Annotated in this window: 35 protein-coding genes and 2 tRNA genes; 30 read left to right on the forward strand and 7 right to left on the reverse strand. The window is 74.0% G+C overall.

Going from position 1 to position 43,311, the window contains the following annotated elements; all coding sequences use genetic code 11:
• Window positions 1–204: 204 nt before the first annotated feature.
• Window positions 205–795, reverse strand: coding sequence for a 5-formyltetrahydrofolate cyclo-ligase (locus tag ACWGB8_RS03135; RefSeq protein ID WP_452209683.1), 591 nt, complete (start codon window positions 793–795; stop codon window positions 205–207).
• Between the two features lie 92 nt (window positions 796–887).
• Between ACWGB8_RS03135 and ACWGB8_RS03140 the strand changes: the two genes are divergently transcribed.
• The 8 genes from ACWGB8_RS03140 to ACWGB8_RS03175 all read left to right on the forward strand — a co-directional run bounded on the left by ACWGB8_RS03140 (window position 888) and on the right by ACWGB8_RS03175 (window position 7,863).
• Window positions 888–1,778 carry a GGDEF domain-containing protein gene (locus ACWGB8_RS03140; protein ID WP_452209685.1) on the forward strand — a complete coding sequence of 297 codons (891 nt, stop codon included), beginning with the start codon at window positions 888–890 and terminating at the stop codon, window positions 1,776–1,778.
• A gap of 54 nt (window positions 1,779–1,832) precedes the next feature.
• On the forward strand, window positions 1,833–2,753 hold the full coding sequence (gene galU, locus ACWGB8_RS03145) for a UTP--glucose-1-phosphate uridylyltransferase GalU (RefSeq protein WP_452209687.1): 921 nt from the start codon (window positions 1,833–1,835) through the stop codon (window positions 2,751–2,753).
• A 244-nt stretch (window positions 2,754–2,997) separates the two neighbouring features.
• Window positions 2,998–4,545: a molybdopterin molybdotransferase MoeA gene (locus tag ACWGB8_RS03150; RefSeq protein ID WP_452209689.1), complete on the forward strand. Its 1,548-nt coding sequence runs from the start codon at window positions 2,998–3,000 to the stop codon at window positions 4,543–4,545.
• A gap of 191 nt (window positions 4,546–4,736) precedes the next feature.
• On the forward strand, window positions 4,737–5,180 hold the full coding sequence (gene moaC / locus ACWGB8_RS03155) for a cyclic pyranopterin monophosphate synthase MoaC (RefSeq protein WP_452209757.1): 444 nt from the start codon (window positions 4,737–4,739) through the stop codon (window positions 5,178–5,180).
• Window positions 5,177–5,719 carry a MogA/MoaB family molybdenum cofactor biosynthesis protein gene (locus ACWGB8_RS03160; RefSeq protein WP_452209691.1) on the forward strand — a complete coding sequence of 181 codons (543 nt, stop codon included), beginning with the start codon at window positions 5,177–5,179 and terminating at the stop codon, window positions 5,717–5,719. The genes moaC and ACWGB8_RS03160 overlap by 4 nt, the downstream gene beginning before the upstream one ends.
• Window positions 5,716–6,342 carry a GNAT family N-acetyltransferase gene (locus ACWGB8_RS03165; protein WP_452209759.1) on the forward strand — a complete coding sequence of 209 codons (627 nt, stop codon included), beginning with the start codon at window positions 5,716–5,718 and terminating at the stop codon, window positions 6,340–6,342. Before ACWGB8_RS03160 ends, ACWGB8_RS03165 begins: the two co-directional genes overlap by 4 nt.
• Window positions 6,343–6,492: 150 nt before the next feature.
• The gene (sepX, locus tag ACWGB8_RS03170; protein WP_452209693.1) at window positions 6,493–7,716 is read left to right on the forward strand and encodes a divisome protein SepX/GlpR; all 1,224 of its coding nucleotides are present in this window, start codon (window positions 6,493–6,495) and stop codon (window positions 7,714–7,716) included.
• A gap of 73 nt (window positions 7,717–7,789) precedes the next feature.
• A tRNA-Ala gene (locus ACWGB8_RS03175) sits at window positions 7,790–7,863 on the forward strand.
• Window positions 7,864–8,280: 417 nt separating this feature from the next.
• Here ACWGB8_RS03175 and ACWGB8_RS03180 read toward each other — a convergent pair.
• From ACWGB8_RS03180 to ACWGB8_RS03190, 3 genes are all read right to left on the reverse strand, one after another.
• Entirely contained in the window at window positions 8,281–8,730 is a 450-nt protein-coding gene (locus ACWGB8_RS03180) for a universal stress protein (RefSeq protein ID WP_452209695.1), read from the reverse strand.
• An 86-nt stretch (window positions 8,731–8,816) separates the two neighbouring features.
• Entirely contained in the window at window positions 8,817–9,746 is a 930-nt protein-coding gene (locus ACWGB8_RS03185; protein WP_452209697.1) for a peptidase, read from the reverse strand.
• A gap of 2 nt (window positions 9,747–9,748) precedes the next feature.
• Entirely contained in the window at window positions 9,749–11,083 is a 1,335-nt protein-coding gene (locus ACWGB8_RS03190; RefSeq protein WP_452209699.1) for a VWA domain-containing protein, read from the reverse strand.
• Window positions 11,084–11,445: 362 nt separating this feature from the next.
• Between ACWGB8_RS03190 and ACWGB8_RS03195 the strand changes: the two genes are divergently transcribed.
• From ACWGB8_RS03195 to ACWGB8_RS03225, 7 genes are all read left to right on the forward strand, one after another.
• Window positions 11,446–11,700, forward strand: a complete 255-nt coding sequence (locus ACWGB8_RS03195; RefSeq protein ID WP_452209701.1) for a hypothetical protein — start codon at window positions 11,446–11,448, stop codon at window positions 11,698–11,700.
• Window positions 11,701–12,199: 499 nt separating this feature from the next.
• Window positions 12,200–12,376 (forward strand): hypothetical protein, encoded by a 177-nt coding sequence (locus ACWGB8_RS03200; RefSeq protein WP_452209703.1) that lies wholly within the window; start codon window positions 12,200–12,202, stop codon window positions 12,374–12,376.
• A gap of 350 nt (window positions 12,377–12,726) precedes the next feature.
• Window positions 12,727–13,239, forward strand: coding sequence for a DUF1269 domain-containing protein (locus ACWGB8_RS03205; RefSeq protein ID WP_452209705.1), 513 nt, complete (start codon window positions 12,727–12,729; stop codon window positions 13,237–13,239).
• 465 nt (window positions 13,240–13,704) lie between these two features.
• Window positions 13,705–15,072: an FtsW/RodA/SpoVE family cell cycle protein gene (locus ACWGB8_RS03210; RefSeq protein ID WP_452209707.1), complete on the forward strand. Its 1,368-nt coding sequence runs from the start codon at window positions 13,705–13,707 to the stop codon at window positions 15,070–15,072.
• Window positions 15,072–16,586: a penicillin-binding transpeptidase domain-containing protein gene (locus tag ACWGB8_RS03215; protein ID WP_452209709.1), complete on the forward strand. Its 1,515-nt coding sequence runs from the start codon at window positions 15,072–15,074 to the stop codon at window positions 16,584–16,586. The genes ACWGB8_RS03210 and ACWGB8_RS03215 overlap by 1 nt, the downstream gene beginning before the upstream one ends.
• 369 nt (window positions 16,587–16,955) lie before the next feature.
• Window positions 16,956–18,458 (forward strand): amino acid permease, encoded by a 1,503-nt coding sequence (locus tag ACWGB8_RS03220; protein ID WP_452209711.1) that lies wholly within the window; start codon window positions 16,956–16,958, stop codon window positions 18,456–18,458.
• Window positions 18,459–18,785: 327 nt separating this feature from the next.
• Window positions 18,786–20,012, forward strand: a complete 1,227-nt coding sequence (locus ACWGB8_RS03225) for a glycosyltransferase 87 family protein (protein WP_452209713.1) — start codon at window positions 18,786–18,788, stop codon at window positions 20,010–20,012.
• A gap of 157 nt (window positions 20,013–20,169) precedes the next feature.
• Here ACWGB8_RS03225 and ACWGB8_RS03230 read toward each other — a convergent pair whose 3' ends face one another.
• Both ACWGB8_RS03230 and ACWGB8_RS03235 read right to left on the reverse strand, forming a co-directional pair.
• Window positions 20,170–21,912, reverse strand: a complete 1,743-nt coding sequence (locus ACWGB8_RS03230; RefSeq protein ID WP_452209715.1) for a penicillin-binding transpeptidase domain-containing protein — start codon at window positions 21,910–21,912, stop codon at window positions 20,170–20,172.
• A 216-nt stretch (window positions 21,913–22,128) separates the two neighbouring features.
• Window positions 22,129–23,976 carry a dolichyl-phosphate-mannose--protein mannosyltransferase gene (locus tag ACWGB8_RS03235; RefSeq protein ID WP_452209717.1) on the reverse strand — a complete coding sequence of 616 codons (1,848 nt, stop codon included), beginning with the start codon at window positions 23,974–23,976 and terminating at the stop codon, window positions 22,129–22,131.
• Window positions 23,977–24,104: 128 nt separating this feature from the next.
• Between ACWGB8_RS03235 and rsmI the strand changes: the two genes are divergently transcribed.
• The 7 genes from rsmI (at window position 24,105) to ACWGB8_RS03270 (ending at window position 32,043) form a co-directional block, all read left to right on the forward strand.
• Window positions 24,105–24,971, forward strand: coding sequence for a 16S rRNA (cytidine(1402)-2'-O)-methyltransferase (rsmI, locus tag ACWGB8_RS03240; RefSeq protein ID WP_452209718.1), 867 nt, complete (start codon window positions 24,105–24,107; stop codon window positions 24,969–24,971).
• A 227-nt stretch (window positions 24,972–25,198) separates the two neighbouring features.
• Entirely contained in the window at window positions 25,199–25,624 is a 426-nt protein-coding gene (locus tag ACWGB8_RS03245) for a hypothetical protein (protein WP_452209720.1), read from the forward strand.
• A 74-nt stretch (window positions 25,625–25,698) separates the two neighbouring features.
• Entirely contained in the window at window positions 25,699–27,318 is a 1,620-nt protein-coding gene (gene metG / locus ACWGB8_RS03250; RefSeq protein WP_452209722.1) for a methionine--tRNA ligase, read from the forward strand.
• On the forward strand, window positions 27,318–28,196 hold the full coding sequence (locus ACWGB8_RS03255; protein WP_452209724.1) for a TatD family hydrolase: 879 nt from the start codon (window positions 27,318–27,320) through the stop codon (window positions 28,194–28,196). Before metG ends, ACWGB8_RS03255 begins: the two co-directional genes overlap by 1 nt.
• Before the next feature lie 70 nt (window positions 28,197–28,266).
• Window positions 28,267–29,211 carry a 16S rRNA (adenine(1518)-N(6)/adenine(1519)-N(6))-dimethyltransferase RsmA gene (rsmA, locus tag ACWGB8_RS03260; protein ID WP_452209726.1) on the forward strand — a complete coding sequence of 315 codons (945 nt, stop codon included), beginning with the start codon at window positions 28,267–28,269 and terminating at the stop codon, window positions 29,209–29,211.
• A complete protein-coding gene (locus tag ACWGB8_RS03265; RefSeq protein WP_452209728.1) occupies window positions 29,208–30,137 on the forward strand; it encodes a 4-(cytidine 5'-diphospho)-2-C-methyl-D-erythritol kinase in 930 nt (309 codons plus the stop codon). Before rsmA ends, ACWGB8_RS03265 begins: the two co-directional genes overlap by 4 nt.
• A gap of 97 nt (window positions 30,138–30,234) precedes the next feature.
• Window positions 30,235–32,043: an ABC-F family ATP-binding cassette domain-containing protein gene (locus tag ACWGB8_RS03270; protein ID WP_452209730.1), complete on the forward strand. Its 1,809-nt coding sequence runs from the start codon at window positions 30,235–30,237 to the stop codon at window positions 32,041–32,043.
• Window positions 32,044–32,143: 100 nt separating this feature from the next.
• Here the strand turns inward: ACWGB8_RS03270 and ACWGB8_RS03275 are convergent, their stop codons facing one another.
• Window positions 32,144–34,063 carry an FUSC family protein gene (locus ACWGB8_RS03275; protein ID WP_452209732.1) on the reverse strand — a complete coding sequence of 640 codons (1,920 nt, stop codon included), beginning with the start codon at window positions 34,061–34,063 and terminating at the stop codon, window positions 32,144–32,146.
• Window positions 34,064–34,491: 428 nt separating this feature from the next.
• Between ACWGB8_RS03275 and ACWGB8_RS03280 the strand changes: the two genes are divergently transcribed.
• The 8 genes from ACWGB8_RS03280 (at window position 34,492) to galK (ending at window position 43,280) form a co-directional block, all read left to right on the forward strand.
• Window positions 34,492–34,953: a hypothetical protein gene (locus tag ACWGB8_RS03280; protein ID WP_452209734.1), complete on the forward strand. Its 462-nt coding sequence runs from the start codon at window positions 34,492–34,494 to the stop codon at window positions 34,951–34,953.
• Window positions 34,954–34,996: 43 nt separating this feature from the next.
• Window positions 34,997–36,598 carry a WXG100 family type VII secretion target gene (locus tag ACWGB8_RS03285; RefSeq protein WP_452209736.1) on the forward strand — a complete coding sequence of 534 codons (1,602 nt, stop codon included), beginning with the start codon at window positions 34,997–34,999 and terminating at the stop codon, window positions 36,596–36,598.
• 137 nt (window positions 36,599–36,735) lie between these two features.
• Complete coding sequence (locus tag ACWGB8_RS03290) at window positions 36,736–38,253, forward strand: S8 family serine peptidase (protein WP_452209738.1); 1,518 nt, start codon at window positions 36,736–36,738, stop codon at window positions 38,251–38,253.
• A gap of 193 nt (window positions 38,254–38,446) precedes the next feature.
• Entirely contained in the window at window positions 38,447–39,787 is a 1,341-nt protein-coding gene (locus ACWGB8_RS03295; protein WP_452209740.1) for an MFS transporter, read from the forward strand.
• Window positions 39,788–40,040: 253 nt separating this feature from the next.
• Window positions 40,041–40,113, forward strand: a tRNA-Thr gene (locus ACWGB8_RS03300).
• 150 nt (window positions 40,114–40,263) lie between these two features.
• On the forward strand, window positions 40,264–40,932 hold the full coding sequence (locus tag ACWGB8_RS03305) for a LuxR C-terminal-related transcriptional regulator (protein ID WP_452209742.1): 669 nt from the start codon (window positions 40,264–40,266) through the stop codon (window positions 40,930–40,932).
• Window positions 40,933–41,187: 255 nt separating this feature from the next.
• Complete coding sequence (gene galE, locus ACWGB8_RS03310; RefSeq protein WP_452209744.1) at window positions 41,188–42,147, forward strand: UDP-glucose 4-epimerase GalE; 960 nt, start codon at window positions 41,188–41,190, stop codon at window positions 42,145–42,147.
• The gene (gene galK, locus ACWGB8_RS03315; RefSeq protein WP_452209746.1) at window positions 42,144–43,280 is read left to right on the forward strand and encodes a galactokinase; all 1,137 of its coding nucleotides are present in this window, start codon (window positions 42,144–42,146) and stop codon (window positions 43,278–43,280) included. Before galE ends, galK begins: the two co-directional genes overlap by 4 nt.
• Window positions 43,281–43,311: the final 31 nt, after the last annotated feature.

The following is a 43,311-nucleotide window of genomic DNA, read 5'->3' on the forward strand; positions in this document are numbered from 1 at the left end:
CTCTCCCGCCTGCCGCCCTCCTCCGTGCCGCTCCGGCCGACCCCGCCGGACCCCCCCCTCCGGCGCCCCCCCCCCTCCCCGTCGCCCCCCCCCCACGGCCGTGTCCGCCGGACCCTGGGTGCCCACGGCCGTGTCCGCCGGACCCTGGGGCCTGCGGCCGTGGCGGTCGGATCTTGGGGGCGGGGCCGCGGCAGGTCCGGCCGCCTACGCCGGCAGCCGCTGCAGGCCCGCCGGGGTGAGCACGGCGTCCACCGGCAGGTCGTGCGGCTCGGCGGGCACCTGCTCCAGCAGTTCGTGCCCGTAGAGCAGGGTGACCAGCAGCGGGCGCACCCCGGCCTGCGCCAGCCGGGCCAGCACCCGGTCGTACGAGCCGCCGCCGCGCCCCAGCCGCAGCCCGCCGCGGTCCACCGCCAGGCCGGGCAGCAGCACCAGCGACGCCGCGCAGACGGCGTCCGGGCCGAGCCGTCCGCCGGTGGGCTCCAGCAGGCCGCGGGATGCAGGCGCGAGGGACGCCGCGCCCTCGTACGGAGCCCAGTCCAGGTCGTTGTCGGGCAGCAGCACCGGGAGCAGCACCCGTACGCCGCGGGCTGCCAGGGCGTCCAGCAGCGGCCGGGTGCCCGGTTCGGCGCCCACCGACACGTACGCGGCCACGGTCCGTCCGGCGGTGGCCAGCTCGCCCGCGTGCCCGGCCAGGGCGCGTGCGGCCTCCTCGCGCGCCTGGTGCGACAGTGCGCGCCGTTCGGACAGCAGCCGTGTCCTCAGGGCGCCCTTCTCGTTGGGCACGGGATCCTCCACGATTCCCCGATCCTCCACCGTTCTCCTCCATGGCTCCGTGGCTCCGCGGCACCGTGCCCGCCACCCAGAGCCTGACACGCGGAAGGCGACCCATGTCCACCCCGCTGCTGGTCCAGGCCCTGGCCGTGCTCAGCGCCTCGGCGCTGGCCGGCACCGCCGTGCTGGCCGTCCGGCTGCGCCGGGCCGACCGCGGGGCCGCCGTACGCGAGGACCGGCTGCGCACCCGGGTCGCCGAACTGGAGGGCCGCTGCGCGGAGCTGGAACGCACCGCCTCCTGCGACCCGCTGACCGGGGTCTGGAACTACCGGCACCTGCAGCTCACTCTCGACCGGGAGATCGACCGGTCCCGTCGCGCCGAGCGGACCGAGCAGTCGGACGGACCGCGCCCGCTCTCCGTCCTGCTGCTGGAGATCACCGGCTTCGAGGCGGTGATCGCCGAACAGGGCCGGGGCCGGGCCAACGCCGTGCTGCGCGACCTCGCCCAGCGCCTGGGTATGGAGATCCGCCGCTCGGACACCCTGGGCCGGTACAGCGGGGAGGAGTTCCTCGTCGTGCTGCCCGACACCGGGGGCGAGGGCGCGGCGCACGTCGCCGAACGCCTGGTCTGGTCGGTGCGCCGCCACCTGCTGCTGGACTGGTCCTCCGGCGCACGCGAGGACCGCCGACCGCACGGCAACGGCCTGACCGCCGCCGTCGGCATCGCCGTCCTGCCCGACGACGGCAGCCATGCCGCCGTCCTCCTGCGGGCCGCCGACCGGGCCCTCGCCGCGGCCCGTTCGGCCGGCGGTGACTGCTGGCGAAGTGCTGTTTCCCTACAGGTCTCTTCACGGTCGGACAACGGCTCCGACGCCGAGCGTGATCGTTCGGAAAAGCCCGGTAGTCTGTCGGCCTGTGCCGGACGGGAGCCCCTCACCCCACCGGACACTTCCAACACGCCTGCCATCGTGGCGGGGCGCGACGCGCTTTCGCAGCCGGTCGACTAGCCGGTCAACCGTGCGCCCAGCCTGGCTGAATTAATGCCTTAGTAAGGTAAACGCATGACGACGACCAACCCCCGAATTCCGGTAACCAAGGCCGTGGTACCCGCGGCCGGCCTGGGCACGCGCTTCCTTCCCGCGACCAAGGCCACGCCCAAGGAGATGCTGCCCGTCGTCGACAAGCCGGCGATCCAGTACGTCGTCGAGGAGGCCGCCTCCGCGGGGCTCTCCGACATACTGATGGTGACCGGCCGCAACAAGCGTGCCCTGGAGGACCACTTCGACCGGGCGTACGAGCTGGAGGAGCTCCTCGCCCGCAAGGGTGACCAGGACCGCCTGCGCCGCGTCCGCGAGTCCGTCGAGCTCGCCAACATGCACTACGTCCGCCAGGGCGACCCCAAGGGCCTCGGCCACGCCGTCTCGGTCGCCGAGCAGCACGTCGCCGGCCAGCCCTTCGCCGTCCTCCTCGGCGACGACCTGATCGATCCGCGCGACCCGCTGCTCTCCCGCATGATCGAGGTGCAGCAGGAGCTCGGCGGCTCGGTCGTCGCCCTCATGGAGGTCGACCCCTCCCAGATCCACCTGTACGGCTGCGCCGCCGTCAAGGCCAACGGCTTCGGCGAGGACGTCTTCCAGGTGACCGACCTGGTCGAGAAGCCCGACACCGCGGACGCCCCGTCGAACTACGCGGTCATCGGCCGCTACGTGCTCGACCCCTCCGTCTTCGACGTGCTGCGCGACACCCCGCCCGGCCGCGGCGGCGAGATCCAGCTCACCGACGCCCTGCGCGAGCTGACCAACCGCGACGCCTCGGTCGGCGGCCAGGTGCACGGCGTGCTCTTCAAGGGCCGCCGCTACGACACCGGTGACCGCTCGGACTACCTGCGCGCTATCGTCCGACTGGCCTCCGAGCGCGAGGACCTGGGCCCGGAGTTCCGCTCCTGGCTCCGTGACTTCGTCAGCTCCGAGATGCAGGACTGACACACGACAGAGAGCGAGTGAGCCGATGACCGGGTCCACGGAGAGCACCAACAGCCCCTCCAGCTGCTGCGGAGGTTCCGCGGACCCGGCATCGGCTCCTGCTTTTCCGGCCGCCGGACCGGGCACGATTCCGGGTGCCGCTCCGGGAGGTGTGTCGGGCGGTGTTTCGGGTGCCGCTCCGGGGGGCGGGCACGGGGGTGGCCCGGCTGGTGGCCACGGGGGGTCCGGAGGTGGCCACGGCCGGATGTGGAGCGTCGACGAGCACTTGGCCGACGTGCTCGCCGGCATCGGCCCGCTCCCCGTCATCGAGCTCCAGCTGCTGGACGCCCAGGGCTGCCGGCTCGCCGAGGACGTCGTCGCCGACGGTGACCTGCCGGCCTTCGACAACAGCTCGATGGACGGGTACGCCGTCCGCACCGCCGACACCGCCGGCGCCACCGACCAGTACCCCTCGGTCCTGGCCGTGGTCGGTGACATCGCCGCCGGCGCCGGTGAACTGCCCCGGGTCGGGCCCGGTCAGGCCGCCCGGATCATGACCGGCGCCCCCGTGCCGCCCGGCGCCGAGGCGGTCGCCCCGGTCGAGTGGACCGACGGCGGCACCGGCACCGGCCTGGCCGCCGACGCGATGACGGCCCGTGGCACCGGGGGGCGCCCGGGTACCTCGGGTGCCGCCGGTGCTCCTGCTGCTTCTGGTCCTTCCGGTGTTCCTGGTTCCTCCGCTGCTTCTGATGCTCCCGGTTCCTCCGGTTCCTCCGGTTCCTCCGGAGCTTCCGGTGCCTTCGACGAGGAGGAGGTCCGGGTACTGCGACCGGTCACCGAGGGAGCCCACATCCGTCGCCGCGGCAGCGACGTCCGGGCGGGCACCAAGGTGCTCGACGCGGGGACCCTGCTCGGCCCCACCCAGCTCGGCCTGCTCGCGGCGATCGGCCGCGCCACGGTGAAGGTCCACCCCCGTCCGCGCGTGGTGGTGATCTCCACCGGCAGCGAACTGGTCCCGCCCGGCGAGCCCGTCGGCCCCGGCCGGATCCCCGACTCCAACAGCTTCACCCTCACCGCCGCCGCCCGCGACGCCGGTGCCATCGCCTACCGGGTCGGCGGCGTCCCCGACGACCCGGAGGTGCTGCGGGCCGTCCTGGACGAGCAACTCGGCCGCGCCGACCTGATCGTCACCAGCGGCGGGGTCAGCGTCGGCGCGTACGACGTGGTCAAGGAGGCGCTGCAGCCGTCGGCGCCCCAGGGCGGCGCGGTTGGAAGTGAGGGTGCCGCGGGCGAGGACGCCGGCGGTGCGGCCTCGGGCGCGCCTGCGGGTGCAGGTGCGAGTGCTGGTGCAGGTACAAGTGCGGGTGCGGCTGCTGGTGCCGGCGCTGGGGGCGACTACGGGCGGGTGGACTTCCGGAAGCTGCGGATGCAGCCCGGCAAGCCGCAGGGCTTCGGCCGGGTCGGCCCCGGCCGGGGCGTCCCGCTGCTCGCCCTGCCCGGCAACCCGGTGAGCTCGTACATCTCCTTCGAGCTCTTCGTCCGCCCGCTCATCCGGACCATGCTCGGCGCCACCGACATCCACCGCCCGACCGTCCGGGCCACCTGCCCGGCCGCGCTGCGCTCCCCGGCCGGCCGCCGGCAGTTCCTCCGCGGCCGGTACACCGCCGAGGGCGCCACCGTCACACCCGTCGGCGGTGAGGGCTCGCACCTGGTCGGCGCCCTGGCCAGGGCCAACTGCCTGATCGTCGTGGACGAGGACACCGTCGAGGTGCCGGTGGGCAGCGAGGTCCAGGTCGTCCTGCTCACCGACTGAGGCGCGTCCGGCGGGCCGTCTCAGAAGCTGACACGGCCCGTCCCACGCCCGGTCCGGAGCTGGGGGTACGGTAGCGCGGTACTCGACCGCGCGCCCCCTGGAGCACCCTCGTGAGCACAGCCCCCGCCCCCGACGACCGCCCCGTACCCGGCGACCGCCTCACCCACGTCGACGAGCAGGGCGCGGCGCGGATGGTCGACGTGTCGGAGAAGGCCACCACCGTCCGCACCGCCGTCGCCGCCGGGCGGGTCCGGGTCTCCCCCCGGGTGGTCGAGCTGCTGCGCGGCGAGGGAGTGCCCAAGGGCGACGCCCTCGCCGTCGCGCGGATCGCCGGGATCATGGGTGCCAAGAAGACCCCCGAACTGATTCCGCTCTGCCACCCGATCGCCATCTCGGGCGTCAAGGTCGATCTGTCCGTCACCGACGAGGCCGTCGAGATCACCGCCACCGTGAAGACCGCCGACCGCACCGGCGTCGAGATGGAGGCCCTGACCGCCGTCGCCGTCGCCGGACTCACCGTGATCGACATGGTCAAGGCCGTCGACAAGGCCGCCGCCATCGAGGACGTCCGGGTGCTCAGCAAGACCGGCGGCAAGAGCGGCGACTGGCAGCGCGGGACCGGAGACGTCGCGTGAGGGCGCTCGCCGTCACCGTCTCCAACCGCGCCTCGGCCGGTGTCTACGAGGACAAGGGCGGCCCGCTGCTCATCGCCGGCCTGCGCGCGATGGGCTTCGAGGCCGACGGCCCGCGTGTCGTCCCCGACGGCGAACCCGTCGAGGCGGCCCTGCGGGAGGCCGTCGCGGCCGGCTACGACGTCGTCCTCACCACCGGCGGCACCGGTATCTCGCCGATGGACCTGACGCCCGAGATGACCGCCCGGGTCGTCGACCGTCCGATCCCCGGTATCGCCGAGGCCATCCGGGCGTACGGCCGGGAGAAGGTCCCGACCTCGGCGCTGTCCCGGGGGCTCGCCGGCCTCGCCGGACGTACCCTGATCGTCAACCTGCCGGGCTCGACCGGCGGCGTCAAGGACGGCCTGGCCGTGCTGCAGCCGCTGCTCGTGCACGCCGTCGACCAGCTGCGCGGCGGCGACCACCCCCGGCCCGACGCCTCCGCGGCCGGATCCCCCGAGGAGCCGGACGCGGACCCCGCCGACCCCGGGAGTACGCACTGAACGCCGGCTGGCCGGTAGAACTCCACGAGGGGGACGTCGCGCTGCGCCCGATCCGGGCCCGCGACCAGCGCGAGTGGAACGAGGTCAGCCGTCGCAACCGGGACTGGCTGCGCCGCTGGGAGGCCACCGTCCCGCCCGGCCCGGCCGGCCGCACCGCCGGACCGCGCCCCACCTACCGGCAGATGGTCCGCTACCTCCGCAGCGAGGCCTCGGCCGGTCGGATGCTCCCCTTCGTCGTGCTCCACCAGGGCCGCCTGGTCGGCCAGCTGACCGTCGGCGGGATCACCTGGGGCTCGATGTGCTCGGCCAACGTCGGGTACTGGATCGACGAGGAGGTGGCCGGGCGGGGCATCATGCCGACCGCGGTCGCCCTTTCGGTGGACCACTGTTTCCGCACGCTCGGACTGCACCGGATCGAGGTGTGCATCCGCCCGGAGAACGGGCCGAGCCGCCGGGTCGTCGAAAAGCTCGGGTTCCGTTCGGAGGGAATGCGTCCACGCTATCTGCACATCGACGGCGACTGGCGTGACCATCTGGTGTACGTGCTGACCGCGGAGGAGGTCCCCGAGGGGATGCTGGACCGCTGGCGGGCGCTCAGTTCCGGGCGACGCACCGGAAATTGAATATATGTTCGAACGAAATATCAATATGGCATCGGCCTGCCGACGGACAGGCACAAATACCGGCAAAATAGTCGGAGAATCAGCTTGATCACACGACACGCCGCGCCAAATTGCTGCCGGGCCTTCGCCTGCGCCCGTACGGTGTGAAACGTGAGCAGTAGCGGCCTTATCTACGCCGTCATCGTAGGGGCCTGGGCCGCCTATCTGGTGCCGATGTGGCTCCGCAGGCAGGACGAGCTCAATGAGGCGCGCCCGACGGAGCGCTTCAGCACCGCCATCCGCCTGCTGGCCGGGCGTTCGGCGCTGGAGCGGCGGGCATCCCGGGCCCTGGGCGACGAGCGGCGCGACGACGGCGAACGAAGCGACGGGCAGGGCGACGGGCGCGGTGGCGACCCGAGCACTGCGGACGACGCGCACCCCGCGGGCACCACCGGTGCCGTGGGGGAGTCCGGCATGCCCGGCGACTCCGGCGTGCCCGGGTTCGGCGGCGCTCCGGCGGCCGGCGGGGCCGATGGTTCCGTCGGAGCCGCGGCGGCGGAGGGCGGACCCTCCGGTGACCGCGCCGTCGAGCGCGTCGTCCGGCACGTCGTCGAGCGGACGCCGGAGTCCTCGCGCGGCCCTGACGAGCGCGCCCCCGGCCGGGCCGCGGACCACGGACAGGACCGATCCGGCGACCGTGACCCGGGACGGCGGGGCGGCATTGACCGTCGGGCCCAGCTGCTGGCCCGTCGGCGGCGGATGGTCACCGTCCTCTTCCTGGCCTTCGCGGTCGGTGCCGTCGTCGCGGCCGTCGCTGGTCTCGCCTTCCTCTGGGTCCCGGCCGTGCCGGCGATCCTGCTCACCCTCTACATCGGTCACCTGCGCAAGCTCGAACGCCAGCGGTACGAGGTGAAGCTCGACCGTGTCCGCGCGGCCCAGGCGGCCGAGCGGCTGCGCGACCGCGAGCGTCAGCGGGCCGGCATCGGCGGCCCGGCGCCGGTGGCGGACGCCCCGGAGCCCCGCGCGGACGAGACGGACGAGCCCGCGCGCCCGCACCTGAAGCTGGCGGCCGAGCCGTCGCCACAGGTCGTGCGCGCAGCCGGTCCGGCCTCCGCACTGGTCGAGGCGACCGACCACGAGGAGTGGGTGGACGGCATGCGCGAGCGCGCCGCGGCCGGCCCGGACTCGTGGGAACCCGTGCCCGTCCCGCTGCCGACCTACGTCACGGCGCCGGTGGCTCCGCGGGTGAACCGAGGTCTCGACCTCTCGGCCCCCGGCACCTGGACCGCCGGCCGCCCCGCGGAATCCCGCACCACTCCGCTCTTCGACCAGTACGCCGCCGACCCGTCCGCGGCCGACGACTACGCCGGCCGACCCCGAGCCGCCAACGAATGAGGCCCCGACCAGCCCCGCTCCGCCGGGGGTGGTCACGAGCCCCCTCCGAAAGGTGCTAGAGTTTCTTCTCGTTGGGGCTGTGGCGCAGTCCGGTAGCGCACCTCGTTCGCATCGAGGGGGTCAGGGGTTCGAATCCCCTCAGCTCCACCCAACAGGACCCCGCCCGATCGCTTCGATCGGGCGGGGTTTCTTCGTTCCCCCGGGTGTTCGACGCGACGCCCGCGCCCCGGACGGGGCCCGGCGGACCCCCGCCCAACGGCGGCGTGACGCACCCCACTTCCCGTGAGGTGCCGGGCGGCCTCCCGTGCGGTGTCCACCCGTCGTGTCGTGTCGGACGGCTGACGCTTCGCCATGGCCGGCTCCCCTCTCGTTCGACCGCGCCGCGGTGGCGCGTGATCGGCTCGAACCCGGCTTCTCGGGGCGCTATTCCAACCCGGGGCGACAGTTCACACGTTCGAGTGATGTCCGGGTGATCGGGGATTTCTTCGCGGATCCTCGCGGTTCCGAGGGGCAAGGGCGGCGGCGGATCCGCGCAGCGCTGCTGCCCCGCGGCCGGACCGCGGTTCAGCCGTGCGGATCCTTGACAACTACAACGGGACATCGGGCGTGATGGAGGCAGTACTGGGTGACGCTTCCGAGGAGCGCGCCGGCCGGGGCGCCGTACCCGCGGCTGCCGAGGACGAGCGCGGCGGCACCCTCGGCGGTGGTGACCAGGGTCGGGCCGGGCGGGCCGGCCCGCAGACGGCGCCGGACGGCGGCGGGGGCGCCCGGGCGGAGCGTCGCGGCGAGCGCTTCGTCGAGGATGCGGGCGGCGGAGCGTTCGGCCTCGAAGCCGTCCAGCAGAGGGAGGGCGAGGCCGTGCTCGCCGTACAGGCTGGGGAACTCCCAGACGGTCACGGCCTCCAACGGGCGGCCGGTCAGCAGGGCCAGACCGGCGGCCCAGCGCACGGCGGCGTGGGAGAGGGGGGAGCCGTCCACCCCCACCACGACCGTTCCGTGCGGCGGGAAGCCCATGGATCGAGCGTAGGCCGGAAAGACGGCCGGGGGCCGACCGGAACGGGTCCGGTCGGCCCCCGGGACGGGGTGGCGGGGTGGCGGCGTCAGGGCCGGCCCGAGCCGGAGTACGGGTCGGGCTGCGGGGCCCCGGCCTGCGGGGGGACGCTGCCGTAGCGAACGGGGCGCTGCCCCCGGGGGAAGCGGGTGATGCGGTAGCCCGCGACACCGGCGAGTGCGGCCAGGGCACCGCCGGCCAGGGTCCAGAACCAGCGGCTGTTCCAACCGGAGAGCCAGCCCGAGTACCAGTGGTCCTCGTCCTCCTCCGGGGCGGCGGCCTTGGCACCGGCCGCGGCGCCGGGGTTGACCGGCGGCACCAGCGGGGCCTTGAGCGAGCCGCCCTCGGGCTGGGCGTTGTCCGCGTCGCCCTTCGCCGTCACCTTCAGCTGGACGGCGGCGGCGAGGCCGAGGTCCTGCTGGGGGGCGTCGGCGAGGGAGAGCCGGACGTAGTAGGTGCCCGGCAGCGGGTCGCCGGACCAGGGCTCGGCCCAGGAGCGGACCTCGCGCAGGGTGCAGCTGAGGGCCAGCGACGCGGTCGCGGCCTCGGCGGTGGCGTTCTGGGTGCCGGCGGTGCAGGACTGGCGGCGCCGCAGGCCGTCGAAGACCTCGACGCTCCAGGTCTGCGGGCCGTGGCGGTCCGCAGAGGGGGCCAGGGAGACGGTGAGCCCCACCGAGGGGGTCTGGCCCTCGGAGGCCCCGAACGACCAGTACAGGTAGTCACCCGTGGAGGCGGAGACCTTGGCGTCCTGCCCGGGGGCGAGGGTGACGGCGGTGAGGAAGGAGGTGCCCGCCTTGGTGACCGGAGCGGTCGTACTGCCTCCGCTCGCCGAGGGCGAGGGCGAGGCAGCCGACGCCGGAGCGGCCGGGAGCGCCAGCAGCGAGGCCAGCGCGACCGGGGCCAACAGCCGCCGCACGACGGAGCGAGCGGAGCGGCCGGAGGAAGGCGCGGACAGGGAGGGAAGAGAGGTCAGTCGCATGGTCAGTTCTCCCGCCAGACAGCGATCCGCCAGCGGGCGATCCAGCCGAACAGCAGGCCGGTCAGCAGGCCGGCCAGGGTGAGTACCAGCAGCAGGATCCAGCCGCGGCCGAGGCCCATGGCGGGGCCGTCCGGTGCCGGGGAGGTGGCGGCCAGGTCGACCGTCAGCTCCAGCGGCAGGCCCGGTTCGGCCTGCACCCCGGCCTGCGGGGCGAGCGAGTTGCTGACGACCAGGCAGACCGTGGTGTCCCCCGCCTTGCTGCTGGGCGAGGCGGACGCCTTGGACGAGGAGTCGTCGTCATCGTCGTCCGCGGCCTTGCCGGTCGACCAGCGCAGACCGGTGGAGATCACGTCGGTCCGCCCGCTGCCGGCGTCGGTGCCGCGTACGAGCTCCTGGCCGGTGGTACTGGTGGCCTGCAACAGCACGCCGTAGTCCCGGTTCACGGCGCGGTCGACGGAGACGCTCACCGAGGCGCGGAGTTCCTGGCCGGCCTTCACCGGGACGCGGTAGACCCGGTGCTCGGAGAACTTCTCACGGTCGCTGTACACCCCGGGGGTGAGCACCGGGGCGCTCTCGCACTTGTCGGTGCCCGAGGTCTTCACCGGAGTGACGGTGTAGGTGTCCTTGGAGCGGTCGACCAGCTGCTTCACCTTCTCGGTGAGCTGCTCCTGGGTGTGGACGTCGGTGTAGGTGCCGCCGGTGGCGTTGGCGATGCACAGCAGCTGCTGACGGGTCTTGTCGTCGTGCGCCAGGCCGAGGGTGTCGATCACCAGGTGGATGCCCTGGGCGGCGAGCTCGCGGGCCACGTCACAGGGGTCCGGCGGGGCGCAGGAGTCCTCGCCGTCGGTGATCAGCACCACGCGGCGGGTGGTCTCACCCTTGCCGAGGTCCTGGGCCGCGCCGCGCAGGGCGAGGCCGATCGGCGTCCAGCCGGTCGGGCGGAGGGTCGCCACGGCGGTCTTGGCCTCGGTCTTGTCGGTCTTGCCGACCGGGAAGAGCTGCTTGGTGTCGAGGCAGCCCTGGGCCTTGTCGTCGCCGGGGTAGTTCGCCCCGAGGGTGCGGATGCCGAACTCGGTCTCCGCGGGGAGGGCGTCGATCACCTCGTTCAGCGACTGCTGGGCCACGGAGATGCGGCTCTTGCCCTGGATGTCGGTGGCCCGCATGGAGCCGCTGACATCGAGCACGAGGTTGACACGAGGGGCTTCCTTGCGGGCAGTGGAGCCGGCTGATGGTTCGTCGGCGTGGGCGGGCAGGCCGCTGAGCAGCGCGCCGCCGGTTATCGCCAGGGCGGCAAGTAGCCTGCCGAGCCTGGCCTGCGGTCGTCGTCCGGTAGTCACGCGCGAATCCTAGGGATCATCAGTTCGTGGTGGCCAACGAGGGGAGGTGTGCGGCCGGCCTCGATCCGGGCGCGAACTACTGTGCGCCGGGGGGTGATCGGGCGCCCGGAGTGCGGGTTCGCACCGGCCTTACGGCCTCCCGTTACGCTTCGGCGAAGGGGCGGGGAGCAGCGTTTCGCCGGGCTGCGCGAGGGCGGGACCAGGCCCGGACGGCCTGCCGGGCGCGGGTGCGCGCATGGGACGCGGCGTACGAAGTGGATGCGGACGGTGGGCTGCGGCCGGTCGTATCAGCAGGCGACCCGGCGGACGGCCCGGTGGACTGCTCGGACGGCGGGTCGTGGGCCGGCGCGGAGGGGGCGGTGATGGAGATCGAGGTGGATGTCCGGGGAGGACGTCTGCCGGACCGGCTGCCGGGTGCGCCGCTGCGGACGCCATTGGCGGGTTCGCAGATACGGCTGCGGGTCTCGTCGGCGCACTCGGACGCGCTGCTGCGGCGACTGCCGGCCGGGCGTCCCGCGGCGCGGGTGCTGGCGGTCCGGAGCCTGGAAGCAGGCGCCGAGGCGGCGCAGACCCTGACCGGGGCCGTGGACCGCGTCGAGCCCGGGGAGCCGCGATGACACGCACCGCTGCGCTGACCCGCTACCACCTCGAACTCCTGCTGCGTTCGCACGGCTGGTTGCCGCCGTTCCTCGCCTACGCGCTGCTGATGGTGATCGGGGTGTCCGGCGGCAACCCGTTGCTGGGGGATCTCGGCTACGGCTCGGCGGTGCTCCTGCCGATCACTGCGTGGTACGTGCGGTGCGCGCTGACCGCGGAGCCCGCGACCTCGCGGGCCTGCCTGGTGGCGGCAGCCGGGGCGTTCCGGGTCCACGCGGCCGCCCTGCTGGCCGCGCTGGCGGCAGGTCTGCTGCTCGCCCTCGGCGGGACCCTGGCGTTGCGGGCGGTGAGCGGGGAGGTGGCGGATCCCCAAGCGGCGCAGCCGCCGGTGGGGGAGGCGCTGTCGGCAGGCCTCCTGGCCTCGGTGGTCTGCGTGCTGCTGGGGGCGGCGGTCGGCGCGCTCAGCTGTCGACCGGTGCTGCTGCGTCGGCAGTACGGGATCCCGCTGGCCCTGGCGCTGTGGCGGGGGTGCTGGTGGCCTCGGCCTCCCCGGCGAACGCCGCAGTGCGGGGGCTCGTCAGCGGCTCGCGGACCGGACGGGTTGCCTGGCCGTGGGCCGAGTTGGCGGTCGCGGTCATCCTGCTGGTCCTGGTGGTGTCCGCCTCCGCGGCGATGGCGGGGCGGCGGGTCGAGTAGCTGCACCGTCCGGGCGGTGGGCACGGGCCGTGGGCTCGGTCGGCGGCCTCGGGCGGTGGGCTCGGGCGGTGGGCTCGGTCGGCGGGCGGGTATGGCTGGGGTGGCCGCAGCCGGGAGGAGGCAGGTACGGCTCTCCGGCGGGCGAGGAGCGGGGTGTCGGGTGACCGGCCACCCTGCGGGTATCGCATGACAGCACCGGGGACACACCGGTCGGAAACACCATGAACACGGATAGCCCCTCGTTAGGGTGACGAAATGGGGCACCGGAGTCGCTGCGCCGGCGCCCGGGGCCCGCCGGCGCTCCCGACACGGCCGGCACGGCACGTCCGATGAACTGGAAGGACCCGCACGTGAGCAACCTGTTCGCGATCGCCTACCCGGATCTGGCCACCGCTCAGGCCGTACGCAACGAGGCGATCGGCCTCCAGAAGCAGAAGCTGATCGAACTTGAGGACGCCGTCGTGGTCGAGTGCCGCGCCGACGGGAAGATCAAGTTGCACCAGCAGGTCAGTACCACGGGGGCGGGTGCCGCCTCGGGTGCCCTGTGGGGCGGTGTGATCGGCCTGCTGTTCTTCATGCCGTTCCTCGGAGCAGCCGTCGGCGGTGCCACCGGTGCCGCGGTCGGGGCGTCCACCGACATCGGCGTCGACGACAACTTCATGCGGGAGGTCGGTCAGCACCTCCAGCCGGGTACGGCAGCGGTGTTCCTGCTGGTCCGCAAGGCGACCGCGGACAAGGTGGTGCCGGCCCTGGCCCGCTTCGGGGGCCAGATCATCCAGACCTCGCTCTCGGCCGCAGCGGAGGCCGAGCTGAAGGCCACCATCGAGGCGTCCCGGACACAGGAACCGACCCAGGCCGTCTGACTCCGGACCCGGGCGACCCGCCGGGGCCGCCCGCCCCTTCGTCCTGCCGCGCATCCGACCGCCGGAGCCCGCCGACCGACCGCACCGGCCCTGCCCGCACCGGGCGCCCGCGACCGCCGTAACCGACCCCTTGCCGGAGCCCGTAGGCCGGCCGCTCAGCCGCTCAGCCGCTCAGCCCGGGGCGGACGGGCCGACCCCGTCCGCCCCGCGGTAGGCCGGTGTCCGCGCCGCCCACGGTCCGCGGTTCCGTACACACCGCCGCAGAGATCCGCCGGCCGTACCCACTTGCCCGCCGTACCCGCTGCACCCCCCGCGGCCTACTTGCCGGCAGCTCTCCGTACGACAGGGGCCCTCCGTACGACGGGGGCGCCCGCCCGCAGGACCCTTGTCCGTGGGGCTGAGGCCCCGGCCGGGACTCCGTCCCACCCCAACCCCGACCACGCACACATGTCGACAGGACGGCCCGTGGCGACACCCTCCGCCGTGACGAGGTCCACCGGCCGACCGCTCCGGACCGTGAAGACCCGCCGGTACACCGAACTGGCCCTCGTGCTGGCTGCGGTGCTGATCGCCGTGTTCGGCTACATCGAGGTCGGCGTCAACATCGACGGCACGGTGCCCGCCGATGCGGTCGAGTACGGGGCGGCGCTGGGGGTGCTGGCCCTGGTGGCGCACGCGGTGATCCGCCGGAAGGCGCCGTACGCCGATCCGCTGCTGCTGCCGATCGCCGTGCTGCTGAACGGGATCGGCCTGGTCGCCATCTATCGGCTGGACCGGGCGACCGCGGCGAGCGGGTCGACGGGGGACGGGGCGGCGCAGACGCAGCTTCTCTGGTCGACCCTCGGGGTGGGGCTGTTCATCGCCGTCGTCCTGCTGCTGCGCGACCACAAGCGGCTGCAGCGCTACGCCTACATCGGCGCCCTGGCGGCCCTGGTGCTGCTCGTCCTGCCGATCTTCTTCCCGCCGGTGTACGGGTCGCGGATCTGGATCAAGGTCGGTCCGCTCTCCTTCCAGCCGGGGGAGTTCGCCAAGGTCCTGCTGGCGATCTTCTTCGCGGCGTACCTGGCGGTGCACCGGGACGCGCTGGCCCTCACGGGGCGCCGGGTGCTGTGGTTCCGGCTGCCGCGCGGGCGGGTGCTCGGGCCGGTGCTGCTGATCTGGGCGGCGTTCGTGAACGTCCTGGTGCTGGAGACGGACCTCGGGACCTCGCTGCTGTTCTTCGGCCTGTTCGTGATCATGCTCTACGTGGCCACCGCCCGCAGCGGCTGGATCGCCATCGGGCTGTTCCTGGCGGCGGTGGCCGCCGTCGCCGTGGGCCGACTGTCGCCGCACGTGCACAGCCGGGTCAACGACTGGCTGGACCCGCTCGGCTCGATCGAGGCGGGCCGGGGCGCCAACCAGATCGCGCAGTCGCTGTTCGCCTTCGCCTGGGGCGGGGAGCTCGGGACCGGGCTCGGCAACGGTCACTCGGCACTGATCGGCTTCGCGGCCAAGTCCGACTTCATCCTGGCCACCATCGGCGAGGAGCTGGGGCTGGTCGGGCTGTTCTCGGTGTTCCTGCTCTACGCACTGCTGGTCTCGCGGGGGTTCCGGACCGGGCTCGCCCTGCGCGACCCGTTCGGGCGGCTGCTGGCGATCGGGCTGGCGGCGATCGTGGGGCTGCAGGTGTTCGTGGTGGCGGGCGGGGTGCTGGACCTCATCCCGCTCACCGGGATGACGCTGCCGTTCGTGGCCCAGGGCGGTTCGTCGGTCGTGACCAACTGGATCATCGTCGCCCTGCTGGTGCGGATGAGCGATCTCGCGCGCAGGCCCGACCCCGCCGTGGAGGTCTGATGCGCCGCCGCACGCCGCCGGTGCCGGGAAACGGCCCGCAGGGGCTTCCCGGGATCTCGGTGACCGGCCGCCGGGCCGGCACCTTCTGTCTACTGCTGATCGTGGCGCTCTGCGTCCAGGCGACCCGGGTGCAAGTGTTCGAGGCGAAGGAGCTCAACCACAATCCGGCCAACCAGCGGCTGACCATCGAGCGCTACTCGCAGCCGCGCGGCGCCATCCGGGTCGGCGCCGACACCGTCACCGGGTCGGTCGCCACCGGCGGGCGGTACGAGTACAAGCGCACGTACACCGACGGGCCGCTGTACGCGGCGGTGACCGGCTACTCCTCGCAGACCTACGGGAACTCCCAGCTCGAAGGGGTCGACGACGAACTGCTCTCCGGGATCGACCCGCGGCTGTCGAGCTGGGCGGTCTGGGACGCCGTCGCGCGCAGGCAGAACCCGGGCGGCGACGTCCGCACCACCATCGACCGGGACGCCCAGCAGGCTGCCATGCGCGGGCTGGGGCGCCAGAAGGGGGCGGTCGCCGCGATCGAGCCGGCGACCGGGCGGATCCTGGCGCTGGCGAGCACGCCCTCGTACGATCCCGGGTCCTTCGCCGGGTCGACCTCCACCGACCAGGCGGCGTGGAACAGGCTGCAGGACGACCCCGACCAGCCGATGCTCAACCGGGCGCTGCGCCAGACCTACCCGCCCGGCTCGACGTTCAAGGTGGTGACCGCGGCGGCGGCGCTGGCGCACGGAGTCGTCACGGACATCGACGCGCCGACCGGGGCGCCGCACCCGTACGTCCTGCCGGGCGCGACGACCCCGCTGGTCAACGACACCGCGGCCTGCGACCGTCCGGCGCTCTCGCTGGACACCGCGATGGTGCTGAGCTGCAACTCGGTCCTCGGCTACCTCGGGGTGCAGGTGGGGCTGGACCGGTTGGTGTCGACGGCGGAGGGCTTCGGCTTCAACGATCCGCGGCTGGACGTTCCGGTGCGGGCGGCGCGGTCCAACATCGACACCGAGATGGACGAGTCGCAGGTCGCGCTCTCCTCGATCGGGCAGTACGACACGGCGGCGACGCCGCTGGTGATGGCGATGGTCGCCGCCGGGGTCGCCAACGACGGCGTGGTGATGCATCCACAGCTTGTGGACAGACTGACCAGGAGCGACGGCACCGACGTGCAGGTGATGAAGCCCAGCGAGTACCGGCGGGCGCTGACCCCGGAGGTGGCAGGGCAGGTGCAGCGGCTGATGACCGACGTGGTCGAGAAGGGCACCGGGCGCAACGCCCGGATTCCCGGAGCGGTGGTGGGCGGCAAGACCGGGACGGCTCAGCACGGGGTGGACAACGCGGGCGTGCCGTACGCGTGGTTCATCTCCTGGGCCCGGCCGGCCGGGTCGGACGAGGCGCCGCCGGTCGCGGTCGCGGTGGTGATCGCCGACAGCACGGCCGACGAGGTGACGGGTGGCGGACTGGCGGCGCCGATCGCCCGGTCGGTGATGCAGGCCGTGCTCAACGGCTGACCTGCCGCCGCGCCCCGCCGCCGGGTCCCTGCCGCCGACCCCCTGCCGCCGACCCCCTGCCGACTGGCCCTGCCGCCAGGCCCCGCCGATCCTCCCGCCGACCCGCAGGCGACTACCCCCCACCCCCCGCCGCCCGTCTGACCTGGGCACTTAGCCTCACCGGGAATGATCCGCCGCGTGCGAAGTGTCCGGTTCGTCCAGTCCTGCAGGACAATTCGTACAATGCGTGCCGCTTGTCTGTTCGTTTGCGACACTGGTGCATTCGCGGGGTACTGTCCCATGTTTGTTCGGTTGGTCCACGATGTCGCCCCATGAGGCATCGGCGGCCGCCCGCTAGGACACCCTCCCCCGCCTAGAAAGATCAGCGTTTTGGCCAGCAACACCCTTGGCGCGCTCCTGCTCCGGCGCAAGCCCGTCGCCACCCTGATCGCCGAGAGCGAGGGCAAGGACGCCCTCCCGGCCGGCGCGCCCGAGGAGGGCGGACGCTCCGGCATCCACCTGCGCCGCTCGATCGGTCTCTGGCAGCTGTCCTCGATCGGCATCGGTGCGACCATCGGCACCGGCATCTTCTTCGTGCTGAGCACCGCCGTGCCGTCCGCCGGTCCGGCCGTCGTGCTGTCGTTCGTGATCGCCGCGATCACTGCGGGCCTCACCGCGCTCTGCTACGCCGAGATGGCGTCCGCGATACCGGTCTCCGGCTCGTCCTACTCGTACGCCTACGCCACCCTCGGCGAGGGCGTCGCGTTCGGCGTCGGCATCTGCCTGCTGATGGAGTACGGCGTCTCGGCCTCCGCGATCGCGGTGAGCTGGGCCGAGTACCTCAACAAGTTCCTCGACCTGGCCTTCGGCTTCGAGATCCCGGCGGCGCTCTCCAGTGCTCCCGGCAACGGCACGGGCGGCGTGTTCAACCTGCCCGCCGTGATCCTGGTCGGCCTGGTCTGCATCCTGCTGGTGCGCGGTGTCAGCGAGTCGGTCAAGGTCAACGCGGTCATGGTGGCCATCAAGATCGCGATCCTGGTGCTGTTCGTCTGCGTCGGTCTGACCGGCTTCCACTCGGGCAACCTCACCCCGTTCATGCCGCTGGGCTTCGCGGGCGTCCAGGTCGCGGCCTCCAGCATCTTCTTCTCCTTCATCGGTCTGGACGCCGTGTCCACCGCCGGTGAGGAGGTCAAGAACCCGCGTCGCACCCTGCCGCTGGCGATCATCATCTCGCTGGTCGTGGTGACCCTGCTCTACGTCGCCGTGGCCGTCACCGGCATCGGCGCCCAGCCGTGGGAGAAGTTCGACGGCCAGGAGGCCGGTCTCGCCCAGATCCTGCAGGACATCACCGGCCAGGGCTGGCCGGCCATGCTCTTCGCCGCCGGCGCGATCATCTCGATCTTCAGCATCACTCTCGTGGTGATCTACGGCCAGACCCGCATCCTGTACTCGATGGGCCGCGACGGCCTGCTGCCCCGCCGCTTCGCCCAGGTCTCGCCGCGCACCGGCACCCCCGTCTGGAACACCGTGGTCGTCGGCCTCGGCGTCGGCGCGCTGGCCGCCTTCGTGCCGCTGCGGGTGCTGGCCGACATCACCAGCCTCGGCACCCTGGTCGCCTTCACGGTCGTCAGCATCGGCGTGATCGTCCTGCGCCGCACCCAGCCCGACCTGCCGCGCGGCTTCAAGGTCCCGGGCTACCCGGTGGTCCCGCTGCTCAGCATCGCCTTCTGCCTCTTCCTGATCAAGGACCTGCACGCCGACACCTTCCTGGCGGGTGCGATCGCCCTGGTGGTGGGCCTGGCCGTGTACTTCGGCTACGGCATCAAGCACTCCAAGCTGAACCGGACGGACGCGCAGGAGCAGCCCGTCCCGGCCGTGACCAAGGCCGACTGAGCCGCCGGACGGCACCCCTTTCCGGGCCGCCGGCCGGTTCCGACCGCCGGCGGCCCGGGAATCCCACCCGGCACTCCCTTCACGGACATGGCGACACGGCGTGGCCCCCACCCATAACCTTCCTCCATGGTGAGCACCCGGACGCCCGGACAGTCCCGCCCGCGCGGCCGTTTCACCGGCCGGGGCGGCACCCCGGCCCAGCCCCCCGCCGTCGGACCACCGGCGAGACCCGGACGATTGCGCCGCGGACTGCCCCGGCAGCCCGTCCCCCGCCAGCGGGGGAGCGGTGGCGGCGGTCCCTCCTCCGAACGGCTGAATCCCGCCGGGATGGCGGGCAGACGCTGGGTGCAGGCCCTCGGCTGTGCCGTCGCCGCCGGTTGGGCGGCGGCCTTCCCGCTCGTCTCGGACCTCCCCAACCAGCGGCTCTGGGGCGCCGTCGCCGCCCCCTCCTACACCGTCGCCGCCCTGCTCTGTCTGACCCTGCCGCGCCGGATCGCGGCCCGTGCCGCAGCGGCCGTCGCCCTGCTCGGGGCCGTCGTGGTGCCCCTCGCGGTACTCGCCCTGGAGGGCCGCCACCAGTCCGAGGTGATGGTGGTCGAACGCTCCGCGCACCTGCTGCTCACCACCGGCAGCCCGTATCTCCCCGACCCCGCCGTGGTCACCGACTACAACCCCTACCTGCCCGCGATGGCGCTGTTCGGCATGCCCCGGGCCCTGGTGGGGGACGCCGGCGCGGTGGCGCAGGTGGCCGGGGACGCCCGGATCTGGTTCGCGCTGGCCTTCCTGGGCTGCCTGCTGGCCACCTGGCGGCTGCTGAACCCCGGCCCCCGGTACGGGCTGCGCCGGGCGGCGATGCTGCCGATGGCGGTGCTGACCGCCTCCCCGCTGATCGCGCTCGCCCTGGTCGTCGGCGGCGTGGACCTGCCGCTGATCGGGGTGCTCTGCCTGGCGATGGCCCTGGCCGAACGGGACCGCGTCGTCCCCGCCGGGCTGGTGTTGGCGCTCGCCTGCACCCTGAAGTGGACGGCCTGGCCCGCCCTGCCGGTGGCGGCGCTGCTGATCTGGCGGCTGTACGGGCGGCGCCCGGCCGCCCGGGCCGCGCTGGTGGCGCTGGGCACCGGGCTGGCGGTGATGGTGCCGTCCGCGCTCGCCCGCTCGGACGCGCTGCGCGAACAGGTGGTCCGCTTCCCGCTGGGCCTCACCGCGATCCAGACGCCGGCCGGGAGCCCGTTGCCGGGCAAGGTGCTGGCGGGCTTCGGCCCGACCGGGCACACCGTCTCACTGGCGCTGATGACGGTCGGCGGGCTCGGGGTGGCGATCTGGCTGCTGGCCCGGCCGCCGGTCTCGGCGATCGCGGCGGCCGACCTGCTGGCGGCCGGGCTGACGATCGCGTTCATGCTGGCGCCGGCCGGGCGCTTCGGCTACCTGGCGCTGCCGACGGTCCTGGTGATCTGGCCCCGGCTGGCGGCGGCCCGCTGGCGCGGGAGGCCGTGCGTACCGGCGACCTGCCTGTTGGTCGGCCGGGCGGCCCCGGCGCTGCCCGGCCCGCGCTGAGCGGCGTCCCGCCCGGCCCGCACTGAGTGGCGTCCCGCCCGGCCCCCGCCCCGTCGACACGCGAAGCCCCCGCCCCGCCGAGTCCGCGCCGGGCAGCTGGGCAGCCGGGCGGGTGGTGGCAGGACGGGGGCTTCGGGTGTCGGCGCGGCCGGGTCGGTCAGCGGCCGGCCATCAGCACGGAGGCGACCGCCGGGCCGGCGGCGTCGGCGCCGTGGCCGCCGCCCTCGACCTCGGCCGCGACGGCGAGGTTGCCGCGGTAGGCGGTGAACCAGCTGTTGGAGGTCTCGATGCCGGTCGCCTCGGCGGAGCCGGTCTTGGCGCCGACGTCACCGCTGACCGAGGCCATCGCGCCCTTGGCGGTGCCCTCCTTGGCGGTCGCGGCCATCATCGAGCGCAGGCCGGAGGCGACCTCGGCGGAGAGCGTGCGGGGGGCCTTCGGCTGCGGCAGGCCCGCGATCAGGATCGGCTGCTTGAACTCGCCGGACTTGACGGTGGCGGTGATCGAGGCGATGGCCAGCGGGTTCATCTGGACCTTGCCCTGCCCGATCATCTGCATGGCCCACTCGTCCTTGTTGCTGCCCGGGTCCGGCACGCTGCCGTCGGCGTTCGAGAGGCCGGTCTTCCACTCCAGGCCGATGCCGTAGACCTCCTTGGCGGTGCTGCCGAGGGTGCTGGGCTTGAGGCTGGTCCTGGCCTGCTCGATGAAGGCGGTGTTGCAGGAGATCATGAAGTCCTGCTTGAGCGTGTTGGTCGGGTAGACGTCGGTGAAGGAGTTCGGGATCGCCCTGGGGTTGGTGCTCTTCGCCGGGCAGGGGACGACCGTGTCGGGGGTGACCCCGGCCTCCAGCAGGGCGGTGGCCGAGACGATCTTCATCGTCGAGCCGGGCGCGGACTTGCCGTCGAAGGCGCGGTTGAACTCCCCGGCCGAGTTGGCGAAGGCCAGGACGTGGCCGGTGCTCGGCTCGATCGCCACGATCGAGCCCGGCTTGCCCTTGAAGTCCGCGACGGCCTTCTCGGCGGCGGCCTGGAGGGCGTTGTCGATGGTCAGCTTGAGCGGCTTGGACTGCTTGGGCTCGATGATCTTGTAGATGGTCTCGGTCTCGTTCTTCGGACCGGTGATCACCACGCCGCTGCCCACCGTGTTCGGGTCGGCGTTCGGGTCGTCCTTGGCCAGGCTCTGCACGGTGGCCTGCAGCCGGGTGAACATGGCCGGGGTGAAGGTGGCGGAGGTGATCCGGGCGTTGTTGCGGTCCACCAGGCCGGTCGGGGCGGAGAAGATCTTCTCGGTGGAGATCGTCTCGCCCTGGCCGAGCTTGGGGTGGATCACCGAGGGGTCCCAGCGGACGGCGGTGGTGTTGTCGCTCATCTTGAGGACGCCGAGGAAGCCGTCGTAGTCCCAGGTCTTGTTGGTGCCCTCGAACTCGGCCTTCGCCTTGAAGCCCATCAGCAGCCCGGTCGGGCCCGCGGTGGGCGAGGCGGACGCGGCGGCCGACGGGTCCGCGGACGCCGACGGTTTGGCGGACGGCTTCGCCGAGGGGTTGCCGGTGGCCGAGGCGTACGCGGCGGGCGTGGCCGGGCCGCCCGGCGTCAGGGCCAGCGCGGTCGGCCTGACCTTGTCCCGGAAGGCGGTCAGTGCGGTGGTCGCGGCACCCGGGTCGTCGGTCAGCGCGGCGGCCTTGGAGATGTCCCCGGCGGCCCAGGCGTCCAGGAAGGCCTTGGCGCCGGCGGTGGCCTGCTCCGGGGTCGGGGGTTCGGCCAGCACCGTGCGGGCCTTCGGCTTCCCGGACTCGCCGCCCGAGTCGTCGGAGCCGGCGACGAGGCTGTACGCCCCGTAGCCGCCGGCCGCGAGCATGGCGACGGACATGCCGCTGATGATGCCGATCGTGGCGCCTCTGCGCATGGTGCTGCTCCCCCAAGGGTCTGGCCGACTGGCGGGCGGCCGGAGGCGGCCGGACACCCATACGGGCTCAGCGTAGGCAGATCGCCTCGGTACGCTCACGAAACGCCCGGGTCTTGTGACGGTTCTGGTACGTGTCGCGCACCCGTCCGGCACGCGGGCGTGACCTGGATCTCAGTCCGGGGTCTCAGTCCGGCGGTCGCGGCCCGGGGCGCGGGCTCAGATCCAGCTGTTGAACCACATCCGCTTGCGCCAGTCGTCCATCGGGATCGTCTCCCCGGTGAACAGCGGGTGGAAGAAGAGGAAGTTCCACATGATCAGCAGGACCAGCAGGCCGGCCACCGCGCTGCCGATGAACCGGCGGTCCCGGCCCGCCTGTGCCGGGCCGATCAGTGCGCCGACCAGCATGGTCACCGCGAGCACCACGAACGGCACGAAGGCCACCGCGTAGAACAGGAAGATCGTCCGGTGCTGGTAGGCGAACCAGGGCAGGTAGCCCGCGGCCAGGCCGCAGAGCACCGCGCCGGCCCGCCAGTCCCGCCGGGCCGCCCAGCGGTACAGGCAGTAGACCAGCGCCACCAGGCCGGCCCACCAGAGCAGCGGGGTGCCGATGCCCAGCACCTCGCGGGCGCACTCCGCGGTGGGGCAGCCGTTCTGGCCCTGCTTGGGGGACTCGTAGAAGAAGGAGACGGGCCGGCCCACCACCAGCCAGCTCCACGGGTTGGACTGGTAGGTGTGCGGGCTGGTCAGGCTGGTGTGGAAGTCGTACATCGTCGAGTGGTAGTGCCAGAGCGCGCGCAGGCCCTCCGGCAGCCAGGTCGCGCCGTCCCGGCCGGCCGCCCAGTCCCGGCCCCAGCCGCCCTTGCCGGGCGCGTTGCTGCTGGCGAACCAGCCCCACCAGGAGGTGACGTAGACGACCGCCGAGGCGACGACGATCGACAGGAAGGCCGGCCCCGCGTCCCGGACCAGCGTCCACCAGTACGGGCGGCGGGCACCGGCCAGCCGGCGCGCGCCCACGTCCCACAGCACCGTCATCAGGCCGAAGGCCGCCGCGACGTACATGCCGGACCACTTGGTGGCGCAGGTCAGGCCGACGCAGACGCCGGCCGCGATCCGGTACGGGCGCCAGCCCAGGTTGAGCCGTTCGGCCAGGGCGGAGTTCTCCACCGCGCCGATCCGGGCGGCGATCGCGGCCCGGGTGCGGTCGCGGTCCAGCAGCAGGAAGCCGAACGCGGCGAGGATCCAGAACATCACCACGAGGTCCAGCAGGGCGGCCCGGCTGAGCACGAAGTGCAGCCCGTCCACCGCCAGCAGCAGCCCCGCCACGCACCCCAGCAGCGTCGACCGGAACAGTCGGCGGGCGATCCGGGCGACCATCAGGATCGACAGCGTGCCCAGCAGCGCCACCGCGAATCGCCAGCCGAACGGGTTCATCCCGAACAGCTGGATCCCGATGCCGATGATCCACTTGCCGACCGGCGGGTGCACCACGTAGGCCGCGTCGGTGCGCTGCGGCACCTGTTCGCCGGGCTCCATGATCAGCTGGTTGGCGTTGTCCGACCAGTTGGTCTCGAAGCCGCCGTGCCAGAGCGCGTAGGCGTCCTTGGCGTAGTACGTCTCGTCGAAGATGATCGCGTACGGCTGGTCGAGGTCCGAGAACCGCAGCAGACCGCCGAACAGCGCCACCGCCAGCGGGCCCAGCCAGCCGGCCCAGCGGCACAGCCACGACCAGAGCGGCTCCGGCAGCGCCACGCCCCAGCGGGCGAGCAGCGGCGACGGCGGCACCCGACGCGGGGTCACCCGCGGACCGTCCGGCATCGGCGGTACCAGGCGCTCGGCGAGCGGCGCGGGCTCCGGCGCCGCGTAGCCGTACCGGGTCAGCCGACGCAGCCACGCGGGGCGCCCGGGGCGTTCCGGGCCCGGCTCGCCGCCAGGCGGGACGGGCTCCGCGCCGCGCGGCGCCGGGACGACGGGGGACGGCTGGTCCGTCAGGACCGGCACGCCGACGCCGCCCGACGGGGTGCGGTCTGTACCAGTGGGCGTCTGCGCCGCCGTGTCGCCGTTCATCCGCCACATCGTAGGGGCGGGAAATGAGTGCGGTACGGCTCCCTCCGAAGCTGCCCGAATCGTCACCAAAAGCGGCAGTCCCCACCGACCGGCGCCGGGTCGTCCGACGGCCTGGGAGGATGGGGACCGTGACAGGAGTACTCGTACTGGCAGGCACCCCCATCGGCGACGTCTCGGACGCCCCGCCCCGGCTGCTCACCGAGCTGTCCGGCGCCGACGTCATCGCTGCCGAGGACACCCGGCGGCTGCGCCGGCTCACCCAGGCGCTCGGGGTGACCCCGGCCGGGCGGGTGCTCTCCTACTTCGAGGGCAACGAGGTCGGCCGCACCCCCGAACTGGTCGAGGCGCTGCTCGGCGGCGCCCGGGTACTGCTGGTCACCGACGCCGGGATGCCCTCCGTCTCCGACCCCGGCTACCGGCTGGTGGCCGCCGCCGTCGAGGCCGGCATCAAGGTGACCGCGGTCCCCGGCCCGTCCGCCGTGCTCACCGCGCTCGCGCTCTCCGGCCTGCCGGTCGACCGCTTCACCTTCGAGGGCTTCCTGCCCCGCAAGACCGGCGACCGGGCCCGCCAGCTCGCCTCGATCGCCGCCGAGCCGCGCACCATGGTCTTCTTCGAGGCCCCGCACCGGATCGCCGAGGCGCTCGCCGCGATGGCCGTGGCCTTCGGCGCGGAGCGGCCCGCCGCGGTCTGCCGCGAGCTGACCAAGACCTACGAGGAGGTGAAGCGCGGGCCGATCGGCGAACTCGCCGCCTGGGCCGCGGAGGGAGTCAAGGGCGAGATCACCGTGGTCGTCGCCGGCGCCCCGCCGGCCGCCCCGCAGGAGCTCACCCCCGCCGAACTGGCCCGCCTGGTCGCGGTGCGCGAGGAGGCCGGGGAGCGCCGCAAGGAGGCCATCGCGGCGGTCGCGGCCGAGCTGTCGCTGCCCAAGCGGGAGGTGTTCGACGCGGTGGTCGCCGCCAAGAACGCGGGCTCCGGGGCCGCTCCGGCCAGGTAGTGCCGCCGCGTCGTCCGGCGCGTACCTTGGAGGGAAGGCCCCGGTCAACGCCTGCGGAGCCGAAGCTTCGCCCGCCTTTCGGCAAAGGGACCACCCGGCTTCGGCAAGGGAAGGCCAACAGGCGTCCAAGCTTGGACAAGCCGGGCATCGGCCGGGCCGGCCCGGGCATTCCCCGGTACGGAAAGACCCGAGCCGGGCGACCGCCCGGCGGGCACTGGGAGACGGCTATGAGCGAGACGATCGGCAGCCCCCTCAGTGGCAGGGCGCTGAGCGACCCCGACCCCACCCCTGCGCGCAAGCCGGCGGTGGAGACCGTCCGGGAGGCGTACTCCTTCGCCTGCCTGAACTGCGCGTACGGCTGGGAGCAGGCGTACGACATCGAGCACCGCACGGCCCGCGACGGGCACGTGGCGATCGAGTACCACGCCAACGGGGTCCGGGTGCCGTCGCCGCTGCTGAAGCCGACGTGCCCGGGCTGCGGCGGGCACACCGTCCGCATCATGCGCGCCGGGCGGGTCGCCCTGGCCGACCAGCCCTGGCAGCACGCCCCCGGCTACCCGGCGCACGCCGAGCCGGCCGGGGCACCTGCGGTGGCCGGGCCGGTGCGGACGCCCGGACGCTGGGCCCGGTTCTGGTCGCGGATGCGCGGCTGACGGCCACCGCAGCGGGGCCGCCCTCCCGGTGACCGGTCGAGGGCGGCCTCCGCGCACGACTAAGCTTGCCGACCATGGCGGCAACTGCACAGCACAGCACCACGGGGGCGACGGCCCCCGCGTTCTACGTCACCACCCCGATCTACTACGTCAACGATCGCCCCCACCTCGGCCACGCGTACACCACCGTGGCGGGCGACGTGCTGACCCGCTGGCACCGCCAGCGCGGCGAGCGGGTGTGGTACCTGACCGGCACCGACGAGCACGGTCAGAAGATCCTGCGGACCGCCGAGGCCAACGGCGTCAGCCCGCAGGAGTGGTGCGACAAGCTCGTCGAGGAGGCCTGGAAGCCGCTCTGGGAGCACCTGGAGATCGCCAACGACGACTTCATCCGCACCACCCAGCGCCGCCACACCGACCGGGTGCAGGAGTTCGTCCAGGACCTGTACGACAAGGGCGAGATCTACAAGGGCGGCTACTCCGGCCCGTACTGCGTCGGCTGCGAGGAGTACAAGCTCCCCGCCGAACTGCTCGACGGCGCCACCGCGGACGAGAAGCTCTGCCCCGTGCACAAGCGGCCGGTCGAGTGGCTGGAGGAGGAGAACTACTTCTTCCGCCTCTCCGCGTACGGCCCGAAGCTGCTGGAGTTCTACGCCGCCAACCCCGGCTTCATCGCCCCCGAGTCCGCCCGCAACGAGGTGCTGCGCTTCGTCGAGCAGGGACTGCAGGACCTCTCCATCTCCCGCTCCACCTTCGACTGGGGCGTGCCGCTGCCCTGGGACGAGAAGCATGTCCTCTACGTGTGGGTGGACGCGCTGCAGAACTACATCACCGCGGCCGGCTACGGCGCCGACCCGGAGCGCTTCGCCGAGCTGTGGCCCGCCTCGGTGCACCTGGTCGGCAAGGACATCCTGCGCTTCCACGCGGTGATCTGGCCCGCCATGCTGATGGCCGCCGGCCTGCCGCTGCCCAAGCGCGTGGTCGCCAACGGCTGGCTGATGGTCGGCGGCGAGAAGATGTCGAAGTCCAACCTGACCGGCATCTCCCCCACCGACCTCACCTCGCACTTCGGGGTCGACGCCTACCGGTACTACTTCCTGCGGGCCATCCCGTTCGGCACCGACGGCTCCTTCTCCTGGGAGGACTTCTCCGCGCGGTACACCTCCGAGCTGGCCAACGACTTCGGCAACCTGGCCTCCCGGGTCGCCGCCATGGTCGGCAAGTACTTCGACGGCGCCCTGCCCGCCTCCGCCGCGCACGGCCCGGCCGAGCAGGCCGTCGCCGACGGGCTGACCCGGGCCGCCGACCTGGCCGACCGCCGGATCGGCGAGGAGCTGGACTTCGCGGGCGGCCTCGCGGCGGTCTTCGAGTTCGTCAAGCAGGTCAACGGCTACCTCACCGAGCAGGAGCCGTGGAAGGTCGCCAAGGACGACTCCGCGGAGGGCCGCGCCCGCCTCGCGACCATCCTCTACACGGCCGCCGAGTCGCTGCGCGCCACCGCCGTGCTGCTCAACCCGGTCATGCCGTCGACCGCCGAGAAGCTGTGGGCCTCGCTCGGTGCCGCGGAGGGCCTGGGCGAGCTGTCCGCGCAGACCGTCGCCACCGTCGCGGACTGGGGCCGGCTGCCCGCCGGGGCCACCGTGACCAAGGGCGAGATCCTGTTCCCCCGTCTGGAAGAGAAGCCTGCCGCCTGATGGCCGCCAAGGACGACGACCGGTCGACGCCGCCGCCCCTGCCCGCCCCGCTGGCGGTGGCGGTGGCCGACTCGCACACCCACCTGGACATGCAGTCCGGCACCCCCGCCGAGGGCCTGGCCCGCGCCGCCTCGGTCGGGGTGACCAGCGTCGTCCAGGTCGGCTGCGACGTACCCGGCTCGCGCTGGGCCGCCGAGCTGGCGGCCGAGTTCGAGCAGGTGCACGCGGCCGTCGCCCTGCACCCCAACGAGGCGCCCCGGATCTTCCTGGGCGACCCCGACGGGTGGTCCGGGCAGCAGCGCCCGGCCGGCGGGCAGGCCGCCCTGGACGCCGCCCTCGCCGAGATCGACGCGCTCGCCGCCCTGCCGCAGGTCCGCGCCGTCGGCGAGACCGGCCTCGACTACTTCCGCACCGGTCCGGAGGGCGTCGAGATCCAGAAGGAGTCCTTCCGCCGGCATATCGAGATGGCCAAGCGGCACGACAAGGCGCTGGTCATCCACGACCGCGACGCCCACGACGACGTCATCGCCGTCCTGCTGGAGGAGGGCGCCCCCGAGCGCACCGTCTTCCACTGCTACTCCGGCGACGCCGCGATGGCCCGGGTCTGCGCCGAGCACGGCTGGTACCTCTCCTTCGCCGGCCCGGTCACCTTCAAGGCCAACCAGCCGCTGCGCGACGCCCTCGCCGCCACCCCGCTCGACCGCGTCCTGGTCGAGACCGACGCGCCCTTCCTCACCCCGCACCCCTACCGGGGCCGCCCCAACGCGCCGTACCTGATCCCGGTCACGGTCCGCTCGATGGCCGCCACCCTGGGCCTGAACGAGGACGAGCTCGCCACCGCCATCGCGGCCAACACGGCGCGGGCGTTCGGGTACTGAGCCGCACCGGGCGCCCGGCGGGCCGGGCCGGGCGTCCGGGACGCGGCCCCCGCGCCCGTATCCTTGGCCCGTGAGCACCACCGACCCCACCCCTGACAGCCACCTGCTGGGCGCCGCCGACATCCGGGAGCTGGCCGCCGCGTTCGGCGTGAAGCCGACCAAGCAGCGCGGACAGAACTTCGTCATCGACGGCAACACCGTGCGGCGCATCGTGCGGGCCGCCGAGGTGACCGCCGAGGACGCGGTGGTGGAGGTCGGGCCCGGCCTCGGCTCGCTCACCCTGGCGCTGCTGGAGGTCGCCCGGCACGTCACGGCCGTCGAGATCGACCCCGTCCTGGCGCAGCACCTGCCGGACACCGTCGCCGCCCGGATGCCCGCCAGAACCGGCGCCTTCGACCTGGTGTTCAGCGACGCCATGGAGGTCACCGAGCTGCCCGGGCCCGCGCCCACCGCGCTCGTCGCCAACCTCCCCTACAACGTGGCCGTGCCGGTCCTGCTGCACATGCTCGCCACCTTCCCGAGCATCGAGCGCACCCTGGTGATGGTGCAGAGCGAGGTCGCCGACCGGCTCGCCGCCAAGCCCGGCAACAAGGTCTACGGCGTCCCCTCGGTCAAGGCCAACTGGTACGCCGACGTGAAGCGGGCCGGCGCGATCGGACGCAACGTCTTCTGGCCCGCCCCCAACGTCGACTCCGGCCTCGTCTCGCTGATCCGCCGCGAACCGCCGAGCACCACCGCCACCCGCGAACAGGTCTTCGCGGTGGTCGACGCCGCCTTCGCCCAGCGCCGCAAGACCCTGCGCGCCGCCCTCGCCGGCTGGGCCGGCTCCGCCGCCGGGGCCGAGCAGGCGCTCGCCGCCGCCGGCATCGACCACAAGCTGCGCGGCGAGATGCTGACGGTCGAACAGTTCGCCGCCATCGCCGAGCACCGGCCCGCCCGCCCGGAGCAGCCCGCCGCGTCCGGGCGGACGCGGCAGGACAAGCCGCAGCAGGACCCGTCCCGGGAGGCCGAGTGATCACCGTACGCGTCCCCGCCAAGGTCAACGTCCAGCTGGGGGTCGGCGGGCTGCGCGCCGACGGCTTCCACGACCTGGCCAACGTCTTCTTCGCGGTCGCCCTCGGCGACGAGGTCACCGCCACCGCCGGCGCCCCCGGCAGCGGCGTCACCCTCGACTGCACCGGTCCCGACGCCGCCGCCGTCCCGCTCGACGACAGCAACCTCGCCGCCCGCGCCGCCCGGCTGCTCGCCGCCCGCCACGGCCTGCCCGAGCCCGACGTCCACCTGCACATCGCCAAGGCCATCCCGGTCGCCGGCGGCATGGCCGGCGGCAGCGCCGACGGCGCCGCCGCGCTCGTCGCCTGCGACGCCCTCTGGCAGCTCGACACCCCGGCCGAGGTCCTGCACGAACTCGCCGCCGAACTCGGCTCCGACGTGCCCTTCGCCCTGCTCGGCGGCGTCGCCCTCGGCCGCGGCCGCGGCGAGATCCTGGAGCCGCTGACCGTCACCGGCACCTACCACTGGGTCTTCGCCGTCGCCGACGGCGGCCTCTCCACCCCCGCCGTCTTCCGCGAGTGCGACCGCCTCCGCGAGGACGCCGGCACCGGCTCCACCGAGGCCGACGTCCCCACCCCCGACGCCGACCCCGCCCTTCTCGCCGCCCTCGCCGACGGCGACCCGGCCGCAGTAGCCGCCGCCCTCGCCAACGACCTGCAGGCCGCCGCCCTCTCGCTGCGCCCCGCCCTCGCCGACACCCTGCGGGCCGGCACCGAGGCCGGCGCGATCGGCGCCCTGGTCTCCGGATCCGGGCCCACCTGCGCCTTCCTCACCAAGGACGCCGACTCCGCCGCCGCCGTCGCCGAGGCCCTGCGCAGCTCCGGCACCTGCCGTGCCGCGCACCCCACCCACGGGCCGGTGCCGGGCGCCGCGGTGATCGGCGGCTGAGCCGCCCGGGCCGGGCCACTAGGCTGGGTGGGATCGGGGCGCCCCCCGAGAGATCGGGACCGCCCCCGAGACCGTCCAACCCAGGAGCGCAGCACACGTGGCCGTCAACCTCGCCACCATCGAGTCCGTCACGAAGGTCTACGGCACCCGGGCCCTTCTCGACGGGGTCAGCCTCGGCGTCAGTGAGGGCGACCGGATCGGCGTCGTCGGCCGCAACGGCGACGGCAAGACCACCCTGATCCGGATGCTCGCCAAGCTGGAGGAGCCCGATGGCGGCCGGATCACCCACTCCGGCGGCCTCCAGCTCGCCGTCCTCACCCAGCACGACTCGCTCGACCCGAAGGCCACCATCCGGCACGAGGTGATCGCCGACCGGGCCGACCACGAGTGGCTCGGCGACGCCCGCATCCGCGACATCATCGAGGGCCTCTTCGGCGGCCTCGACCTGCCCGGCTTCGCCGACGGCCTGGACACTGTGATCGGCCCGCTCTCCGGCGGCGAGCGCCGCCGGATCGCCCTCGCCAAGCTGCTGCTCGGCTCGCCCGACCTGATCGTCCTCGACGAGCCCACCAACCACCTCGACGTCGAGGGCATCGCCTGGCTCGCGCAGCACCTCCAGAACCGCCGCTCCGCCCTGGTCTGCGTCACCCACGACCGCTGGTTCCTCGACCAGGTCTGCACCCGCATGTGGGACGTCCAGCACGGCACCGTCCACGAGTACGAGGGCGGCTACTCCGACTACGTCTTCGCCCGCGCCGAGCGCTCCCGGATCGAGGCCGTCGAGGAGCAGAAGCGCCAGAACCTCGCCCGCAAGGAGCTGGCCTGGCTGCGCCGCGGCGCCCCCGCCCGCACCTCCAAGCCCCGCTACCGGATCGAGGCCGCCAACGCCCTGATCGCCGACGTGCCGGAGCCGCGGGACAAGAGCGAGCTGATGAAGTTCGCCAACGCCCGCCTCGGCCGGACCGTCTTCGAACTGGAGAACGTCACCGTCAAGGCCGGCCCCAAGCTGCTGCTGGAGAACCTCACCTGGCAGCTCGGCCCCGGCGACCGGATCGGCCTGCTCGGCGTCAACGGCGCCGGCAAGACCTCGCTGCTGCGCGCCCTGCGCGACGCGTACGCCTCCGAGGGCGACGTCCAGCCCGACTCCGGCGTGATCAAGGTCGGCAAGACCGTCCGGCTGGCCTACCTCTCCCAGGAGGTCGCCGAACTCGACCCGGCCATCCGGGTGCTGCAGGCCGTCGAGCAGGTGCGCTCCCGGGTCGACCTCGGCAAGGGCCGCGAGATGAGCGCCGGCCAGCTGTGCGAGCAGTTCGGCTTCGGCAAGGACAAGCAGTGGACCCCGGTCGGCGACCTCTCCGGCGGTGAGCGCCGCCGCCTCCAACTGCTGCGCCTGCTGATGGACGAGCCCAACGTGCTCTTCCTCGACGAGCCCACCAACGACCTCGACATCGAGACCCTCAACCAGCTGGAGGACCTGCTCGACGGCTGGCCCGGCTCGATGGTCGTGATCAGCCACGACCGCTTCTTCATCGAGCGCACCACCGACGTCGTCCACGCCCTGCTCGGCGACCGCAGGCTGCGGATGCTGCCGAACGGCATCGACGAGTACCTGGAGCGGCGGGCCCGGATGGCCGCCGCGGCCGCGAGTGCCGCGGTCGCGGCCCAGCCGGTGGCCGAGGCGCCCGGCAAGTCCGCCGGGGACGTGCGGGTGGCCAAGAAGGAGATGCAGAAGCTGGAGCGGCAGATCGCCAAGCTGGACGAGAAGGAGTCCAAGCTGCACACCCAGCTCGCCGAGCACGCCGCCGACTTCTCCAAGGTCGCCGAGCTGGACACCCAGCTGCGGGCGGTCCGGGAGGAGAAGGAGGCGCTGGAGATGAGCTGGCTGGAGCTGGCCGAGCAGGTCTGATCCCGGGGGGCGCCGCCGGGAGCGGGCCGGGGCGGGCTGCCGGGAGCGGGCCGGGCCTGGGCGTCGGTGTCGGGCGGGCTCTGGGCGGATTCCCCCGCGGTCAGGGCCGGTCCCCCGCCAGCAGGGCTTCGAGTTCGTCCGCCGCACGGCCCAGCGCACTGCGCTTCGGGTCGTGCGGCCGGGTCGGACGGGCCGCCGCCCGCGTCGGTGGCCGGTGTGCCCGGGCGGCCTCCGTGAGGTCGTCCAGCGCCCGCCGCACCCGGGCCGCCTCCGCCTGGTCCGGCACCCGGCCGCCGTAGCGCAGCTGCGCCGCGTACGCCGCCACCGCGCCCGACAGCCGTTCCAGCGCCGCCGTCGCGGGCAGCCACTGCTCGGCCAGCCGTCCGGTCGGCGGCGGCTCGGCGAGCCCCTGCTCCACCTCCTGGCGGGCGTCGGCCAGCGCCCGGTAGGCGGTGCGCCGCAGCCACACCTCGGCGACCGGCTCCTCGTCCGCCCGCACCACCGAGGCCAGGTAGGCCCGGAGCGCGCCGGCCGCCGCGACCAGCCGGGGCTCGATCCGGTGCCGGGGCCGGTCCGGCCAGAGCAGGCAGCCGAACAGCAGCACGATGGCACTGGCCAGCACGGTGTCCAGCACCCGGGGCCAGAACTCCGCCGCGCCGCTCTGCCCTCCCAGCTGCAGCAGGATCAGCGCCATCGGGGTCATCGCCACCGTGTTCAGCCCGTAGTGCGCCGCCGTCACGTACGGCAGCAGTGCCACGCAGCCCGCCGCGATCGCCGTCAGCGCCCACGCGTTCGTGGTGAGGGAGAGCACCGCCGCGGTCACCGCCACCCCGAGCACCGTGCCGATCGAGCGGCTCACCGCCCGCAGGAACACCGACCCCAGATCCGGCTTCAGGACGAACGCGATCGTCATCGGCACCCAGTAGCTCCGGCTCAACGGCACGGCCACCGCCACCGCCTCGCCCACCGCGATGCACAGCGCCACCCGGAGGCCGTACCGCACCGAACCGCGGGACAGCAGCCGCACCCGCAGCCGCCACGGGTCTGGCGGCGGGGGCGGGGCGGTGCCCAGCACCGCCGGGCGGCCCGCCACCGTGTCCGCCGCCGCCCGCAGCGCCGCGTCCAGCGCCCGCCGGGACGGGGTGTCGGGCCCCCAGTCCGGCACCGTCACCCCGCCGCCACCGCGCTCCACCGCCCGCGCCAGCAGCGCCGGCACGGCCGCCACCTCGGGCGGCACCGGCCGCCAGGCCCACAGCAGCCCGGTCGCGGCCTCGGTCGCCGCCAGCGCGGCCTCGTACATCCGGCGCAGCCGGGCGGTGCGGGGCGAGTCCGGGGAGCGGCCGGCCGGCAGCAGGTCCTGCACCTGGTTCAGCCGGGCCGTCAGCAGCCGGCGGGAGTCCGCGCCCCGCGGCGTGCCCAGGTCCGCGAGGGTCCGCCCGAGCGCGTCGTACGCCGCCGCCAGGGCCCGGTTGCGCGGATCGGCGGCCGGGCTGCGGTAGCCGCGCAGCGGCAGCCCCAGGAGCAGCAGGAGGGCCGCGCCCGCCAGCATCATCGGCGGCCCCGCCCACCACGGGTCCGGCAGCGGCATGCCGCTGCCCAGCGCAGCCGACACCAGCAGCAGCATCCCGGCCGCCGAACCGCGCGGCCCGGTCGCGCTCCACGCACCCGAGACGAACGCCGTCAGCGTCAGCACCGCGGCCGACAGCGCGGTGGCGGCCCCGTACTCCTGGAGGGAACCGCCGATCAGCATCCCCAGCGCGGACGCCGCCACCGCCCCGGCGATCCGGGGAGAGCGCAGGCGGAGCGGTTCGACGCGGTCGTTCATGGTGGCGTGCATCGCCCCCAGGGCGGCGAACACCCCGAGATCCAGCCGACCCGCCAGCAGCCCCGCGGCCAGCGGCACCCCCGTGCCCACCGCCGCGCGCACCATCAGCGCCAGCGGCAGCGGCGGACGGGCGGGGCGCGCGGCCCTCGCCCACCAGGGGGTGGCGCCGGGACGCTCCGGACGGCGGGGTGACACCTGATCACATCCGATCCGCTGCTGGGCCTCCCGGAGCCCGGGGCACCGGCGGGGAGGCGGTCGCTGCTGTGCGACATTGCGCGGCAGATGGGGCGTACCGGTCGCAACCGGACGGTGGTCAGTCTAGCGGGCGACCGTCCTCCCCGCCCCGAGGTTCCCTTCTGTACGTGTCAAGTTCGTACCGATCGGGACCGGCGACACCATGGCCCCTGCCGGTCCGACGGAGGGGGTGGCTACGATGGCTGAGGCGACGTCTGTCCGACGGGGAGGGACGCGCCGAGCAGGACTGTACGACCGAGAAGTTGACGGTGTGTTGCGGTGCGGCGGCCCCCGAGGTCGCCCCGCGCACGGGGGAGAGGTGGATTGCTGTGGCAGACGAGCCTACGAGCGGTGGCGCAAGCGGCGGGAGCAGCACATACGCCCCGGGTGTGAGCGTGCCTTCGTCATGGTCCTTCGGCAACGGGCTGTTTGCGCGGCTCAAGGGCATGGCGCAGGCGAACTCCACGGCGGGCACGCTGGCCGCCGGGCTCGGCTCCAAGGACGTCAAGGTCGAGCTGGAGTCGCTGGAGGCCTTCCGCAAGAAGGTCACCCAGCTGCTCTCGGAGCTGGAGGGCACGCCCGCGTCCCCGTTCGCGCTGCAGGGCCAGAACCTGAGCGCGGGCAACCTGGGTACCGGGTTCTCCGAATCGACCGACCTGATGTCGGCCTACGACCGGGTGCAGCCGGTGCTGGTCACGATGTGCAAGGCGCTCATCCAGCAGATCGACGGCATGATCAAGGCGCTGGGAGCGACGGCGGCCAACTACGGCGGCAACGAGTCGCAGCAGACGGCCAACGTGAAGGCCGCCGGGGAGAGCGGCTCGTCGGGCGCGGGGAAGGGCAGCTTCTGATGGCGGCTCGCAACGCGCGTTTCACTGACACGGGGAGCAAGTGATGGCAGGCGGAACAAACTTCGAAGGCATCGACCACGCGAAGCTCAAGGCGATGGTCGCGAGCTCCAGTCCGGAGAAGGTCCTCGACCGCGCCGGAAAGCTGCGGGCCGCAGGCCGGCTGCTGGAGGATCTCGGCAAGGCGCTGAACGCGCACCTCGGGCAGATCGAGTGGGAGGGTCCGGCGGCCGAGAGCTTCAAGAGCTGGGCCACCAACCTCAACAAGTCGGCCGTGGCGATCGGCGAGTACTCCCGCAACGTCGGCGAGACCATGTCGCAGGCGGGCGAGGTGCTCAGCACCGTCAAGTCCGGCATACCGGCCGTGCCGACCGCCGACATCGCGGCGGTCGACAAGCACGGGAACCAGCCGGCGGCGGTCAAGGTGGCCGGCGGTGCGGCCGGCTTCGTGTTCGGCTTCGGCGGCGGTGAGGCTGTGGCCGACAAGGTCGCCAACGCCGTCAACGGCGACTGGGTCACGGACGCCGAGGCCCAGGCGGCGAAGAAGCGCGTCTACGCGGCGCACCAGGAGGCCATCCACCAGCTGGAGAAGCTGGGGCAGGCGTACACGGCGGCGACCGCGAAGCTGAACTCGCTCCAGCAGCCGGACCTGCCGAAGCCGCCCGGCAGCGACCAGAGCCGCGAGGACATGGAATCCGTACCGGTCGGCCCGGGTGGCAGCGGGCGCGGATCCGGTGAGCGCTACTTCACTCCGCCGCGCGGCGACCGTGGCCTCATTGAGGGCCACGGGCCGAGCGGTGACGGCCGGAACGACGACGGCGGTGGCGGCTCGATCCCGGGCCGTCCGCGCATCCCGGGGCCGGACGACAACGTCAAGTACCCGCCGCCGTTCCACAACGTGCCGCCGGACACGGGCGGGGTGGTCCCCGGCCCGAAGCCGACGCCGCTGCCGTGGGAGGGCGACCAGCGCCCGCCGGGCATCGACCTGAACAGCCTCCCGCCCGCGCCGACCGTGCCCGGCACACCGCCGACGTCGAACGGGAACCTGCCGCCGCTCACCCCGAATGGCCCGGGCCCGGTCGGTCCCGTCGGCCCCGGCGGCGGTGGCCAGCTCCCGGGACCCGGTCCCATCGGCCCCAACTACATCCCCGGCTCCGGCGGTGGGAACAACCCGAGCAAGTCCGGCACGGGCGGCTACAACCCGGGCCGCTCCACCGGCGGCCCGGTCTTCGGGGCCAAGGAGGCCGGCCCCAACGCCGCCCAGACCGCTCGCGGCAATGGCCCGATGGGTGGCACGGGCGGTATGGGTCCGGGCATGGGCGGGGGCGGCGGCTCCACCGGCGGCAGCTCGCGCGGCCGGGGGCTGGCCTCGACCGGTGGCGGTGTGGTCGGCGGCGCCAAGGGCCCGACGGCCGGCGGCGCGTTCACGCCGGGCGGCAGCGGCCTGCGCAGCCGGGCGGCCGGCGCCGGTGGCGGCGAGGCCGGCGGCGGTGGCCGCGCGGGTCAGGGCAACATGATGGGCGCCCCGATGGGTGGCGGCGCGGGTCGGAACGAGAAGGAGCGCCGCGAGCGCGCCGACTACCTCCACGAGGACGAGGAGACGTGGACCGACGGTACGCCGCGGAGCAACCCGGGCGTGATTGAGTAGGACTGATCGACTGCCCGGCCACTGGGTGCCCCCCGGTGGCCGGGCAGACCTGTCCGGGGGCACGGTCCTCGGCCGACGGGGAGAAGGACGAGGGAACTGGTATGCGGCGGACGAACGGGCGATCGCGGGCGCGTGGCATGGTGACGGCGCTGCTGGCGGCGGGAGTGATCGCAGGCCCGGCGGTGGCGCCCGCGGCAGCGGTGGATTCGATCCGTGACCAGCAGTGGTACCTGGATGCCATGAAGGCGCCGGACATGTGGAAGACCACCAAGGGCCGGGGCGTGACCGTTGCGGTGATCGATGCCGGATTCAAGACGGATCATCCGGATCTGGTGGGGCAGTTGCTGCCGGTCAAGGACTTCAGCGGTCTACCGAGCGACGCCGGATCGACCACGACCAACCACGGCACCAAGATGGCCGCGGTCATCGCGGGCAGTGGCAAGGGCATGGGCGGCAAGGGCGCCTACGGTCTGGCGCCCGAGGCCAAGATCCTCCCGGTGAAGATCAAGAACAACGGCAACTCCGGTACGACCGTGCCCACGTCGGAGTTCCTCGGTCAGATTTCGCAGGCCATCGTCTACGCCAGCGACCAGGGTGCCAAGGTCATCAGCATCTCGCAGGGCGAGCCGGTGGCGTCCGCCAGTGCCGCCGACGAGACGACGCTCAAGAACGCGGTGGCGCACGCGAACGCCAAGGGCGCGCTGGTGGTGGCGAGTGTCGGAAACAGCGCGGACAAGGGGAACCTGGCCGAGTACCCGGGTGCCCTGGGACCGGTGCTGGGCGTTGGCGCAGTGGACCGTGATGCCAATGTCGCCAGCTTCTCGCAGGTGGGTCCGCAGGTGGACCTGGTGGCGCCCGGAGCCGATATCTACGGGGCCTGCGCCAGCGAGTCCGGCTACTGCAAGGGCAACGGCACCTCCGACTCGACCGCCCTGGTGTCTGCATCCGCCGCCCTGGTCTGGTCGGTGCACCCCGACTGGACCGCGAACCAGGTGGCCCGGGTGCTGATCAACACTGCGGGCAAGCCGGCCGACGGGTCCACCCGCAACGAGCTCATCGGGTTCGGCGCCGTCCGTCCCCGGATCGCGCTGACCGAGCCCGGCGATCCCGGTCCGGCGGACGTGAACCCGCTGGTTGCCGCCGCCGCGAGCGGTGCGCCGTCGGCGCCTGCGCCGGGCGGTTCCACCGCGCCGGGTGCGAAGCCGACGGCGGCGCCCTCGGCCAGCGCGTCGGCGGCCCCGGTGCCGGGCGGACAGCAGCCGACGTCGGCACCGGTCGCGCAGCCCAAGGCCGACGAGGAGGCGGGCAGTTCCCTGCCGATCGTGGCCGGGGTGGCCGGTGCCGTGGTGGTGGTCGCGGTCGTGGTGTTCCTGGTGCTGCGCCGGCGGTCCGCCGCCGGTCGCGCCGCTGCGACGGACGGGCCGTCGGCGCCGCCCGCTGTGCCGGTTCCGGCCGGGTACCCGGCGGGCGGGTCGGGCCAGGGGCTGACCGCCCAGCCGTCCCGGCCGGCGCAGGCCCCGCACCCGTCGCAGCCGCCGCAGCCGCCGCAGTTCGGTGCGCCGATGCCGCCGCAGGGCGGGCCGGCCGCCCCGCCGGCCCCGCCGTCGTACGGCCCGCCGAGCCCGCCGCCGGGCGACAACCCGTACGCCCGCTGACCCGCCGGCCCGGCCGCGCCGCAGACGCCCGTACTCCCCCGTTCGCCGACCGGCGGGCGGGGGAGTCGGCGTTCGGGGGAGGGGGGATTCCATCGGCGCGCGCGCGTGCTGACGGGTGCGTGCGGGGCGGGGCGCGCCGGTGTCACCCGGGTGGCCGATGCCGGGTGTGCCGACGGGGCGTCAGGGTGGCGGTATGGATACGCAGCAGCACCCGCCACCAGGCCAGTTGCGTCGTGCCTCGGCCGCGGCGCTGATCGGTACGGCGATCGAGTTCTACGACTTCTTCATCTACGGAACGGCAGCGGCGCTTGCCTTCGGGCCGGTGTTCTTTCCGGACCTGGGCACGGTGGGGGCGCTGCTGGCGGCGTTCTCGGTGTACGCGGTGGCGTTCCTGGCGCGGCCGCTGGGGGCGGTGCTGTTCGGGCACTTCGGCGACCGGCTGGGGCGGAAGGCGACGCTGGTGGTGTCGCTGCTGCTGATGGGGGTGTCGACGGTGGCCGTCGGCCTGCTGCCGGGGTTCGCGGCGTGGGGGTGGTGGGCGCCGGCGCTGCTGGTGGTGCTGCGGGTGTGCCAGGGCATCGGGCTGGGCGGGGAGTGGGGCGGCGCGGCCCTGTTGATCGCGGAGAACGCGCCGGCCGGGCGGCGCGGCCGGTACGGGGCGTACCTGCAACTGGGGCCGACCCTGGGCTTCGCCCTGGCGAACGGCGTGTTCCTGGTGCTGACGCAGGTGCTGGACGACCGGGCCTTCCACAGCTGGGGGTGGCGGGTGCCGTTCCTGGCGTCGGTGGGGCTGGTGGCGGTCGGGCTGTTCGTCCGGCTGCGGCTGGTCGAGACGCCGCTGTTCCGGGCGGCGGAGCCGCGCGAGCGGATCCCGGTGGCGGAGGTGCTGCGCGACCACTGGCGGACGGTGCTGCTGGGCTGCGGTTCGATCACGGTCGGGTACGCGCTGTTCTACCTGACCACCACCTACGCGCTGGCCTACGCGACGACCGGGCTCGGGGTGCCGAGCACGGTGGTGCTGGGGATGCTGCTGGCCGGGGCGGCGGGCAAGGGGCTGACGGTCTGGGTGTCCGCCCGGCGCAGCGACCGCTGGGGCCGACGGCGGACGCTGCTGGGGGCGACGGGGCTGGCGCTGCTCTGGTCGCTGGTGCTGTTCCCGCTGCTGGAGACGGTGAGCCGGCCGCTGATGTTCCTCGGGCTGGCCGGGTCGATGGCGGTGCTGGGGTGTCTGCTGGGGCCGGTGGCGGCGTTCCTGCCGGAGCTGTTCCCGACCCGGGTGCGCTATACGGGGGCTGCCCTGACGTACAACCTCGGCGGGGTGGTGGGCGGGGCGACCACGCCGCTGATCGCGACCCGGCTGACGGAGGCGTACGGGACGGCGGCGCCGGTGGGCTGGTACGTGGCGGGGCTGGGGGTGCTGGCGCTGCTCTGTCTGCGGCTGCTGCCGGAGACGACGGGCCGGGACCTGGCGGCGGTGCTGCCGGAGTCGGTGCGGGCCCGGGCGGCCCTGCCGGGGGTGGACCGGGCGGCGTAGCGGGGCCTCGTCGGGTGCGGGCCCGGGGCGGGTCGGGAGCGGGTTCACCGGACAGCCCCCAGAGCGCCGCCGGACCGCCTCCGGAGCCGCCCCCGGGGCGGCCGTCCGCGCCGCCGCCGGCCCACCCGTTGGTGCCGCTCCCGCCCGCCCGCGTCCGCCGCCGCGGCAGGCCCGGGCGCCTCCTCGGCCCGGCGGGAGCCGATTTCCCTTCCGAGCCCAGGGCCGTGTAAGGTCTTCCTTGTTCGACCGGTTCGCCCCTATAGCTCAGTCGGTAGAGCGTCTCCATGGTAAGGAGAAGGTCTGCGGTTCGATTCCGCATGGGGGCTCAAAAGGAAAGACCCTCGCCCAATCGGGCGGGGGTCTTTCCCGTTTCCGCTCGCCGGTCCGGGCGCCCTGGCAGGTCGGGTACGGAATGCGCTGTGATGGTGCGTCATCGCTCGCACCGCTCATCGACCGTACCGGGAGCAGGAGGCGCCATGGGTGTTCGACTCGTGGTGGTCGACGACCATCGGCTGCTGGCCGAGGCGTTGGCCGCGGCGCTGCAGTTGCGCGGGCACCGGGTGCTCGCCGTCGGCTCCCCGGCCGGGGCCGCCGCAGACCTGGTGAACGGCCGGCGGCCCGAGGTCTGCCTGCTGGGGGTGGCGGCACCGGCCGAGCCCGGCGCCTTCGACGGGTTGCTCCGGATCCGCCGGGAGCGGCCCGAGGTGGCCGTGGTGGTGCTCGGTCCGGTCGGTGAACTGCGCGGGGTGGCGGGGGCGTTCGCGGCCGGCGCGGCCGGCTACGTGCCGAGCGACGAGCGGATCGAGATGGTCGAGCGGTCGATCGCGCGGGCCCGGGCGGGCGAGGCGGCGGTGGCGGTGGACGTACTGCGCGGCGCCTTCGACCAGTTGCTGAGGCCGGCGACCGAGCCGGACGACGAGGCGGTGCGGCTGCTGAGGCTGCTGACCCGCCGTGAGGTGCAGGTGCTGGCCCGGATCGCGGACGGCGAGGACACCCAGGCGATCGCGGACGGCATGCGGATCGCCGCGAGCACCGCCCGGACGCACGTGCAGCGGGTGCTGATGAAGCTCGGGGCGCGGACCAGGCTGGAGGCCGCGGCGGTGGCGGCCCGCACCGGCCTCCTGGAGCGGATGGCCCGCGACTGACCGCGGCGGCCCCGCACACCCCACCCCGGGCCCTCCCCGGCGCCCCGCCCCGCCCGGGAGCGACCCCGGACCCCTCCCCGGGGAGCGGCCCCGGACCCCGCCCGGCGGCGCCGGCGCGCGCGGCCGGAGCGGAGGGGGCGCGAGGGGCGTGCGGGCGTCCGGAGCATCCCCGGCGAGCAGGGAGAATAGGCCCCGTCGTACACCCCTCACGGTGGCCCGCCGCGGCGGCGGTCCACCGCCCGCTGGAGGCGCAACATGAGCAAGTACCTGGTCACGGGTGGTGCCGGCTATGTCGGCAGCGTGGTCGCGGCCCACCTGTTGGAGGCGGGGCACCAGGTGACCGTCCTGGACGACCTGTCGACCGGCTTCCTGGAGGGCGTGCCGGCCGGTGCGGAGTTCGTGCGCGGCCGGATCCAGGAGGCGGGGGAGGTGCTGGACGCGTCGTTCGACGCGGTGCTGCACTTCGCGGCGTCCTCGCAGGTCGGGGAGTCGGTGGCGGACCCGGAGAAGTACTGGCGCAACAACGTGGCCGGCTCGCTGGAGCTGGTGTCGGCGATGCGCAAGGCCGGGGTGCGCCGCCTGGTGTTCTCCTCGACCGCCGCGGTCTACGGCGAGCCGGAGGAGGTGCCGATCGCCGAGACGGCCCGCACCTCGCCGACCAACACCTACGGTGCGACCAAGCTGGCCGTCGACCACCTCATCACCAGTGAGGCGCTGGCGCACGGCCTGGCGGCGGTCTCGCTGCGCTACTTCAACGTGGCCGGGGCGTACGGGGCGTACGGCGAGCGGCACGACCCGGAGTCGCACCTGATCCCGCTGGTGTTCCAGGCGGCGCTGGGGCAGCGCCCGCACATCGCGGTCTACGGGGACGACTATCCGACCCCGGACGGCACCTGCATCCGTGACTACATCCACGTCGCCGACCTGGCCGAGGCCCACCTGCTGGCGCTGGACGCGGCCCGGCCCGGCGAGCACCTGATCTGCAACCTGGGCAACGGCAGCGGCTTCTCGGTCCGCGAGGTCATCGAGTCGGTGAAGCGGGTCACCGGCCGCGAGATCCCCGTCCAGGTCGCCGGCCGCCGTGCGGGCGACCCCGCCGTCCTGGTCGCCTCCGCCCGCCGCGCCCACGAGGCCCTCGGCTGGACCCCGCGCCGCCCCGAACTCGACGAGATCGTCGCCGACGCCTGGACGTTCACCCTGGAGAAGAACGCATGACCACCTTCGCAACGCTCTACGGCAGCGACCCGCACGGCACCTGGGCCGCCCCCGGCCGGGTCAACCTGATCGGTGAGCACACCGACTACAACGACGGCCACGTCCTGCCGATCGCCCTCCCGCACACCACCCGGGTGCAGGCCCGGCGCCGCGACGACCGGGTGCTGCGCCTGCACAGCACCCGGGAGCCGGACACCGTCGAACTCGACCTCGACGCCCTCGCCCCCGGCGGCCTCGACGGCTGGGCCAAGTACCCCGCCGCCGTCCTGTGGACGCTGCTCCGGGCCGGCCACCCGGTGGCCGGCGCCGACCTGCTGATCGACAGCGACGTCCCGACCGGCGCCGGCCTCTCCTCCTCCGCCGCCCTCGAATGCGCCGTCGCCCTCGCCTGCAACGACCTGTACGGCCTCAACCTGGACGCCGCCGCGCTCGCCGTCCTCGCCCAGCGGGCCGAGAACGAGTTCGTCGGCGTGCCCTGCGGGATCATGGACCAGATGGCCTCGATGTGCGCCGAGGCCGGCCGGGCCATGCTGCTCGACACCCGGGACCTCTCCCGCCGCCAGGTGGCCTTCGACCTCGAAGCCGCCGGCCTGCGCCTGCTCGTCGTGGACACCCGGGTCAAGCACGACCTCGCGGACGGCGCCTACGCCGAGCTACGGGCCGGCTGCGAGCGGGCCGCACAGCTGCTCGGCCTCCCCGCCCTGCGCGACCTCGACCCGGCCGGCCTGCCCGCCGCGCTCGACCGGCTGCCCGCCGAGCTGCGCCCGCTGGTCCGGCACGTGGTCACCGAGATCGCCCGGGTCGGGCGGGCCGTCGACCTCCTCGGCAGCGGCGACCTCGCCGCGCTCGGCCCGGTCCTCACGGCCGGCCACGCGTCGCTGCGCGACGACTTCGGGACGTCCTGCCCGGAGACGGACCTCGCCGTCGAGGCCGCCGTCGCCGCCGGGGCCCTCGGCGCCCGGATGACCGGCGGCGGCTTCGGCGGCTCGGTGATCGCGCTGACCGCCGCCGAGCGCACCGAGGCGGTCGCCGACGCCGTCACCGCGGCCTTCGCCGGGGCCGGCTACGCGCTGCCCCGGGCCTTCACCGCGCTGCCCTCGGCGGGCGCCCACCGCATCGACGGCGGACGCTGACCGGGCGCCCGCCCGCGGGGACGGACGGCGG

The organism is Kitasatospora sp. NPDC054939 (genome assembly GCF_053610105.1).

What these genes read in the sequence shown, in the direction of transcription:
- ACWGB8_RS03305 (WP_452209742.1), top strand. Translation starts at nt 40,264, where the DNA reads ATGGGTGTTCGACTCGTGGTGGTCGACGACCATCGGCTGCTGGCCGAG.
- ACWGB8_RS03195 (WP_452209701.1), top strand. Translation starts at nt 11,446, where the DNA reads ATGGAGATCGAGGTGGATGTCCGGGGAGGACGTCTGCCGGACCGGCTG.
- ACWGB8_RS03225 (WP_452209713.1), top strand. Translation starts at nt 18,786, where the DNA reads ATGGCGGGCAGACGCTGGGTGCAGGCCCTCGGCTGTGCCGTCGCCGCC.
- galE (WP_452209744.1), top strand. Translation starts at nt 41,188, where the DNA reads ATGAGCAAGTACCTGGTCACGGGTGGTGCCGGCTATGTCGGCAGCGTG.
- ACWGB8_RS03290 (WP_452209738.1), top strand. Translation starts at nt 36,736, where the DNA reads ATGGTGACGGCGCTGCTGGCGGCGGGAGTGATCGCAGGCCCGGCGGTG.
- ACWGB8_RS03285 (WP_452209736.1), top strand. Translation starts at nt 34,997, where the DNA reads ATGGCAGGCGGAACAAACTTCGAAGGCATCGACCACGCGAAGCTCAAG.
- ACWGB8_RS03180 (WP_452209695.1), bottom strand. Translation starts at nt 8,730, where the DNA reads ATGGGCTTCCCGCCGCACGGAACGGTCGTGGTGGGGGTGGACGGCTCC.
- moaC (WP_452209757.1), top strand. Translation starts at nt 4,737, where the DNA reads ATGGTCGACGTGTCGGAGAAGGCCACCACCGTCCGCACCGCCGTCGCC.
- ACWGB8_RS03295 (WP_452209740.1), top strand. Translation starts at nt 38,447, where the DNA reads ATGGATACGCAGCAGCACCCGCCACCAGGCCAGTTGCGTCGTGCCTCG.
- ACWGB8_RS03235 (WP_452209717.1), bottom strand. Translation starts at nt 23,976, where the DNA reads ATGAACGGCGACACGGCGGCGCAGACGCCCACTGGTACAGACCGCACC.
- ACWGB8_RS03230 (WP_452209715.1), bottom strand. Translation starts at nt 21,912, where the DNA reads ATGCGCAGAGGCGCCACGATCGGCATCATCAGCGGCATGTCCGTCGCC.
- galK (WP_452209746.1), top strand. Translation starts at nt 42,144, where the DNA reads ATGACCACCTTCGCAACGCTCTACGGCAGCGACCCGCACGGCACCTGG.
- ACWGB8_RS03255 (WP_452209724.1), top strand. Translation starts at nt 27,318, where the DNA reads ATGGCCGCCAAGGACGACGACCGGTCGACGCCGCCGCCCCTGCCCGCC.
- ACWGB8_RS03150 (WP_452209689.1), top strand. Translation starts at nt 2,998, where the DNA reads ATGTGGAGCGTCGACGAGCACTTGGCCGACGTGCTCGCCGGCATCGGC.
- metG (WP_452209722.1), top strand. Translation starts at nt 25,699, where the DNA reads ATGGCGGCAACTGCACAGCACAGCACCACGGGGGCGACGGCCCCCGCG.
- ACWGB8_RS03245 (WP_452209720.1), top strand. Translation starts at nt 25,199, where the DNA reads ATGAGCGAGACGATCGGCAGCCCCCTCAGTGGCAGGGCGCTGAGCGAC.
- galU (WP_452209687.1), top strand. Translation starts at nt 1,833, where the DNA reads ATGACGACGACCAACCCCCGAATTCCGGTAACCAAGGCCGTGGTACCC.
- ACWGB8_RS03215 (WP_452209709.1), top strand. Translation starts at nt 15,072, where the DNA reads ATGCGCCGCCGCACGCCGCCGGTGCCGGGAAACGGCCCGCAGGGGCTT.
- ACWGB8_RS03185 (WP_452209697.1), bottom strand. Translation starts at nt 9,746, where the DNA reads ATGCGACTGACCTCTCTTCCCTCCCTGTCCGCGCCTTCCTCCGGCCGC.
- ACWGB8_RS03140 (WP_452209685.1), top strand. Translation starts at nt 888, where the DNA reads ATGTCCACCCCGCTGCTGGTCCAGGCCCTGGCCGTGCTCAGCGCCTCG.